Origin of the sequence: Helicobacter sp. 'house sparrow 1' (assembly GCF_900199585.1) — a bacterium.
GTDB lineage: Bacteria > Campylobacterota > Campylobacteria > Campylobacterales > Helicobacteraceae > Helicobacter_H.
This window is the reverse complement of sequence record NZ_FZQY01000008.1, coordinates 57,672-115,342: the sequence shown is the minus strand read 5'-3', so window position 1 is coordinate 115,342 and position 57,671 is coordinate 57,672. Positions and strand designations below refer to the sequence as shown.

Below are 57,671 nucleotides of genomic sequence, written 5' to 3'. Positions count from 1 at the left end.
TTGTGCTATTTTTGCCCTTGATAAAGTAGTTTTTAGATATTATGCCATCAAAACCACTTGCTCCAATCACATAACTATCATAGCTTCTTTCTATTATGGATTCAAAAACAACTTTAGTTTGAGGTGACTCTGTAATCACTCTTCTGCCCAAGGTTAAAGCCTCTTGTTTGCTATTTTTTTGATTAAATAAAGAGTTTGTATTGATACTTACTAGCTTTGGATTATAGGGCTTTAAAAACTCATATTCTTCGATGCTGTGAATTTCAAAAAGGGGAATAAGTCCATATCTTTTAATTTCTTTTAAAATTGTTATAAACCTTTGCTTATCATTCAAAAAAATTGCAATAACAATAAGAATTAAATCTGCACCAGCTAAATAACTAATTTGTATCTCTTCGGGAAATTGGATGAAATCTTTTCTTAAAATAGAAGTTTTTTTAAAGCGATCTTTTATATTAATTAGGTTCTTTAAACTCTCTTCAAAAGAATTATTTTCTACTGGAATAGAGATAGCACCTGCACCGCAATCAAGATAAAAAGATGCAAGAGAAATCAAATCCTGTATCCCATCAATTTCCTTATTAGATGGAGTTTTAAGTTCTGTAATAAATAAGGGATTGTTAAATTTTGGGGGGCATACAGGTGTTTTTCGATTTATTGGAAGATCTGCTTTAAAACCAAATCCTAGTTCTTTTATTTTTTTCTCTCGTATTGATGCAATTTCTCTAAGATTCTCTATCACTCTTGTGTCCTAATTTAAGAATAAAGTGCTTATTTTAGCAATAAAACCTATGCTTTTAGTGTATTATTTTGGATAATAATTTTTTAGACTACAAAGGATGGATTCTTGGAATCTCAATTAATGGCTTTGGCAATTGAAACATACAAAATTACTCTTATTATTTCTCTACCAGTTTTACTTGCAGGTCTTATTGTGGGACTTTTAGTAAGTATATTTCAGGCAACAACCCAAATCAATGAAATGACGCTATCCTTTGTTCCTAAGATTTTAGCAGTTGTGGGTGTGATTATTTTCACCATGCCTTGGATGTTAAATATGCTCCTAGATTATACAAGAAAGCTGATAGAGCTCATACCAACTTTTATTGGATAAATTTTAATGACTAAAATGATTGATTTTTCTAGGTATTTGAGCTTAAAAATTGGATCAATTTTGCCTGTTAGTATTATTGATGATTATGCATATGATAAAAATCTAAGAATTATAGGGTTTGGTTACAATCTTTTAGTTTCCCCACAAGCAAAAAATTTAGCAATCTTGAGTGATCGGTTTGATTATATTAAAGAGGGTCTAGGTTTTATTGAAATTGGTGCAAGCACCAGAAGTACTAAGGCTTATAAATACTTTTTAGATAATGACTTGGGTGGGTTAGAGTTTATTGGCTCATTGCCTGGAAGTATTGGTGGGCTTGTTAAAATGAATGCAGGAATGAAAGAGTTTGAAATAAAAAATACTTTAGATTCTGTTTGTATTGATGGAGATTGGATTTCTATAGAGGATCTTGATTTTTCTTATAGAAGAACAAGTATTAATGGAGTGATTTTTGCAGCAAGATTTAAAAAAATAAAGGGGTTTAATCAAAAACTTTTAGATCTTTTTTCTCAGATGAGAAAGGTGCAACCCAAAACACTAAGTTGTGGCAGTTGTTTTAAGAATCCTGTGGGAGATTATGCTGGAAGATTAATTGAGGCAGTTGGGATGAAGGGCTTTTATATCAATGGTGTGGGTTTTTCTGATAAACATGCGAATTTTTTGGTAAATGTAAGCAGAGGGATTGCTGATTATGATTCTGCAATCAAAGTGATTGAACTAGCAAATAAAAAAGTTTTTGATAATTTTGGTATAGAGATGGAAAAAGAGGTTATAATACTAGAATAATTAAAGGATGAGGAATTGTGATGAAGTGTCTTCTAAGAGGATGTAATCACAAGCACCTAATTTTACCTGTTGTAGGTTTGCTATTAGGGAGTTTAAAGGTATCTGCCTTGGAATTTGGAGGGTTGGGCAATGTCTCAGCTGGAATGGGTGGTGCTGGTGTAGCTCTAAAAAATTCTCAGTGGGCAATCTACTATAACCCTGCATTATTAGGGGTGAATAAGAAGAGTAGATTTGGATATAGTTTTGGTGTTTCAGTGAAGGAAGAAAATCTCATTGCCCTCACAAAAGTAGACTTCAAAAATCTACAGAGTCTCCCAGATCAGATTAGCGGTTTGTTTTCAGATGCAAAAAATAATAAGATTAATATTGGTCCTCGTAATTTTATTTTATCAAGTGCCCTAGATCTAAAGGGATTATCAGAGTTAAAGATGGGTGGATACTTTGGAGATGTTATTGATAACTTAGTTGGTAATGGGGATGATTTTGATAAGGTTCTTGGAGATATAATGACTTCTGCAGGAGTGTCTCATAATGGAGAAGCGATAGAGGATTTTCAGAATGCTCTAAAAGGAGAAGATGGGGATAAACTTTTTAATGCTTTTAAAGAAAAGCTTCAAGAAGCCAGTAAAGAAGCAGGTGGCAATGCAATATTTGATAGTTTGATTGATAATTTAACTTATGAAAATGTAAGTGGGATTGTGGATTTGGTAGGTAGTAGTGGCGGAGATGTAAGTATTGATAAGGTTTTAGATAAACTTGGTGGTATCAAGCTCTCTTTGTCAAAGGATGCAAAACTAAATAAAGCAATTAAAGATATTGCCTCAATCCAAAATACATTAAAACATAATAATTTTTCAGTCGTATCTCAGAATGGTTTAACTGTTCAATTGGCTCCTCATGGAAGTGTGGGTGGCTTTGGAATGGGGTTAATTTTTGATGCTTTTGTGAGTGGGTCTGCTGCATTAGATCAAAAATACAATCGGATTATTGTAAATTCAGGTGATAAATATGTGGAACTTGGAATCAACAATGATGGTATCACTGTGGATACAGCGGATAAAAATAGCTATAATAGCTCTTCTATTTTAAGTCCTAATGCAAAACATCATATTAGTGCCACAGGGCTTGCAGTTGTGGAAATTCCAGTAGGTTATGGCCATAGTTTTGATATAGGTTTTGGAGAACTTAGTATTGGTGCATCAATTAAATATCTTCAGGGAATTGGTTATAATATTTCCCAAACTATTGCAATTGATAATGTATCCAAGGTCAAGCTACCCACAGTGCCTACGATCTCTCAAAATTTTGGTATAGACCTAGGTGCTTTATATAGTGTTGGTGGTTTTAGCTTAGGTTTTGTTGCAAAAAATATCAATAATCCAGGATTGAAAGTAAATAGTGATAAGACGGTTTATTTGAATCCACAGCTTAGAGCTGGAGTTTCTTATGAGTGGAGTGTATTAAGTTTGGCATTTGATGTTGATATCTTACCTAATAATACTCTCTCTTATACTGTTCCAAAGAATCAAATGATTGGAGGGGGAATTATGTTTGATTTTAAATATTTTGATATAAGGGCAGGGGCAATGTATGATCTTAAAGGATCTCATAATGATGGTGTTGTTTTGACAGCTGGTTTAAATATCTTTGGATTTTTTGATATCGCAGTGCAAAGTGGTTTAAATCTTATAAATTTGAATGATAAAATAAAAATACCAAACAATCTGAATATAAAGATTGGTGGTGGATTTAGTTGGTGATTTAAATGCCTTATATTGATATAAAAGTTGCTGGAAAATTGAGTTTAGAACAAAAGAGAGCGATTGCAAAAGAAGTCTCTGAAACCTTAGAAAAGATAGCTAAAAAGCCAAAAGAGAGTGTTTATATTTCTTTTACAGAATTTGGTAGAGATAGTTTTGCTAAGGGAGAAAATATTCTTGAGGACCTAGATAAAAAAATGAAAAAATAATCTTTCTATTTATTGGGGTTTTGTTTTTAAGAGGTATTTTGTGTTGTCAAAGGGATTCTCTTTAACTGTCTCCTGTCTTTTAAATGGAATTGAGAATCTGTAAGTATAGGTAAGATCGATAGTATAAGGACTATAGAAGTAAAGACTATTTCCTTGTAGTGGTCCAGAGCTTGCAACTTTATAAGTAATATCCAATCTATGATCAGTAGTGAAAGCTAAACTTAAGCCAAGTTTTGCACCAATACTAAATGAAAAGCTTTGATAGGATTTGATCTGTGTCAATCCTAAGTTAATGCCAATAATAAAGCCTATGGGATTTTTCTTTCTTGCAAAAGCATCAATTAATAGATCATAATTAATAAGTAAATTTGAGGAATTGATTGTTCTTTCTCCAATATGAAAAGTGTCATCAAATTCAAAGCTTATTCTTGCACCAAAAATATTAGGAGGAAAGGGTGATAGCAATCTTGTAAAGTCTTGATAACCTACTAGAAAGTGATATCCATATGAAGTTATATTAGAAAAGGTATGACCACTTAGATATTGTGTGCTAAGGGATGGAAGCCCTAATCCTAACCCAACAACAATACCACTTTTATTTTTACCATCAAACTTGTCTTGAATAAAAGTTGGACTAATTGCAGAAGAAGGTGTTTGTGCAAAAAGAAAATAGTGGCAAAAAATTAGAGCTACAAATACTCTTTTCAACAAAACCTTCTTTCAAAAAATTTTCACTATTGTATCAAAAATAGTTTGCTTCCAAATTTCAAAGTTCAATCCTTAAACTGGTAAAACTCTAATATTTGAATCTAACTTCTCTTGTAAAACATTTTCAATAGCAAATAGTGTGCCTGTAGAAGCACTTGCACATCCATTACAAGCACCCATATAACGAATGTAAATATCAATATATCCATCACTGCTATCTTTAATATCTAAAACTTCCATATCCCCACCATCCATAATTAGCATAGGGCGAATTGTTTCATCAATTGTCTTATCCACAGCTTTGATCTTTTGAACCATTGTCATTTCTGAGAAAGAAAGAGTTCCTAGATTAATTTTTTGAGCATTCTCTTTTAGTTTTTGAGATTCCATTTCATTTCTTACATCTCTTAGAATATCAACAAGATAGTATTTTCTTTCTTCATGTCCTCCAGGTTTAATACAGCTCTTACAAAAAGCTCCTGCTTTGGTATATTGTGTAATTTCCTCTACAGTTTTTAGGTCATTTAATCGAATTACTTCTTTGATTGTAGAAAGACTTACTCTAGCACATTCACAAACAATGATTTCTTCCTCAAAATCTTCCATATCTTTGCCTAAATAGAGTGCAGCAGCCTTCTTGATAACATCATAGGCCATAACCGAGCAGTGCATCTTTTGTCCAGGTACTGCTGGAGTATCAGGATCATCTCTTAGGGCATTTTCTACATCAAGATTAGTAATTTTTACCGCTTCTTGAACCTTTTTACCCAAGCAAAGCTCAACCATCATATCACTACTTGCAATTGCAGTTCCACAGCCAAAACTTTTAAATTTAGCATCAATAATAACATCATTAGAATCCACTAACCAATAAAGTCTTACAGCATCTCCACAGGATTCTGCACCATAATCAGCTATAATTAATTTAGCATTTTTTTCATCCGCATCTTTTTGGGTTAAAACTCCTAAGTGTGTTGGATTATCCATTCTTTCGCTAACTTTTTTAGAATAAGCATCCCAAAGTGCTCCACCAATTAGATCATTCTTTGCCATTATAAACTCCCTTCATAAGAACTTGAAATTTTTCTTAATCTATCAATTGCTTTCTTAAAGATCTCTATTGTGTAATCAATTTCTTCTTTTGTATTAAATCTTGATAATGATACCCTAACTGCTGTGTGAGCTAGTTCTTTATCTGCTCCTATTGCAACCATTACAGGATTTGCTTCCAAGTCTTCACTTGCACAAGCACTTCCAGTAGAGCAAGCAATTCCTGCTTTATTTAAATCCCACAGCATTGCTTCTCCTTCAATACCTCTAATGCTAATTAATGTAGTATTTGGAACACGATTTTCTCTATTTCCAACTACAAAAACATCAGGAATTTGCAATAATGCATCTTCTAGATGATTGCGCAACTCTAAAACAGTAGAGTTCTCATAAGGTAAAGATTCTTTTGCAAGCTTCATCGCTTCACCCATACCTATAATGTAGGGAACATTAAGTGTCCCGCTTCTGCGTCCTCTCATATGTTCGCCACCATGGAATAAAGGAGTGAGATTCACGCCTTTTTTGATATAAAGACCTCCAATACCCTTTGGTCCATGAAATTTGTGAGCTGAAAAAGAAAGAAAATCTACATTTGCTTTTTGAACATCAACAGGGATTTTCCCAATCGCTTGGACAGCATCTGTATGAAATAAGACACCCTTTTTCTTGCAAATTTCTCCAATCTCTTCTATCGGAAAAATTAATCCAGTTTCATTGTTAGCCCACATAATACTAACTAAAGCTGTTTCATCTGTTATTGCCTCTTCAACCTGTTCTGCAGTGATATTTCCATTTTTATTGATTCCTAGATAAGTAACCTTTACACCCAGAGTTTCTAAGAATCTGCAAGTTGCTCCTACTGCAGGATGTTCAACTTCGGTTGTAACAATATGATTTTTTTTACCATTTGCAATCAAGTCAAAATATATACTTTTTAAAACCCAATTATTTGATTCTGTTGCACAAGAGGTAATAATGATATCATCTTCTTCTCCAGCATTAATACCATCATATAACTTATTGAAAGCATCATGTAGCGCTGGATGGATTTCGGTACCAAATTTATGGAGAGAGTTTGGGTTGCCATAATATTGATGGAAGAAGGGTTCCATCAATGTTGCTACTTTTGGATCTATCATAGTAGTAGCATTGTTGTCTAAATAAATGCGTTTTTGCATATCTTTTGTCTCCTAATTAATACATATAATAATTTAGTATATTGATTTATTGATTGCCCAGTATTCTGAGCGGGAATATTATATAGTAAAACATAAAAATAATTTGTAGAATCTTGAAAATCATTGAGTAATTACTACAGCGATAGCAAAATCTGTTTCATGTGTGATACTCAGTTTTAAATCATTAATTTGAAAGAGTTTTTTCTTTTCCTCTGTGATTGTAATAAGTGGCGCATTTTTTGTATTTTTTGTAATTTCAATATCCATAAAACCAAGATCTTTACCAATGCCTGTTCCAATGGCCTTAGAACAAGCTTCTTTGGCAGCCCAAAAACCAGCTATGGTTTGGGGATTATTATGGGTGAGTATGATTTCTTGTGGTAGGAGAAATCTTTGCAAAAACTTTTGAGGATTTTTTTGAAGGATCTTATGGATTCTTTTGATAGATACAATATCAATGCCAATTTGCATTGCTATTGCACCACAAATTCTGTAAAGAAAACATTCTTGATAAAACCATCTGCTAAGATTTGGTTAACGCGCTGTAAAATCTCATCCTTTATACGCTCTTTTCCTTTGGTTGTGACAATTTCTTCAATGGATTTTGAAGATAAAATATCAATAATAATATCTTGAACGACTGTCGTTTTTTGATCTATTTCTGCTTGGAGTTTTGGATTACTAAGCTCTAAGGTAATAGAAGTCTTAAGATAACGCCTGCCATTTTGTGTAACAAGATTGACAACAAATGGTTTAGCAATCGGATAAAGGGGTCCAAGATTGAGAAGATTCGCATCCTTTGAGGATAAAATACCAGGTTTTTGTTGTGTTGCCTCAGGTTGCGTATTTTCTTGATTTTTCTCACTACCACTTAGTAATAAGAAAGCAACTAGAGCAACAACAACTATCAAGAAAACAACCGCCCCAATAATTACAAATAGGAGAGCTTTACTCTTTTTTGGTTCTTGTTCTATTTTTTCTTCAGCCATTTTTTATAACTCCTTATTGGCATAGTAAGCTAAACCACTCTTTCCAAACCTTTTGGTCTTTATTATACTAAAATCTTTAATGTTTTTTGGCATCTCATAGGAAGTGTAAAATTCAAAGATAACTAGAAAAGTGCTATCCTTATTTTGTATTTTTTCCACAAGATTAAAACACTTCATATAAATATCGGCAAAATTTTCTCTAATAGGAAAGGGAGGATCAAAAAAAAGAATAAAGTTTTTTAATTTGGAATTTTTAATGATTTGAGGCAATAACTCAAAGCTGTCACCAAAAAAACTTTTAAACTTAAGAGTAGGGAATTTGTGATAAATCTTTTGTAAATTTTGGTTTAAAATTTCAAAAGCCTGCTTGTCTTTTTCTATAAAATTTGCTTCCAATGCCCCACGACTTAAGGCCTCTATTCCTATAGAACCCGTTCCTGCAAATACTTCAATAAATCCAAAATTTGTAATAACTGGCATTAGAGTATTAAAAAGGGATTCTTTTAAAATAGCCTTGCTAGATCTTGTAGTGTCATAACTAGCCATTTGTAGCCTTTGGTTTTTAAGTAAGCCACCTATGACTTTTATTGTATTATTGTTTTTCATCACGATGAAGCGCTTGATAGATTTGTTTTGAGAATTCTTGCAAAAGATGATCAATTTTTGTTTGTATTTGTGGGTCTGTAATATTTAATAACTCCTTTGGAATACTATTTGAAATTATATTTTTTTTCACCCGTGTATGATAAAAGTTTTGTAAATCCTTAAATAGACTTACAGGAGTAAAGGGCTTTTTGATATCTGATTCTCTGGATTGGTTAAGTAGGCAAATGGGCTTTTCAATTTGTAGAGCAATATCAGAAATAATAAACTCTGCTTCTGTGTAAGAAGTTAAAAATTCACTCAAGTAATATTCTAATGACTTTTGGAGAAGTGTTGATTCGCACATTACGCATATTTTCACTTTGTATCCTTTTTTGGATTTGAAAGATAGCCATCAGAGGCATTAAACTTCAAGTAATCAAGAACCTGTCTAGATTCCAAATCATCAAATACAGTAAACTCTTTCATCGTGTTAAAGATGCTTTTCCATTCCAACACGGAATAATCTTTTGGAGAAATTGCCATATGGCATATTGAGCATTTATTATAATATATTTTTTTTGTTTCACTCCAAATGTTATTTAGGTCTTGAGATAGTTTTTGTTTAGAAATTGCAACTTCAATAGTGCTAGAGTTATTGTCTTGATGAAAAGCAATAAGTGGCATAGACATATCTTTTGTGGCATATAGAGTAAGTGGGTCATTTTTTTTTATAAAACCTTGAAATCTCAAGATGGTTTTATCTCCCAATTCCTTAATTTTTTCTCCACCCATTCCTCTAAAGGCAATTCCAATTTCATTTTTTCCATTAGAATCAAAAACTTCTGTATTGTCATCAATCACATATAGCATCTCAGAAAAAGCAAAACTTATTAAATAGATTAAAGATATTAAAAATTTCTTCATTTAACCACCTATAATACTTGGAGGAAGAATGGAATGATAAGGCCTAATCACTTCTCCCGCATCAAGTTTCTTTATATTTACCAAAGTTGAATTGACAGCAATGGCTTGTGCCATCTGACTTGTAGTGTTTGATGAAGTAAGAACATTTACGCAACCTGAGTTGCACCTTGGATTTTCTTCTTGGGGATTTTCGGGGTCATACCAAGAGCCCGCACAAATTGCAATAACCCCTTTTCTAATTTTGCTTGTGATGACTGCGCCAACAAGTATTCTTCCCTCATTGTTATAAACTTCTACAATTTCACCATTTGCAATATCAAGTCTTGTTGCATCTTCAGGGTTAATCATCATAGGTTCTCTTCCTTGGATTTTATAAAGATTTCTAATCCAAGTGTTATCTAGTTGAGAATTAAAGCGATATTTTGAGTGTGGGGAGAGTAGATGGAATTTATTGTCTTTGCTTTTTGTTTCAAGCCATTCTTTGGGTTTAAACCATATAGGGTGGCCTTTAAAATCTGCCAAGTTGAAAGAGGAAAAGATTTTTGAAAAAATCTGTATTTTTCCACTTTCTGTAGCAAGTTTATATTTTATAGGATCTTTTCTAAAATCTGAGTATCTCACATAATGACGAGCTTCCTTTGGAATCTCAAACTCCACAAAACCATCTTTCCAAAATTGATCAAAATCCTTAAAAGAGGGCCCATCACCTTGATTATAAAATTCTTGAAGCCATTCTGAGTTGGTTTTTGATTCTGTGTAATTTTGTCTAAGATCCTCTCCACCAATCTTTTGAGATAATAATTCAAAAATCTCAAAATCACTTTTAGATTCATATAAGGGATTGATGACTTTTTTCATTGCATAAATTACACTCTTAGAATGAAAGCTCCCAAAGCTAATATCATCTCTTTCAAAAGTGGTAGTTGATGGAAGAACAATATCTGCCATTTTTGCAGTTGGAGTCCACCAAGGATCATGGACTATGATTGTATCTAGAGTCCTAAGAGCTTTAATAAGTTCATTTGTGTTGGGTTGATGATTTACCAATGAGGACCCACAAATATACATCAGGTCAATTTTTGGGTACTTGATTTTTTTCCCATTAAAATTAATTTCTTTATTAGGATTTAAAATTGCATCAGAGATTCTTGAGGCAGGTATTCTTAGTTGTGTTTTATTATATCCTTGAATGAGTGGAGATTGTATCTTATATCCAGATACAGCCTGCCCACCTCCTAAAAAATGCATACTTAGACCAAAACCACCACCAGGAAGTCCAATTTGACCAATCATACAAGCTAGGGTTATTAGTGCCCAATCAACTTGTTCTCCATGAGAGGATCTCTGCATTGACCAATTGCCCGCTAGAAATGTTCTTGTGGAAACAAAAAGATTAGCAAGTTCTTTAATCTTTTTAGAAGGGATTTGAGTGATTTGTTCTGCCCATTCTGGAGTTTTTGCAATCTTATCAGTTTTCCCCAAAAGATAAGGCAAAAATGTTTCAAATCCATCTGTGTATTTTGAAATAAAGGTTTTGTTGTATTTTTTAGTGTGGTAGAGGTGATGCATCATGCCAAGCATAAGTGCAACATCAGTATTTGGTTTAATTTTTATCCATTCTGCCTCAAACATTTCTGCAGTTTCAGTGTAGATAGGATCAATGCAGATAAATTTAATACCAGCCTTTTTGTATTGTGGATAATAAGTATCGTTGAGGTGATTTGCAACTACATAATCAACACGATTGTTCTTAAATAAGTCAGAACCCCATAATACATAAACCCTGCAATTTTCAATTATTTCTTCGTGTGTAGTCTGTGGAGCATAAACTTCCATATCCCCAATAATTGTAGGATTTACTTTTGAAGCAGCATCATTGCTATACCCCCCATTGGTTTCAATTACTCCACCTAGAGCTAGATTGAAGAATCTGCTAGCTACTATACTAGGATTATGCAGTCTTCCTGTGTGTTTCCAAGCACTATAACTTGCATTATAGATATTGTGGTTTGGGATTTCTTTTAGCTTTTTGGCAATTAGATCCAAGGCTTCTTCCCAGCTTACCCTGACAAACTCCTCTCTACCGCGTAATGATTTGTGATTTTCTTTATTTTCCAAGTAACTTTTTCTCACACACGGATATTTAACTCTTGTATCTGAATAAGTTTGATCAATCAAGGCTTTTATTGTAACTGAAGGGTTAAAATCATGTTTTTGTGCTTCAATATCCTTAAAAATTCCATCTTCTACTTTTGCATAAAATGGTCCAAAATGTGTAGCATGTGGAATCTTTTCAATCTTCCTAAAGATTCCAGCACTGTGAAGGGGTTGTAAATGCAATCCAAGGACACTTCCAGTTGTAAATTTTAGTATATTGCGTCTTGATATAGCCATTTTAACCCTTTTTTGTTGTGGACTTTTAATTATAATTATAGCAGACCACATTTAGTATTTACCTACTTTGGAGGAGTTTAATGGCTTGTAAGTTTTGTCCAAAAATCAAAAAGTATGACTTTTTTTTCATTATTTTTGTATGTTTGGCAGTATGGGGTTTTGATAAATACAGAAGTTACAATGTAGAAAAACAACAACAAAAAGAGGCAGAGTACTTCAAGGAATTACAAAAAAAATGTCTATTTGGAGATAATAATGCTTGCAGGGAGGCTTATGGCAACAAAGAGTAGGGTGATTTTTAGATTAATTAAGAGACACTATCATCCTTAGAAAAGCTCTAAGGATGATAAAGGATTAAAGAACAAGTTCTGCTACGCGTTTGCCATAATTTGGATCAGCTTTTTTGAAATGTTCAATCTGTAATTTTTTGATCTCTACAGGAACCCCTTCCATAGCCTCTTTTATATTTTGACAAAGGCGTTCTTTTTCTTCATCACTAAGGAGGCGATATAAATCTCCAGCCTGTGTATAATAATCATCATCCTCAACTCTATAATCCCAGTTATAAATATCAGTTTCCCTCTCAAATAAACTCACATCCAATTTTGGCTCTCTTGCCCCAATGTCTTCCTGATAACCCGGTATAGAACTAGGATTATAATTCATATAGCCACCATAATTTCCATTTTGCATATATCCATCTCTATGAGTTGTATGGACAGGAACTCTTGAGGCATTTACTGGTAGTTGATCGTGATTAATACCAAGTCTATATCTTGCTGTATCTCCATATGCAAATAATCTACCTTGAAGCACTCTATCAGGACTATAACCAATTCCTGGGACTATATTTGCTGGATTAAAGGCAGATTGCTCTACTTCTGCAAAATAGTTATCAGGATTTTTATTTAGCTCTACAATTCCCACTTCAATAAGCGGATAATCCTTTTGACTCCAAACCTTTGTTAAATCAAAAGGATGGAATCTATAGGTCTTAGCATCTTTTTCTGGCATGATTTGTACGCACATTTTCCACTTGGGATATTCTTTTCTTTCAATTGCTTCAAATAAATCCCTTTGGTGAGATTCCCTATCTTTTGCAATTAGGCTTTCAGCCTCCTTATTTGTAAGGTTTTCTATACCCTGCATTGATCTCATATGAAATTTCACCCAAAATCTTTCATTTTTTGCATTGATAAAACTAAAAGTGTGACTACCATATCCGTGCATATGACGATAAGTCCTTGGTATTCCTCTATCGCTCATCAAAATTGTAACTTGATGTAAAGATTCTGGAACCTTACTCCAAAAATCCCAAGCAGCTGTCATATTTCTAAGGTTTGTTCTTGGATCTCTTTTTTGAGTGTGAATAAAATCGGGGAATTTTAAAGGATCTCTTATAAAGAATATAGGAGTATTATTCCCTACCAAATCCCAATTCCCATCCTCTGTGTAATATTTCATTGCAAAGCCTCTAGGATCTCTTTCTGCATCTGCTGCTCCTTTTTCACCAGCAACTGTTGAGAATCTAAAAAAACAGGGAGTAGTTTTTCCAATTTCACTAAAAATTTTTGCTTTTGTATATTGTGTAATATCATTTGTCACAGTAAAGATTCCATAAGCTCCACTTCCTTTTGCATGAACAACTCTCTCAGGGATTCTCTCTCTATTGAAATGTGCTAATTTTTCTAAAAACCAAGTGTCTTGTAAAAGCATCGGCCCTCTAGGACCCACTGTTAGAGAATCTTGATTGCTTCCTATGGGAGCTCCGACGCTATTGGTTAAAGTAAAGTGCTTCATTTTTTCTCCTTTTTTAAAATTAACTAAAACCAGTTTCATTGTAAAAATCAAAAAATAATAAATAGTAAATAATAAAAATTATCATTTAATTCTAACTAGAAAAAATAATACCTAGAAGAGATGCTTATCATGTATCAAATCAATGTTATAGAGTAATAGAAAAAATTAAGAATAAAAGATGAAAATTTATCAAGCAGTAAGAAGATTGATTCTTTTAAAACTTAAAGATATGTTTGTGGTTTTGCTTATAAGGTTTTAATCATGCGATGTAGGTAATCATTTTGGATTGAGAGAAAAGTAAAAACCTTGCTTAAGTTTTTCTACCATAAAAGAGGAGGGGGATTGATTTAATTTTGTGAAATATCTTTTTGTGCTATAAGCTTATTTTTTAGTTATTAATCCTAAGAGTTTATAAATCACTAATTAGAAGCTATTTGATTCTTTTAAAATTTACTTGAAATGATACAAACTTTCACACATTTTTTACGAAGTATTTTGTAGAAATTATTAGAAGTAATTAGTGGCTCCGGATGTAGGATTCGAACCTACGACCAAGCGGTTAACAGCCGCCTACTCTACCGCTGAGCTAATCCGGAATGTTTAAACTGTTTTTAGTAAAAACAAGAGCTGCAATTATAAATAAAAATAGTAATAGAGTCAAGAAAAAAGTTAAAGTTTATAAATATTTTTTTGTTTTTTCTTTAAAATCCCTTTAATATCAAAAATAAAACCATTGGATTGCAAGAAATTATCAAAATTAAGATCTAAAAAATATTGATGAGGAATTGCAAGAATGCAAACATCAAAGGTGTGATTTTTTATCTCTTCAATATGATGCAATCTCACTTGATAGGTTTGAAATACCTCATCTTTATCTACTAAAGAATCAAAAATATCCACTTTGCAACCATATTCTTGCATTTCTTTTAAAACTTCAAAGACTTTCGCATTGCGTATGTCTTTACAATTTTCTTTGAAACTCGCACCAAAAATTGCAATTTTTGCCCCAATGGGGCTAATTTGATGTTTTGCTAAAAGTTTAATGACTTTTTGAACAATAAAGCTTGGCATCATATCATTAATAAATCTGCCCGAAGAGATGACCTTTGGGTGATAGCCATATTCATTGGAAATATGTGTGAGATAGTAGGGATCTACGCTAATGCAGTGTCCCCCAACCAATCCTGGGGTAAAGGGTAAAAAATTCCATTTTGTCTTTGCCGCTTTTAAAACTTCTGAAGTATCAATCCCTAAGCGATCAAAAATTATACTCAGCTCATTTACAAAGGCAATATTTAAATCCCTTTGAGCATTTTCAATAGCCTTAGCTGCTTCTGCAACTTCAATACTTGGAGCTAAATAGGTCTTTTTTACAATACTTTTATAGAGTTGGTTAATTTTTTTTGCACTGATGTGATTGCTACCTGAAGTGATTTTTGTAATATTTGTGAGTGTATGTGTTGAATCGCCAGGATTGATCCTTTCAGGAGAATACCCTACAAAAAAATCTTGATTAAGTTTTAGATGACTGATTTCTTCTAATAAAGGGATGCATTCTCTTTTAGTGCAAGTAGGGTAGGTGGTAGATTCATAGATTACAATATCTTGCTTTTTTAAATATTTTGCGACACATTTTGTTGCATTAAGTAATAAAGATATGTCAGGCTTTTTATAAGAATCTACAGGAGTAGGAACAGTGATAATATAAATGTTGGCATCTCTTAGTTCTTCTTCTTGATGAGTAAAATAAAGCATTTTAGATTCTGTAAAATCTGTAACTTGTTCATTGAAATCTTTAAAATTTTTAAGGGATTGGATTCTGTTGATATTAATATCAAAGCCTATTGTAGGGTATTTTTTTCCAAATTCTATGGCTAAGGGAAGTCCAACATAGCCAAGCCCAATGACAGCAATTTTATTCATAAAAGTTCCTAATACTATTGCAGATATATTCTATTTCTTCTGTTTGAAGATATGGGTTTAGAGGAAGACTTAAGATATTTTTAGAGCAATAGATGGCATTAGGAAAATTTTTGTCATCAAAATGAAGATAGTTAAAAGCTTCTTGATGATGCAAGGGTAGGGGGTAGTGTATGGCAGTTGGTATTGCTTTTTGCTTCAAAAATTTCTGCAATGCATCTCGATGGGTGCTTAAGATGCTAAATTGTGCAAAAGTGCTAGAGTGTTGATTTGAGATAATAGGAAGTTGAATAGGTAGATCTTTTAAAAGTTTAAAATAAAGATTTGCAACTTCTTGTCTTTTTTGAATCTTTTGGGAAAAGTATTTTAATTTTACATTAAGTATATTTGCTTGAAGGGCATCTAATCTTGCACTAATTCCAATCTGACTATGATAATACCTCTGCTTTTGACCATGAAGCCTTAAACTAGCTATTTTTTTGCTTAATGATTCGTCATTACAAAAGATGGCCCCGCCATCTCCAAAGCACCCTAGGGGTTTGGCAGGAAAAAAGCTTGTGGTTCCAATTGTACAAAGATTCCCACTTTTTTTATTTTTATAGGTTGCACCAAAACTTTGAGCCCCATCTTCTATAACAGGCAAATTATATTGTGATGCAATTTGATTGATAAAATCCATATTAGGGGTTTGTCCAAAAAGACTAACAACAAGGATGGCTTTTGTTTTTTTTGTAATAGATTGGGCAATAAGCTCTTCATTTAGATTAAAGGTTTTGGGATTAATATCTATAAAGACAGGTTTTGCCCCCAAAAAAGCAATCATTTCAGCACTTGCAAAAAAACTAAAATCAGTGGTGATAACTTCATCACCCTGTTTAATACCAAGCGCCATTAAGGCCAAAAGTAGGGCAGATGTACCACTTGAGCATGTGATTGCATATTTACACCCTACAAAATTTTTTAAATTATGTTCTAGTTGCTCTATAGCTTCCCCCATTATAAACTGGGAGGATTGTAATGTTTTGCTAATTGCTTGATTAATCTCTTCTTGGTGTTCTTGGTACTCCAAATTTAAATTTGCAAAATCAATCATTTTCACAAATTACCCTATTATTTTTTAAATAGTAAAAGCATTTTTCATCTTTGCTATAAGCTTTTTGTTTATTAAATATAAGTTTATTGCCACTTTTATCTACCCATCCAATTATTCTAGCAGGATTGCCTACCATAAGGGCATAATCTTTTACATCTTTTGTAACAACAGATCCTGCCCCAATTAATGCATATTTTCCGATAGTATTGCCACACACAATAGTTGCATTTGCGCCAATAGAACAACCTTTTTTTAATAAAGTTTTTTTAAATTCTTCTTTCCGGACAATAAAAGATCGAGGGTTAATTACATTGCTAAAAACAACAGAAGGGCCTATAAATACATCTTCTTCACATTCAACACCTTCGTAAATACTTACATTATTCTGCACCTTGCATCCTCTTCCAATCTTTACATTTGGACCAATTACACAATTTTGACCAAAAGAACAAGATTCTCCTATTATGCTATTTTTCAAAATATGACAAAAATGCCAAATTTTAGTGTTTTTACCTATTTTTACATCAGCATCTATAATACTTGTGGAGTGGATGAAATATTCCATTAACAAACTTTTTTACAAAATGGATGATAGTCGCCACTAAGTGGTGTGGTGGGAGCATTTCTTATTTGATAAATCATCTCAATACAAGGACGTACATCTTCTAATCCAAACCCTTTGCCTTCCAAAATATTTTTATAGCTTTTTATATGAAGTTCTTCAAAACCTTTGCTAAATTCAATTTCTTCATCTTCGAGGATAATCGATCTATAGGTACGATTTTTTTGATCTGGAAGGTAATTGGCATTAATGGATAGGAACCAGCAGACATCGGCATTTTCTAGTTCCAAGACCCCGCTAGCAGTGTCTTTTGTATGAAGTTTGACTTTAGATTCTTTTACTTCGCCAAAGATATATTGCAACATATCAAAAAAATGTACCCCAATATTTGTTGCAATTCCACCACTTTTGGCAACATCTCCCTTCCATGAGGTAAAATACCAATTTCCTCTAGAAGTAATGTAGGTTAGTTGCAGTTTATATCGCTTTTTTGGTGTAGCTTGTAGTTCTTCTTGAATTTTTTGTTTTAAACTAATGATGCTTGGGTGCAATCTTAGTTGTAAGATATTATAAACCCTTTTTTGATTTTTCTTTTCTAAATCTATTAGGGTATCTATGTTCCAAGGGTTTAATACAAGAGGTTTTTCACAGATTGCATTTGCATTGTTTTTCAGTGCAAAGCGTATATGGCTATCATGCAAGTAGTTTGGGGAGCATATACTTATATAATCAATAGGAATGTTTTTGGATTCTAATTTACTGATATGTCGGTCAAATCTCTCAAATTCTGTAAAAAAATGGGTTTGTGGAAAATAAGAGTCTAAAATCCCCACAGAATCTTTTGGATCTAGAGCACAAAGAAGAGTATTGTTTGTTTCTTTGATTGCTTGTAAATGTTTAGGAGCTACATAGCCACCAACTCCAATAATTGCGAAATTTTTCATTATAAAGCCTTTAGTGTTTGGATAATTTTTTGTGCACTATCCCCATCACCATAAAAATTTTTATAGGATTTTTTAAAAGATTGTGAAATATTATCAAAAGTTGCAAGAATTTTTTCTTTATTACTACCCACCAAGAAATTATATTGATATTTTATAAGCTCTATCCATTCACTAGTTTCTCTCAAAACTATACAGGGTTTTTTAAAAAAATAAGACTCCTTTTGCAATCCTCCAGAATCTGTGAATACAAGTTGAGTGTTTTGCAATAACCAAATCATTTCAAAGTAGTTGAGAGGATCACAAAAAGTAATACCAGGATATGAGGATGGGTAGAGATTTCTCTTTAGTCTAGGATGTATAGGAAAGATGATTTGAATTTTTTTAGAGATGGTGTGAATTGCATCTAAAATTTGATCTAAAATTTCTGGAGTATCTGTGTTTTGTGCTCTGTGTAATGTACATAGAGCAAATCTTTCTTGTAAAGAAAAGTTGGGCTTTTTGGCATAAGAAACAAAGAGTTTGCTTGAATCTAACATAATATCTCCCACATTTTGAATCATATATTGAGGTGCTTTAAAACCTTCATTTTTTAGATTTTTTACTGCGTTGTTTGTGGGACAAAATAATAGTTTTGATATTTTGTCAGTAATAATACGATTGATTTCTTCGGGCATTGAGTGGTCAAAACTTCTAAGCCCAGATTCTACATGAATGATTGGAATATTGAGCTTACTACTAGCTAATGCCCCAGCTAGAGTAGAATTTGTATCTCCGTATACAAGAGTAAAGTCAGGCTTTTCTTGTAATAAAATTTTTTCTACATTAACTAAAATATTTGCGGTCATTTGAGCATGGGATTTTGATCCGCTGTGAAGTTTATAACTGGGCGTTGGTAGTTTTAGGGTATTAAAAAATACATCACTCATTAAAAAATCATAATGTTGCCCTGTATGTACAATCACTTCTTGAATATCATTGTTTTTAAAAGCAAGACTTAGGGGAGCTGCTTTGATAAATTGGGGTCTAGCACCTAAAATTGTTAGAATCTTCATCTTTTAGATTTTAATATTTTTATAGATTCTATAAAATCTCCAATTCCTTTACCCCAAAGCATCCTTGCAATGAGTAAAAATTGTTTTAGCAAGACAATCCCCTGAAAGTAGTTTTTATCAGGGGATTATACTAGTTTTTATCAAAAATAGAATCTATTGAGGTATTTTATTCTACTTCTGCATCAATTACATCATCATCTTTCTTGGCACTAGAGTTTGATTGTGTATTTGTATTTGCTTGAGCACTCTGTGCAAGATTTTGAGCTACTTCTGATAACTTTTTCATTTTTTCATCAATTTGCTCTTTGCTAGCATTATCATCTTTTAAGACCTCTTTGAGTTCATCAATTGCAGCTTGAATCTTTTGTGCTTCATCACTAGAAATCTTATCTTTAGATTCATCTAACATTTTTTGAGTCTGATATACAAGATTGTCTGCCAAGTTTCTTGATTCTATTGTAGCTTTTCTTTTAGCATCTTCTTCTTTGTGTAATTCCGCATCTTTTACCATTTTTTCAATTTCGCTATCACTTAGGCCACTTGAACCACTGATTTTAATTTCTTGAGATTTTCCACTAGTTTTATCCTTTGCACTAACAGTTAGGATACCATTTGCATCAATATCAAAGGTCACTTCAATTTGAGGTACGCCTCTTGGTGCAGGTGGGATACCTTGAAGATCAAATCTACCTAGAGATTTATTGTCCTTTGCCATTTCTCTTTCACCTTGTAAAACAGAGATTGAAACAGCTGGTTGATTATCTTCTGCTGTAGAGAAAGTTTGAGTTTTCTTAGCCGGAATTGTAGTTCCTCTATCAATCACTTTTGTCATCACACCACCAAGTGTTTCAATACCAAGACTTAAAGGAGTTACATCAAGCAATAAAACATCTTTAACATCACCTTTTAAAACACCACCTTGAATTGCTGCACCAATTGCTACAACTTCATCAGGGTTAACAGACTTGTTAAGCTCTTTTCCAATAAATTCCCTTACTCTTTCTTGAGCTTTTGGGATTCTTGTAGAACCACCAACCATTACAACTTCAGAAATATCACTTTTGCTAAGACCAGCATCTTTGATAACAAAATCAATCTTGCTGATTGTTTGTTCAATTAAATCATCAATAAGATTCTCAAACTTTGCTCTTGTAAGTTTTTTTACTAGGTGTTTTGGACCGCTTGCATCTGCTGTGATAAATGGCAAATTAATCTCTGTCTCTTGAGCACTTGAGAGTTCTTTTTTTGCATTTTCTGCTGCATCTTTTAATCTTTGAAGAGCCATTACATCAGCTTTAATATCAATGCCAGTTTCGCTTTTAAATTCTTCTGCTGCCCAGTCAATAATTCTATTATCAAAGTCATCTCCACCAAGGAAAGCATCCCCACCAGTAGCTAAAACTTCTACAACATTATCTCCTGTTTCTAATACAGTAACATCAAAAGTTCCACCACCTAGATCATAAACCATAATTTTTTCAGATTCTTTTTTATCAAGACCATAGGATAAAGCTGCAGAAGTAGGTTCATTAATAATTCTAAGGACATTAAGTCCAGCAATTGTTCCAGCTTCTTTTGTAGCTTTTCTTTGTGCATCATTAAAATACGCAGGAACTGTGATGACAGCTTCTGTTACACTTTCTCCTAGATAACTCTCTGCATCTTCTTTAAGTTTCATAAGAATTTTTGCAGAAATCTCTTGAGGCGTATAGGTTTTATCAGCAATTTCAATTGCACAAGCGCCATTTCTATCAACAATTTTATAAGGTAATCTTTTTTCAGCTTCTTTAGCCTTATCCTCATTAAACATCAATCCCATAATTCTTTTAATTGAATAAATAGTTTTTTGAGGGTTTGTGATTGCCTGTCTTTTTGCAGGCTCACCTACTAATATTTCACCTTTATCAGTAAATGCCACAACCGAAGGAGTAGTGTTTTTTCCTTCCTTATTTGTGATAATTTTTGCCTCATTACCTTCATATACTGCCATTGCAGAGTTTGTTGTTCCCAAATCAATACCAATTACTTTTCCCATTTTTTCTTCCTTTCTTAAAGTTTAATTTAGTTTTTTACAATTGCTACCATAGAAGGGCGCAATGTTCTTTCTTTGTACTTATATCCTTTTTGCATCACTTGGGCAATTTTTCCATCTTCCAAGTCTGGATTTGGAACTTGCATAATACAGTCATGCAGGTTTGGATCAAAATCTCCTTGTGTGTCAATTTCTTCAATACCATACTTTGATAATGTTTTTATAAGATTATCAAGAGTAAGGACAATGCCCTCTAGGATTGCAGGATTTTCTTTTGAAGCCTCCTTTGCATTATCCAGCGCATCAATAACTGGTAACAGGTCTTTTGCAAATCTTTCATACGCATACTCAAGAGCTTGAAACTTGTCTTTTTCTAGTCTCTTTTTTGTATTTTCAAAATCCGCAAAAACCCTTAAATACTCATTTTTAAGTTCATTATACTTTTGCTCAAAATCTTCTTTTTGTTCCTCCTGTGTTTTTATTTCTTCTTCCAAAGAAGTTTCTTCTTGTTTATTTTCTTCTTGCTTTTCTTCTTCCATTAAATCTCCTTTCTAAAAATAAGATTAAGCCGCTATTTGCTTATAAAAACTTTGATAATCACACATCAAAGATCCAATACAAAGCATCTTTGCATCTTCATCTTGGTGAATAATATCTTGAATAATTCCAATGAAACCTTCAGGCATGATAGGTTCAAAATAAACGCCATTTGATAACTTATCAAAAGTTTTGCCCTCTAAGATTTCAAAGAAAAGGCGTTGATAGGTTGGGTTTTGTATTAAAAAATCCAAATGCTCAAGTCCAAAATGCAATACCTTCTGACTTTGCAATGCATCAATTTTTTCAAAAAGTTCATTAGCCATCACTTGGTAAGCAATATTTTTAATTTCATCAATATCTAATCCAATAAGCTCACTTAAAAACCTCTCAAAATTTTGTTGATAGGGGATTACTATCTCACCATCTTCAAATAAGAGGATCAAAAATAAATCTTGATGATTTATTAATTGTTTAAATTTTTGGTTTAGTTTCTTGCGAATGAGAGTAAAAACTTGAAATTTTTCACAAGCATCCTTGATTTCTTTTGCTGTTTTGACTTCTAAAACCAAGTTTTTAAAATTTAACTTGGACCTCCAATAATTTTTCATTGCAAAATGAGTAGGAATTCTGCCTCCACTAATATAAGGCTGAACCAAGACCCCCTCATTCATTAATACTTTAAAATAATTTCTTATGGTTGCAGATGAAACTTTAATTTCTAAAGTAGATTTTAAGGTTTCTGAACCAATGGGTTCTCTCTGCTTTAAATATTCTTGAATCACCTTCTCTAAAAATACATCTTTGTTATAAGCCATGATTTTTTAGCTCCTTTCAAAGAGGTTGAAGTAAATCTGTGTGTATTATTGCATAAAAAAAGTAAATAAAATTAGCATTTAATAAAAAAAAGTGCTAATTTTTAGCATACTTTAGTCTATAAGTATAAATATATATTTATACTTATTACTTATAGTTTCAATTGTTTCTTATAACAAAGACTTGAAATACAGGACTTGCTAAAGCTATATTTTTATAATTTTTTACTAAAGAACCCTGATTTTAAAGATTAGATTTAAAAGTAGAGGGAAATATGATGAAATTTTAAAATCTCATAAATTAAAATAAGCAATTAGAGTAGTTTATAAAGATTTGTTTTAGAGAGCTTTTAGAATTTATAGATGATGTAGGTGGAGGCAAAGCTTCTATCATCCCATCGCGATTTTGAAAGATAACTTTGATAGATTTTATGTCCTACTTTTGTTTTAATAAAATATGCACTTAAATTTATACCTATTGAGGTATTTTTTCTAATTTTATAGCTTGCGTTGATGGAAAAATTTTCTTCTTCTGATCTATCTGAAACTGTAAATCTTTCAATTAATCTAATCGTGCAGGCATTAAAGCTTTTTTTTAGAGACAAGATGCTATTTAAGGAGTTGGAATCAAAGATTGCATTTCCTGCTGTGCCTCTGTCATAAATACTATTATCATTTAAATCAATACCAATAGGATTTCCAGAATGCCCTATGAACTCATTTGGATTGCCAATGTTTCCATAAAACTGGATTCCAAGATCATAATCTTTGATTTTAAAGGTTTGTTTGATACCCAAAGAAAAACCACCTTTACCAACTTTTCTACCTATATATCCTTGCAAGTCTGGATTTTTTTCATCAATCAAGGCGAATATAGCATCTTCGCCTACATCATAACTCGAGTATTTTTGCCGAGCTTGTGAGGTGTGATAAACATAAAGTCCTATAATATCTGTTTTGCTAGTTAAATTTAGATGTTTTAGATTAAAATCTTTTTCATAGGTTACTCGTATGCCCGAAGCATAATAGAGCTTTGGTTGTGCCTGAAAATAGAGATTTAACAAAGAAGAACTGTCTATTTTAAAACATGTTCCCATTGCAAGAGTTGGAATCTTGCTTGAGTTTAAGATTTTATAGGTTTTAAACCATTTGCCTCCATAAGAGGACCTTCTTTCACTAATTGCAAAATAGCTATCACTAATTTGGGTAAAAAAATGAAGTTCCATTCCCTCATTTCTTCCAGTAAGCCAGTCTGTATGGGTAAATAAAAATCTCCCAATAATCAATTGGAAAAAGGAATTTTTATAGTCAAGATACAAATCTTTAATAAAATAATTTTGCGTGTTATAAGGAGTAGCTTTCTTATTACCAAAAGACCCTGAATAATATCCAAAATACTTATAGGCAAGCCCGCCTTTAGTTTGGGATTTTGTAGAATCAAAGACAATGCCCCCAAATGCAAAGCTTGCACCAAAACTTAGATGCTCTAAAAAAAGTTTTTTATACCCTAAAGAGGAATATAAGACAGAAAAGCTTTCTGTGGGATAAGCACCATTAGAAGTATTAATTGCTTGATGGTTAAAGCCAAATTTTGAATAACTAATCATTTCTCCATCAAAGCCTTGCATATTTGCAAGAATATAAAAAGGAAGAAAAAACAGAAAGTAAGAAAAAGTTTTCATTTTATTAAGTTTTGAGTATAGAGTCTCACTTCTTTGTCTAGTTCAACAATTTCTCCAATAAGATGGGTTTTTGGACGCTGAATAAAGGTATCAAAAACCCTAAAAATATTATCTGCAATATCTCCAAAACAAATCCTATCTTGCAAAAAAAGCTCTACTAATACCTCATTACTAGCATTAAATACAATGCCTAGATGAGGATTTTTTAATAACTCATCTTTTAAAATCCATAAGGGGTACCTTAGGGTATCAATTTTTTCAAAAGCAAGAGAATTGAGTTTTTCAAAACAAATTGGGGTGATGATTTCTTGTTGCTTGGCTTGAATTGGATCTAATGCATAAGCAATTGGTAATTGCATATCAGGCTTTGCAAAGTGTGCTGTACTAGAACCATCTTTAAAATTTAAGAGTGCGTGAACACTAGAGGTTCTTTCAATAAGTGCTGTAATATTGTTGTGGTTAAAGATCCATTTGGCTTCCAAGACCTCAAGAAGTTTGTTTGCCATTGTTGCAGAATCTATGGTAATTTTTTTACCCATTTTCCAATTTGGGTGTTGCAGTGCTTGTTGAGATTTTTGAGACTTAATTTTTTCAATCTCTAAATCTCTAAAAGCACCTCCACTTGCGGTAATAATAATTTGCTCAATGGGTCGGTTATTGATGAGATACCAGATACCAAAATGTTCGCTATCTATAGGTACAATTGGAAAATTTTCAAAAAGCCATCCTCCAGATACAAGACTCTCTTTATTTGCTAAGGCTAGCTTTTTTTGGCATTCCATAGCAACATAGCTAGGGTATAAGCCATTAAAACCCACAAGAGCATTTACAACAAGATGAGACTTAGATTCTCTAATGGATTCTACAATCCCTTCTTGTCCAAATAATACTCGTGCATTTGTATAATGAAGCTTGTGGTAGTCTTCTTTGTCTGCAATCACAACAATTTTTGGCTGAAACTCTTTTATTTGTTGATTTAAGAGAGTAATATTTCTACCAGCACACAATACCTCAACAGGTATATGAAATTTTCTTGCGATCTTTAGGGTATTTATGCCTATAGAACCAGTACTGCCAAGTAAAACCATACTAGAATGCTAAAGTAATTTCTTGATGGGTTGTGAAGAAGCGGAGCAAGAAATGCATTGCAACCACTCCAAACAAGATTGCATCAAGTCGATCTAATATCCCTCCATGACCTGGTAGGATATTTCCACTATCTTTAAGCTGAGCTTGTCTTTTTAAAAGACTTTCATAAAGATCTCCTAATATTCCACTAAGAGTTACAATAAGACTGATTACAAAAGCAGTAAGAAAGCCTTTATGAAAGATTCCAATACCAAGAATGCTTCCTATAACTACGGCAAAAAATATTCCAATTAAAGCCCCTTCAATTGTTTTTTTTGGAGATGTTTGACTCAAGGGGTTTCTTCCAAAAAGCTTACCACCAAAATAAGCAGCGGTATCAGAAACTGCTATAGTTGTAATTAGCCAAACAAGACTCTCTATGCCAAAGTCAAGATAGGTTGCATAGAGGGTTAAAAAGGGCAGTGTAGGATAAATAAGGGGTAATAAAAATTTTGGAGAAAATGATTGTTTGTAGGCTAGAAATCCTGCTGATAGCATTAAAAAGAACATTCCAGATTCTAAGGGGCTTGAATTAAATAATGCGCCAATCCAAATTAGTGTAAAAATGATAAATAAAAGAGGATGTTTAGGACATTGAAAAAGCTGTAGGCTTTCGGAGACTCCAAGCAAATAAAGTATGCCAATGAAAGCCCATATAAGATAGGTGTTGTTAATCCAAATTAATAAAATCAATATAAAAACAAGAACAAACCCTGTAATATAACGCTTTTTATCAGAAGAAAAAATACTCTTCAAACTCATCACACAATTCCTCAAATAATTTTTACTTTTTTAAAGTTATATAGTACTGAGTATCTTATAACTCTAGTTTGCTTGTTAGCGCTAAATTATAGTAAAAACTTTTCAAAGTTTGACTATAATTCGCAAATTGAGTATGCGATTATTTTTTAAATCTTAAGTTAAAGAGAATGATATTAGAAAATGGATAGTAAATTTGATGTTTTAGTTGTTGGGGGAGGGCACGCTGGGATTGAAGCGAGTGTTGTGTGTGCCAAAATGGGTGCAAAAGTTCATTTGCTTACAATGTTGGTAGAAAATATTGGTTTAGCAAGTTGCAATCCTGCAATAGGAGGTCTTGGTAAGGGGCATCTTGTCAAAGAAATAGATGCACTTGGAGGTGTGATGGGGATTTTAACCGATAAAAGTGGGATTCAATATAGAATCTTAAATGCCTCAAAAGGTCCTGCAGTGAGAGGAACAAGGGCGCAAATTGATATGGATGCCTATCGTATTGAAGCAAGGAATCTTGTTTTAAATACCCCTAATCTAACACTCTCTCAAGAGATTGTTGAGGAATTGTTAGTTGAAGATAAGAAAGTGGTAGGGGTTAAAACAAATATAGGAAAGACCTATCTAGCAAAAAGGGTAATTATCACTACTGGAACTTTTTTAAGAGGGTTGGTGCATATTGGAGAAAATCAAATCCAAAATGGAAGATTTGGTGAGAATGCATCAGTTGGGTTATCAAAAAGTCTTAAAGATTTAGGATTTGAGCTAGGAAGATTGAAGACAGGGACTTGCCCTAGAGTTGATGGCAGAAGTATAAAATTTGATTTATTAGAACAGCATTTTGGAGATGAAAATCCTCCTCATTTTAGCTATAAAACTAGAGACTTTTCTCCTCATCAGTTGCCTTGTTATGTAACTTATACAAATAAGATAACACATCAGTATATTAGAGAAAATTTCTCAAGAGCACCTCTTTTTACAGGACAAATTGAGGGAGTTGGTCCTAGGTATTGTCCAAGTATTGAAGATAAGATTCATCGTTTTGCAGATAAAGAAAGACATCAGTTATTTCTTGAACCACAAACAAAAGATGGAGTGGAGTATTATATTAATGGTTTGAGCACATCTTTGCCATTTGATGTTCAAGAGAAAGTAATACATTCTATTTATGGGCTTGAAAATGCAAAAATTACAAGGTATGGATATGCAATTGAATATGATTATGTTAATCCTACTGCCCTGTGGCATACTCTAGAAACTCGCCTAATTAAAGGACTTTATTTTGCAGGACAGATTAATGGAACAACAGGCTATGAAGAGGCTGGAGCTCAAGGCATTATGGCAGGTATTAATGCAGTTTTAAGTCTGGCAGATGAAGAAGATAGATTTAAACAAAAATTTGGATCTAAAAGAGAGTTTGTTTTAAGGAGAGATGAGGGATATATTGGTGTGATGATTGATGACTTGGTTACAAAGGGGACTGAGGAACCTTATAGGGTTTTTACTTCAAGAGCAGAGTATCGCTTGCTTTTAAGAGAGGATAATGCTTTATTTAGATTGGGTAAATATGCCTATGAGTTTGGGTTAATGGATGAAAAAGAATATTTAGAACTCAAAAAAGATGCAGAGGATATTAAAAGAGGAATGGAGTTTTTAAGCCAAAAGATCTTAACACCATCTAAAGAAACTTTAGCCTTTTTGGAACAAATTGGTGAGGATCCTATCAATGATAAATGTATGGCAATTTTGGTTGCTGGTAGAGATAGTTTTAATGAGGAGAAACTAGAAAAGTTAGATTCTATGTTTAAGGGATTTAGCAAAAGAGCAAAAGAGCAAATTAAGATTCTAGCAAAGTATGATAGTTATATTCAAAAACAACTAGAAAGTGTTGCAAAAATGGAGCAAATGCTAGAGGTTAAAATTCCTCAGGATTTTGTTTTTGATGGGATTGCTGGGTTGAGTTTAGAGGTTGTAGAAAAACTTAATAAATTCAGACCTGCTACTTTGTTTCATGCATCTAACATTAGCGGTATTACTCCAGCAAGCTTAGATGTTTTGCATCTATATATTCATCTTTATCATAAAAAGAAACAGGTAGACAAAGATTAATAATGACAAATGTAGTAGAAATTTTAAAGCATTTAATTAGTTACCCTACGGTTACACCTAAAGAGTGTGGGATTTATGACTATATTACAGAGATTTTAAGAGATTTTAGAGTTTTAAGATTTAATAAAGGAGAAGTAAAAAATCTCTTCTTATATAAGGTTTTTGGGGAAAATTTAGATAGTAAGGAAGCGCCACACTTATGCTTTGCGGGTCATATCGATGTTGTTCCACCAGGGGAAGGATGGGATAGTGATCCTTTTATTCCTACTATTAAGGATGGTTTTTTGTATGGTAGGGGTTCTCAGGATATGAAAGGAGGGGTGGCTAGTTTTTTAAGTGCCTTAACTTTATTGCAGGAAGTAAAATGTAGGCAAAAAAAGATCATTTCTGTGCTTTTGACAAGTGATGAAGAGGGAATAGGTGTTGATGGTACAAGATATGTCCTTGAAGAATTAAAAAAGCAAAATTTGTTACCTCATTATGCAATTGTTGCAGAGCCAACTAGTGATCAAATATTTGGAGATACTATCAAAATAGGTCGCAGAGGTTCAATTAATGGGGTTTTAAGAATTAAGGGGAAACAAGGGCATGTAGCCTATCCTCAAAAATGTATCAATCCAGTAGAAATATTAGGAGCTAAACTCGGAGAGATTGCAGGATATTGTCTAGATAATGGGGATGAGGATTTTCTTCCTTCAAAAATTGTTGTTACAGATATTAGAGGAGGAATGGAGGTAGTAAATGTTACTCCCAATGATCTTAGAATAATGTTTAATGTGCGCAACAATACACTTACTAGTAAAGAAAAAATAGAATCTTATATTCAAGGTGTTTTATCAGGAATTGATTATGACTTAGAGTTGATACAAAATTCCCATCCTTTTAAAAGTTCTAAGGAAGGATGGTTGGCTAAAAACCTCTTGCAAACTATAATAAATCAGGTAGGTGTAAAAGCTGTTCTTAGCACTAGTGGAGGAACAAGTGATGCGAGATTTTTTGCACAACACCAAGTTGAGGTGCTAGAGTTTGGTGTAAGAAATGATAGGATACATAGCTTAAATGAACGCGTGAGAATAAAGGAAGTTGAAGAGCTATCTTATATCTTTTTGGATATGATAAATAATTTTTTAAGGAGTAATGATGAGCAAAGTGTTTTTAATTAAGGATAATAAAATTGGAGAAGGTGAGCTTGGTGAGATGGTTATGGGAGGTTTTTTGCATACGGTGAGTTTGCAAGAAGCTTTACCAAAAACCATTATGCTTTTAAATAAAGGGGTGTTGCTAGCAGATCAAACAAGAGGCAATAAAATGGCTTTTGATGCCCTAAAAAAGATGCAAGAATGTGGAGTAGAAATTGTTTTATGCCAGACTTGTGTGGAATATTTTGAACTCCAACAACAAAATTTAGTTGGAAGAATCGATGATGCAGTATATATTACACAAACCATTTTAAATAATGAAGTTGTGAGTTTATGATGCAAGAAGAGTATAAATTAACACAATATGTGCAATGCGCTGGTTGAGCAGGAAAAGCGGGTCCGGGGGACCTTACAAAAATTTTTTCTGCAATACAACAACCCTATAATAAAGATGTAATTATTGATTTTGAGGGCAATGAAGATTGTGGGGTGATTCGCATTGATGATTCTAAGATGCTCTTGCAAAGTGTGGATTTTATCACTCCTGTAGTGGATGACCCCTATATCTTTGGAAAAATTGCTGCTTGTAATGCTCTAAGCGATATTTTTGCGATGGGAGGAGAAGTAATAAGTGTCTTAAATCTTGTAATGTGGGATAAGGAACATATTACGCAAAATGCTCTAAAAGAGATTTTAAGGGGTGGTTTAGAAAAAACTATAGAGTCTAATGCCTCTCTTTTAGGCGGGCATACAATTATTGATAAAGAACAAAAATATGGCTTAAGTGTGAGCGGTATAGCCTCAAGAATCTGGAGGAATAATACGGCAAATATAGGAGATTTGCTTATTTTATGTAAGCCTATTGGCAGTGGAATAGTTACAACAGCTTTAAAGCAAAATAAGATTAAGATGCATCAGGTCCAAGATTGTATAGATTCTATGCAGATGCTTAATTTGTATGCAAGTAGAATTGCAAAAAATTATCCAATTACTGCTTCTACGGATATTACAGGTTTTGGTTTAATCGGTCATTTGTATGAGATGTGTAATCAAAATATCAGTATAGTTATTGATGTCTCTAAGGTAGCGTTTTTTGATAAGGCAAAGGATTTAATGAGGCAAAATTGTATTTCTGGTGGTAGTAAAAGCAATAAAGAATATTTTAAAAAGTATGTTTATAACACAATTTTAGAAGAAGATATGCTTTTATATGATGCTCAAACTTCAGGTGGAATTGTTTTTGCTTTGGATAAGACAAATGCACTTTCTTTACTTGAAGAATTAAAAAAATCAGGATATGAGAGCGCAAGTATTATCGGAGAGTTTATTCCAAGTAGTGGCGATAATAAGATCATATTGAAATGATTTGGAGGATTGTTTGAGAATCTTAGCGGTTGTTTTTTCTTTTGCTCTGTTATTTGTAGGTTGTTCGAAGAATTTGAATATGAGTTATTATTCTGTATTGCAGAAAGATTATAGATTTAATGTTAATGCGCCCATTGTGATCATGCATGATGTAAATGATATTCTCTCTGCATACTATGTGGATTTGATTATTTATGAACTACAAAAAAGAGGCTTTACAAGCCTGTATAAACAAAGTGAATTAGCACTATCTCAAGCGAGAAATGCAATCTTTATTCGTCTTTACAAAGAGGTTAAACCCTATCCTAGTGTGAGTTACAACTATAGTATTATTAATGATGGAGTTGTTTCTTCTTGCTATTTTTATGGAGAAAAATTTTATTGTGATAACTCTCCCCAAAAGAGCTTGAATTTGACAGATTTTTCCCAGAGAATGGACTATGTTTTAAACTACCACTTTACTCTTGATTGGTATGATGTGAACACAAAACAAAGGATAATGTTTGTAGATGGTGTGGTGCGTGGAAAAACCTGTGGTTATAATTATGTCTTTAGGGATCTTGTCTATCATACCATTAATCGTATGGATTTTACTAGGGAGGAAAACTATAGTTATACCTCACCATTACCAAATTATTGGGTGTGTGATTAATGATTATTAGAAGAATGTTTAAATTTTGTGCAGCTCATATTGTAAGAAATTGTTATTCTCAGCGTTGCTCAAGAAGTTTGCATGGACATAATTATCAAGTAGAGATCTTTGTAAAATCAGATAAACTAGATAATGCTGGTATGGTGCTTGATTTTGGTATTTTTAAAAATCAGATTGCAGATTTTATCGATAGTTTTGATCACTCTTACCATTTTTGGGATAAGGAAAAAAAAGATTTTCAAGATTTTATTTTAAAACATTCAGAGCGCTATGTTATTTTGAAGTTTAATCCAAGTGCAGAGAGCTATGCACTTTTGTTTTTATTTTTTATTGATAAATTTATAGGGGCTATGGATTTGGGAAATTCTGAAGGTAGAATAGTTGTAGATTCTGTGCGTGTGCATGAGACAGATCATGGATATGCCCAAGCTTTCCAAGAAGATTTGCAAAATCCCCATTTAACACAGAACTTATCTCTTGATTCTATAACTTTTTCCCAAGCTATTTTGGAGGAATGGAGGGATAAACAAATGCTAGAAAAACTCAGACAATTTAATGAGGGTAGAATTCCAAAACCCTTTAATTATCCAATGCCTATCCAACAGATATAATGTTAAGAGTTTCAGAGATTTTTTATAGTCTCCAAGGGGAGGGTAAAAGAGTAGGGGTTCCAAGCATTTTTATTAGAGTTGGAGGGTGTAATCTCTCCTGCAAGGGGTTTGGTGAAAAAATTCTATATAAAAATCAGGAATTTACGGGTTGTGATAGTATTTATGCTGCTTCACAGAAGTTTTTAGATGAATGGTTGATTTTTAGAGAATCTCAAGAGTTGATTCAAAGAATTAAGAATTTTGGCGTTGAATATTTTGATATTGTTTTAACAGGTGGGGAACCAAGCTTATATTTTAAAAATAAAGTTTTGCTTGAAACTTTGGCATATTTTTTAGAAAGAAATCACTATATTAGCGTAGAAAGCAATGGGAGTGTTTTGTTTAGTTTTAATGAAATTTTAAAATCTCTCCATTTTACACTGGGTATAAAATTAAGCAATAGTCTTGAAGCAAAAGAAAAAAGAATCAATTTAAAAGCCATTCAAAATATTCTTGATCACTCTAGAGATGTATGTTTTAAGTTTGTATTAAATGAAAGAATGTGTGTAAATGAAGAAGGGATTCAAGAAATTAATGAGATACTCTCTTATATTAGTGGGTCCTATAGTGTTTATTTGATGCCAGAGGGAACGGATATTGATACAATAAATAAAAACCTCAAAGCTCTAGTACCCCTGTGTCTCAAGTATAATTTCTTTCTAACTGACCGATTGCATATCAGACTATGGGGTAATAAAAGAGGCTTTTAACTATTTCTTAAATTTTTTTTCTTAATTTATAGATTCTAATAAGCTCCACTAAAAAGCTAAAGCTAATAGCAGAGTAAATCATATTTTTAGGGATATGGTGATGTATGCCATCAGATATCAGACTTAGACCGATTAAAACAAGAATACATATTGCTAAGAGTTTGATAGATGGATTTTGATTAATAAAATTAGAAATATATCCAGAAATAAAGATCATAACAAACACAGCAATAATAATAGCTATGGTAGCTAGTGTTACAATACTTTTTGGATTAGAAATTGTATCTTGTAAAATTCCTACAGCAGTAATAATAGAATCTAAAGAAAAAACAATATCTAGCAGGGTAATTTGAAAAATACATAATAAAAAACTAATTGGCTTTTTATTGGAGGATTTTTTATTGTTTTCTGTCTTTAATGAAAGGTCTTTTAACTCTACAAGACTCTTATAAAGTAGAAAAATACCTCCCATGATTAAAAAAATATCTTTGCCAGATAGACTAACAAAGGAGGTTTGGATAAGGGGACTTTGCAGTGTAATAATCCAAGTGATAGAAAAAAGTAGTGCAATGCGCGTAAACATTGCAAAAAAGAGTCCTAAAATCCTTGCCTTATTTTGATTATTTTGAGGAAGTCTAGAGGTGGCAATTGCAATAAAAATAATATTATCCACTCCAAGAACAATTTCTAGAGAAGTTAATAAAAAAAGTAACCCCCAAGCCTCAGGTTGTGACAACCATTCAAACATCTATAACCAACCCTTTTTCTTAAAATAAATAACAGGAACGATTGTAGAAACAATCATAATTAAAACTGCCAATGGATATCCAAAGCTCCAATCAAGCTCTGGCATGTGCTTAAAGTTCATTCCATAAATAGTACCAATTAAAGTTGGAGGCATCATTGCCATTGTTGCAACTGTAAAAAGCTTAATAATTTTATTTTGTTCAATATTGATTTGGTTGGTAAAAAGACTTTGGACATTATCAAGAATATTCATATTAACAGTAGTAAATTCAACAAGAGAATTAAGATCTTTGAGTGCAATGTTAAGATTCTTTTTTATTCCTGCATCTACTTTATCGCTTTTTAAAAGTGCAGTAATGGCTCTTCTTTTATCAAATAAAGAATCCCGAACACTCATATTGATTTCTTGGAGATTGGAGAGTTTCTCAAGAATGCTTTCATAATCTCCATGGTCTTTATCAAAAACCTCTTTACGCAAAATTTTTGTTTCTTGTCCTACATCCTCAAGCATATCAGCATCTTTTTCCACTCTCACCTCATAAATCTTGCTTACCACATCAAAACCATCCCCAAAGTTTTTTGGACTTGCAAGAACACGCTGTTGGATTTCATCAAAAACCTTAAAATCCCCATATCTAATGGTAAATAATATGCCATTGTAGAGAATAAAAGTTACAGTTTCATTGTGTAGCTGCAGTTTAGCAGGACGCATTAAAAAATAGCTATTAATAGTAATGCTTGAGCTATCCTCCCAATATCTTGCACTTTGCTCAATTTCTTCCCTCTCTTCTTTTGTCGGAATATCAAGTTTATAAGTTCTTGAGATATAGCTAACCTCTTCAAATGTAGGGTGTAGTAAGTCAATCCAAAGAATTACTTGATTCTCAAGGTTGATTGTTTTTGTATTGCTAAAACTTTCTCTTACTACAAAAGAACTTCTCTTGATAAAGACATTCATCATCATCTAATCCTTTTTATCCAAAACTTCAAAAGCAGGTAGAATCTTCCCTTCAAGAAGCTCTAAGGAGGCTCCTCCTCCTGTTGAAATAAAGCTCATATTATCTCTTTCCCCAGCCTTATCTACCGCATCAGCAGTATCCCCACCACCTATGAGGGAAAAAGCATAAGTATCACCTATTGTATGAGCAATAGAAAAAGTTCCTCTTGAGAATTGAGAATCTTCAAAAATTCCAAGAGGACCATTCCAAATAATGGTATTGCTTGATCTAATTACTTGATTAAATAATTTTGTGCTTGCAGGACCAACATCAACAGCCATAAAACCTGAAGGAATATCTTGAGCAGGAGAAATTTCAATCTTGCGATCATTTTCCAAAGAATCTGTGCTTACAACATCAACAGGCAGATAAACCTTTACATTTTTTTCTCTAGCAAGCTCTAAAATTTTTTTTGCATCTTCTAGTAGAGCATCTTCAACAAGAGATTTTTGCATATCATAACCAAGGGATTTAAGGAATGTATTACTCATTGCTCCACCAATGATAAGTTTATCAACTACATCTAAAATATTATGAAGTAAAGCAAGTTTGGAGCTAACTTTGCTACCACCCACGATTAAAAGAACAGGCTTTAAAGGGTTTGCAAGTGCTTTTGCAAAAGAATCTATTTCTTTTTTTAATAGAATGCCTGCAACTTTTTGAGGAGCAAACTCCGCAATACCATATGTGCTTGAATGTGCCCTATGGCTTGTTCCAAATGCATCATTTACAAATATATCACAAAGCGTGGATAAATTTTGACTTAGTGTTTTTGAATTGCTCTCTTCACCAGGATAAAAGCGGATATTTTCTAAAAGAATAATTTCTTGATGATTTTTTTGTAGTTCTCTTGCTTGTTCGATAGTATCTGCAAATAAAATATTTTTTTCTAACAGACGTTCTAATCTTTTTAGAATATGTTTGAGAGAAAAGCGATGGTCTTTTGTTTTTGGTCTTCCAAGATGGCTAACTAGCACAATACTTTTGGCATCATTGTCAATACAGTAGTTGATGGTTGGTAGTGCTTCTCTTATTCTTGTGTCATCTGAAATATTAAAATCTTTATCCATAGGGACATTAAAATCAACACGAATTAAGACCCTCTTATCTTTTATTTCAATATCTTTTATGCTTTTTGTTTGTTGCATAAAACTAATTCCAGCTACTTGAAGCATAGAAAAACTCCTTTATATAAAATTAAAACATTTCTCTTAAGCGAATTTTACCAAACTCAACGCCAGGTTGATCGTAAGTATTTATATTTAAGATAGCACCTGTTGCAGAGGTCAGCAACTCAAAGTATATAATAAGCTTACCAACGCTTTCTTCACAGAGTTCATTGACTTTAATATGGTCTGTGGGAATCATTTCGCTTTGAATGGTTTGCATTGTTGCAATTTGTTGTAGGCTTAGAAGTTTTGCAAAGGAGGTATTATTGACAAAATCTGTACTTTCTAAATATTTGAGGGAAAGTTTTGGAATCTTTGGTTTTGTGTAGCTGGCTTGTTCAAGACTAATAAAGGTTATGGTTTTATCCATTACACCTTGGATGATAAGTTGCAAAAAAGAATGTTGATCGATACTTCCAATAAGACTAATTGGAGTAAGGCCAACCTTTTTACCATAAATATTAATTTTTCCTAAAGATTCTCCCCATAATTGTACAAACCAAGCATTAAAATCTTTAAAAACGCTTGAATAAGAAAATAAAATATTAATAGGGTAGCGTTCCTTGTGATTGACCAGAAAGATTGCTTTTCTAAGAATATGTTCTTCTTGACGCGCAAAAAAACTATCTTGAAAAATCTTTGCTCCGCTCAAAATTTTTTTAACATCATAGCCCAATACTTTTAAGGGCAAGATTCCCACAGTGCTTAAAACAGAAAATCTTCCCCCAATATTTGGATTAATGCAAAAATGTTGAAAATTATTTTCTTTTGCAAAGTGATGGAGAGGAGAATTTTTATCTGTAATAAAGACAAGATGTTTAGAGTGAGATGGTGATAGAAGTTTGTATTTGTGAATTACAAATTTAAGCAAAGAAGAAGTTTCAATAGTGGTTCCAGATTTTGAAATAGCAATAAACAAAGTCTGTTTAAACTGTATTTTATTTAGTGTTTTTTGAATCTCTATGGGATCGGTGTGTTCTAAGAATCTTAATTTGATTTTTTTTCTTGTTTTAAGATGTTTTAGCATACTATCAATTGCCTTGATTCCAAGAGAACTCCCTCCAATACCAATCACTACAATATTTTTGATTTTTTTCAAAAAATCACTATTGTCTTTGATAAATTTTTCAGAATCCTTAAGAGCCTGAGTGTCTTCAGCTAAGTCATAATACCCAGTTTTTTTTGTGAGTCTTTCTTGCTGGATCAAGTTAAAAGCATTATCTAGGGCTTTTTGACTTAGCGTAGAGTGTTTATATTCTAAAGAATGTGTAAAATCCAGCATAAAATACTCTTTAATCGTGTTGAAGCATATAAGCACACATATCAACAAGTCTATAGGAATAGCCCATTTCGTTATCATACCACGCAAGAACTTTAATACTATCATCTTGCACTAAAGTTTTATCAGGTACAAAAATTGCACTATAACTTGAACCAATAAAATCACTAGATACGCACATGTCCTCATCCACTTTAATAATATCTTTCATGTAGCTCTCTTGCGCCTCAAAAAAGGCCTGATTTACAATCTCCTTGGAAACTGGTTTGGACACATTAACACTAAGATCAATAAGACTTACATTTGGTGTTGGAACACGGATTGCAAAGCCATTTAGTTTTTTATTAAGTTCAGGGATTACAAGACCTATGGCTTTTGCTGCTCCTGTGCTTGTGGGTATCATATTTAATGCTGCAGCTCTAGCACGACGGATATCCTTATGTTTAACATCAAGAAGGTTTTGATCATTTGTATAGCTGTGGATTGTGGTCATGAAACCATTTTTTACACCAAATTCTTGATGTAAAACTTTCAAGATAGGAGCTAAACAATTTGTTGTGCAAGAAGCATTTGATATGATTGACTCGCCTTTATACTCTTGATGATTGACACCAAAAACAAATGTGGGAGCTTCCTCAGCTGGAGCTGAAATAATAACCTTCTTAATACAGCCTTTAAGGTGAGGGGTTGCTTTTTGAAGAGAATTAAATTTTCCGGTGCATTCAATCACTGCTTGTGCACCATAAAGTGAAAAATCAAGAGTATTGATATCGCGGTTGCTCACCACCTTAATATTTTTACTATTACCAATCTCAAGAGTGTCTTCATTAATTTTTTTTACATCAATGGAACCATGGACACTATCGTATCTGATTAAGTGTATAAGAGTATCAATATCTGTTGTGGTATTAATCGCAACAATCTCCATATCTAATCTTGTGCTTACAATCCTTGTTGTGCAAAGACCTATTCTTCCTGTTCCATTAATCGCAACTTTTTTTATTTCCATCATTTACATCCTAAATTTCAAGATATTTTATTAGTTTTTACAAGTCCAAAACCTGTACCCCTCTTACAAAAAGGTTTTAACTCCTATTTTGATTTAAGATAATCTTTGGATTTGGCTAAACAAAGATAGTTTTGACAAACTCAAATCTCAAAAAATATCAAAATTTAGCTTAAGTAACTTTAGCTTAAAACCATATTGCTTTTGTTTCATTGGAAGTTTTAGCTAAAAAAAAGAGTCATCCCAAAATCCATAACTTTAAGCAATTTAATTTTAGGTCATGAAATCAAGAACTCAAACCAAAATAACAAGTTACTGTTATAAGACAACTAAAAATACAGGTGCTACATTTGGATTTGTAGCTGTTAGTTTTAATGACCACAATTCTATCTAAAAAAGTTCAAAAACCTAAGTCTAAACTCACTAAATGCTTGATTTTTAGAAAAAAACTAAGTAGAATAACGCGTTTCTGAAATAATGAAATACGGAAAAATATACAAAAATACTATGGAGGCTCCTTGATATGAATAAAGCAGAGTTTGTGGATCTAGTAAAAGAGGTCGGTGAGTATTCAACAAAGAAAGAAGCGGAGGTTGCAGTAAATTCTTTTGTTGCTGCGGTAGAAAAAGCTTTATCAGAAAAGAAAGCAATCGAGCTTGTAGGTTTTGGTAAATTTGAGACTGTGTTACAAAAAGGTAAAGAAGGAAAAGTTCCTGGCGGTAACAAGACTTATAAGACTGCAGATAAGATGGTTCCTAAGTTTAAGCCAGGAAAGGGATTAAAGGATTTAGTGGCTAAGAAGTAATTTTCAAGGCTAGTATTATCTCTTGGTATTTCTATTATTTTGGATTTACAAGAGATGATGTATCCCCGTAGCTCAGCTGGATAGAGCGTACGATTCCTAATCGTAAGGTCGTGGGTTCGAATCCCGCCGAGGATACCATAATTGTGTTCTAAACTTAAAATCTATAGATTTTTTATTTGTCTATTGAAGTGTTAGAACTTTTTGTCCTGACACCTTTAAACTAAAACTATTGAGGTTTAGTTTTTATGTAGTGCTAGGATTTTTTTAGTTTTTATAAAGAACTAGATTCGGGAGTTGCTATTTATAAAATGGAACAAACTTTATCTATCATAAAGCCCAATGCGGTGAAGAGGGGAGTTGTTGGGAATATAATTGATCGTTTTGAACGTAATGATCTTCGGGTTGTAGCCATAAGAAATATTTGGCTAAGCAGAAGTGAAGCAGAAAGGTTTTATGCTGTTCATAAAGACAAAGCTTTTTTTCAAAGTCTTGTTGAATTTATGTCTAGTGGTCCTATTGTGGTAATGGTATTAGAAGGTGAGAATGCTATTGCAAAGAATCGAGAACTGATGGGATCTACAGATCCAAAAGATGCAGATGTGGGGACTATCCGCTATGACTTTGCTGACAATATCACTATGAATGCAGTTCATGGTAGTGATAGCGTGGAAAATGCAAAGCAAGAGATAGAATTCTTTTTTGCAAAAAGAGAGCTTCTGTAGATTTTTTTGTTATTTTTGGATGTAGGTTTAGATGAAGGTTGCTTTTCGAAAAATTACCAATAGGGAAAATCATTTTGTATTTGGGGATGATTCTTTAAAACTAGAATGTAGTATTTCTCGTAAAGATTCTAATCTTTATTTATTGAAAGGCAGGTTGTTTGGAAAAATAGAATTAGAGTGTGATCTAAGTGGTGATAGTTTTTTTAAGACTATTGATCAGGAGTTAGTTTTGTATATCTCAGATGGTTTGTGGGATATGCAAAGCCAACTCAAAACTAGTGACTTTGATGTTATAGAATTTTTTGATGGCTTGATAGACATAGAGTACATATTTTCTAGCGAAATAGAGCTAATAAAATCAGATTATCATATTAAGGAGTAAAAAATGGCAGTTCCTAAGAGACGTGTAAGTAAGACAAGAGCAGCAAAGAGAAGAACACACTATAAAGTTACTTTGGCAGTTCCTGTAAGGGATAAGGATGGAACTTGGAAGATACCACACCATAGAAATAAGTTTAATGGAACTTATAAGTAAAAAACCTTAAGGGGGTCTTTGGTGATTAAGGTAGCCATTGATGCAATGGGTGCAGATAATGGGATTTATCCAATTATAGATGGAGTAAAAAGTGCATTAGCACGTGAGAACTTTTTTGCTTATATCGTTGGAGATTCTGTGGAAATCAACAAATATTTACAGGTTGTTGGTTTTGATAATAGAATTGAGGTGATACATTGTGATGACTACATAAAAATGGAAGAGCAAGCTTCTGTAGCTATCAGAAGAAAAGAATCTTCAATTTATGTCGCTACAGAAATGCTAAAGAATAATCAAGTAGATGCTTTAGTTTCTGCTGGACATAGTGGTGCCACAATGAGCCTTTCTACTCTAATTCTTGGTAGAATAAAAGGTGTAAGTAGGCCTGCTATTTGCACAATGATGCCGACAGTAAGGGGTAATCCAAGTCTTATACTTGATGCTGGTGCAAATACAGATTGTAAGCCAGATTTTTTAGTTGATTTTGCCTTGATGGGATATGAATATGCTAAGAATGTTTTGGGCTATTCTGATCCTAAGGTGGGATTGTTATCAAATGGTGAGGAAGATACCAAAGGAAATGAACTTACAAAAGCAACATTTAAGATGTTAAAAAGTTATTCTTTCTTCAAGGGGAATGTTGAGGGGAATGATATTTTTAATGGAAGTGTTGAGATAATTGTTTGTGATGGATATAGTGGTAATGTTATTCTAAAGGCAAGCGAAGGAGTGGCTTCATCTGTAATGTCTTTAATGAAGCAAGAAATTAAAAGATCATTTCTAGGTATTTGTGGTGCTTTTTTGCTAAAGGGTGTGTTTAAGAATTTGAAAAATAGAATAGATTATGCAGAATATGGTGGAGCTCCGTTATTGGGTATCAATGGAAATGTGATTGTTAGCCATGGCAAAAGTAATGCAAGAGCAATTGAAAATGCAATTTATCAAGCATTAAGTAGTGTAAGATCTGATATTTCTGAAAAAATACAAAAAGTTTTCTTACACAAAGGGGAGCTTGTTTGATGTTTGCCTCTCTTAAGTCTATAGCTTCTTATGTCCCAAAAAATTGTGTTAGTAATTTTGACTTTGAAAAAATGGTAGATACTAGTAATGACTGGATAGTGGAGAGGACAGGAATTCATACTAGGTATTTTGCTAGTAAGGATCAAAAAACGAGTGATTTGGCGTATGAGGCTGGAAAACTGGCTATACAAAGAGCTAAATTAAAACCTAGTGATATTGATATGGTGATAGTGGGGACTTTAAGTCCTGATTATTTGGGTATGCCATCGACTGCTTGTGTTGTTGCAAATAAACTTGGTATTATTGATAAGCCCGCTTTTGATATATCTGCAGCCTGTAGTGGCTTTATTTATTTATTGTTTACTGCAAAATCTTTCATAGAAAGTGGTATGTGTAAAAATATCCTTATTATTGGTGCAGAAAAAATTAGCTCAATCCTAGATTTTCAAGATAGGAGTACTTGTGTGCTTTTTGGAGATGGCGCTGGAGCTGCTGTTGTAGGGACAACTAATTCAAAGGAAAGATCAATCATTGATGTTCATATTTCTTCTAATGGTGGCTATGCAAATTTACTTTACACACCACTTTCCACATTACAAGAAGAAGCAAAACAATGTTTGAATATGAAAGGCAATGAGGTATTTAAGGTTGCTGTTAAGACACTAATTAGTGATGTCGAAATGATTCTCCAAAAGAATAAAGTTTTAGTGGAAGAGATAGCTTTTTTTATTCCTCATCAGGCAAATTTAAGAATTATATCAGCTGTTGGAAAGCGTCTTGAATTCAAAGAAGAGCAGGTTGTATTGACAGTCCAGAAATATGGAAATACTTCAGCTGCAAGTATTCCTATGGCGATGAATGATGTGTATGAGGATAAGAGACTTAAAAATGGTGATCTTATACTTTTAGATGCTTTTGGTGGCGGTTTTACTTGGGGGTCTGCATTATTGAGATTTGATGGTGAGAATTTCTAAAATTTTTGATGTATTGTGTTCAGAAGTTTGACAACTATAATTTATTAAGCATTCAATCTAGGTGTTCTAAATTCCGTTTTGTAGTTGAAAGGACTTGGGATTTACAAAAGCCAAAGATTGCTTTTATCGGGTTAAATCCAGAGCATAGTACATTAACTTATTGGGATAATACGCTTTTAATTTGCAAAGAATTTGCAATGCATCTTGGTGAGGGTAAATATGGTGGCATATACTTGCTTAATCTCTATCCCTTGATATGTGAAACAACCAAGATGCTTTTAGAATACAAGGGAGAAAATTTTGAGAAAAATTTAGCTTATGTATTACATTGTGCTAAAAAATCAGAATTAATCTTTTGTGGATGGGGTGATAATGTCTTTAGAAGATCAAATCAGTTGATGGAACATTCCCAAAGAGCTTTGCAAATGCTAGAGATGCTACATCAGCATTCAAAAATTTATTGCTTTGATATCTTAAAAAGTGGCCATCCTTGCAGCTTTATTCCAAGAGATAGTGGTTTTTTATTATTTTCTTTCTTAGATTCTCTTAAAAAGGGAAAAAAATTAGAGGATTATTTGTATAAAATTGATTGTTTAAGAAAAAAATAATTACCTTTTTTTTATAATTACAAAGCCTGGATAGTGCGTGTTTTTTATTTGTTGATCCATTTGAGAATAAAAATATTAAACTGGTTATAGAAAGCTTTGTGTGTTCGGTATTTTTGCTTGAGGCTCCCAATGAGTTTAGAATCTGCCGCCTAATAAGCTTCTTCTGGTTTTGTCTTTAAAGTTTTTGGTTTACACTTTAATTAGCGGCTATCTGGGTGATTTTTCTAAGGATTTTTTAGATGAGTTATCGTGTTTTGATTTTAGGTAGTGGTGGAAGGGAATATGCAATTGGTTTGCATCTTTTAAAAGATAAAAGAGTTGAAAAAATATTTTTTTCACCTGGAAATGGCGGAACATCTCAAATAGGAGAGAACTTTTCTTTTGATTCTCATCAAGATCTAATCAAAAAAGTCAAAAAATTGCATATTGGACTTGTGATTATTGGATCAGAGGCTTTTATTATTGATGGTATTTCTGATTTATTGAGACAAGAGGGCATTAAGGTTTTTGGACCAAGCAAAAAAGCCGGGATGCTTGAAGGTTCTAAGTCTTATATGAAAGATTTTGCAGTGCGTCATCATATTCCCACAGCTCGTTATATTCAAACAAGTGATTTTAATGAGGCAAAAGAATTTTTAGGAACAATGAAAGCACCTTATGTTATTAAGGCAGATGGTTTATGTGCAGGAAAGGGTGTTGTCATTACTTCTAATAAAGAGGAAGCGCTAGATACTATCAAGAGTATGTTAAGCGGAGAAAGGTTTGGGCAAGAAGGTAAGTGTGTAGTTATTGAAGAATTCTTGGAAGGATTTGAGTTATCTGTCTTTGCAATTTGTGATGGAAAGGATTATGTATTATTACCAGCTTGTCAAGATCATAAGAGATTGTTAGATAATGATGAAGGACCAAATACTGGTGGTATGGGAGCCTATTCTCCTGCACCTCAGTGTGATCAAGAATTGATGGATAAAATTGCAAAAAGAATTATCCAACCCACTGTGGAAGGGCTTAAAGAAGAAGGTAATGAATTTGAGGGAGTATTATTTGCTGGGATTATGGTTAAAGAATTTGGAGAGGCTAGGGAACCTTTTTTATTGGAGTATAATGTAAGGTTTGGTGATCCTGAGTGTCAAGTTTTGATGCCATTATTAAAAACATCCCTTATTGATATTTGTGAAAGTGTTATAAGAGGGAAATTAAAAGAGACAAAAATTGAATTTTATAATGGAAGTGCAATGGCTGTTGTTCTTGCATCAAAGGATTACCCCTATGCAAATTCCAAGGCTCAAGAAATTAAAATCAGTTCATTTGATAATTCTCTTGGGCATATTGTTTTTGCAGGTGTAACTCGTGATGATAAAATGCTATTTGCATCTGGGGGTAGAGTGCTATTAAGTGTTGGGTTAGGAGAGGATCTAAAACAGGCAAGAAATCATGCATATAAGATTATTGATTCTATTAGTTTTTCTGGGATGCAATATAGGAAAGATATCGGTCACAGGGCTCTTTGATTATGTATATTAGTGATACAAAGATTGAAGAGATTGTTTATCGAGAAAACTTAAAGGTTGCGCCAATTGGTAGGAGGATCCTAGCTTATTTAATTGATGAGTTTTTGATATTATCTATTTCTTATTTAGTTTTTAGAGTTACTATTAACTTTGATTATTTTCAATATTCAAACTATTTAGATTTTTTAATCTTAGCCTGTAAAGTTTGGCTGTTTGTAAGAGGTTTTTACTATTTTATTTTTGTATTATTTTGTGGTGTAAGTATTGGGAAAATACTTACAAAGATACGTGTTGTGATGATTGATACATTAGATTCTCCAGATTTATTATTCTCTTTGGTTAGAATTCTTATCAAAGAGTTAGGGACATTTTTTCTTTTTAGTACTTATTTTTTTGCATTTGATAATAATCTTGTAAGAACCTTGCATGATAGAGTTGCTAAGACCATAGTAGTTACATAAGGGCAATCTTGAAATATCTTTTTATTATTTTTTTGTTGTTTGTTTATATGAGGGCAGAGGTTGGGGTACAAAAATTTGATAAAGATAATAATAAGATATTTGAGTTGTTAGCAGATAGTGTTTATACAGAGGGTGACAAGGTCCATGCAGTAGGAAATGCCATTGTTTTTAATGGAGACTTGTATATTATAGCTGATAAGGTTGTTTATGATAAAGAGCAAAGAGTTCTTGATGTACAGGGGAATGTTAAGATTTATAAGGGTGGAAGCATCTTTTCAAAAACCAATCAAGCAATTATTAATATGACAGAGGATTATGGCATTGTTGAGCCCTTTTATGTTCAAGATAGCCAAAGTGGTATGTGGATAGGGGCTGCTGAAGCGCAAAGTAATAATAAAATTTATAGTTTTAAAAAAGCAATGGTCTCTGGTTGTAGTATAGAAAGACCTGTGTGGTATATGAATATTAGTTCAGGAAGTTTTGATAGCGAAAAGTCTACACTTAGTGTGTGGAATCCCACTTTATATATCGGAGATGTTCCAATATTTTATTTTCCTTACTTAAGGCTATCTACCAAGAATGAGCGCTCAAGCGGCTTTTTATATCCACAATTTGCAACTTCTAGTAGGGAAGGTTTTATATTCATTCAGCCTATTTATATTGCAGTGCAAAATTTTTGGGATATGACTTTAACACCTCAAATTAGAACTGATAGGGGCTTTGGTGGTTCTTTGGAATTTAGGGCTATAGATTCCCAAAGTGATAAATTTATCTTTAATGCAAAATATTTCTTTAATAAAGATTCTTATGTAGAAAGATACAATCTAAGAAATAAACATATTTTTGGCTTTGATTTTTTGCATTCAAGCGATAATCCTTTAAAAAAGTATTTTGGTATGAAGAAAGATATTGATAATGGACTTTATCTTGATTTCTTATATATGAATGACTTGGATTATTTGCGGTTTGAAAAGTTTAATGCAAGAATTACAGATGGAACCAGAATGTCAAAGGCAAATTTTTACATACAAACACAAGATCATTATTATGGAATTAATTTTCGCTATTTTTTAAACTTAAATAAGATTAACAACGATACAACCTTTCAATCATTGCCAAATCTGCAATATCATAAATATCTAGATAGCTTATTTTTTAAGAATCTTTTATATTCTATTGATTATCAAATGAAAAATATTTATAGAAATTTGGGCTATAGTTATGTGGAAAATAGCATAAAAATACCCCTTGGGTTACAATTTTCTCTTTTTAATCAATATTTATCTCTTGGTATTTGGTCTGATGTTTATGCAAGTAACTTAGGTATTTACAATATGCAAAAGAGCTATATTGATAAAGATATTACAACAAGAAAAACAGGGAATTTTCTTCTTGCAAACTACACCATTAACCTAAATATGGATTTGGCAAAAGATTATAATAAAATCTTTCATGTGGTTAATTTTGAAGCCAGTTTTACAGCACCTTATTTTCAAATCTCTGATGGTGTTTTGGATCGAGCCTTTCTTGCTTCTGCAGACTATACGGATCTTTACAATAAAGCTACAGGTCAGTATTTAATTGGAGGTAAATTATATGATGATGTTTGGAATCCAGCAACTCTAAGTGACTATAAAATTACAACAAGAAAACTTGATTTAAAACTAAATCAGTATTTTTTTGGCAGTAAAGGAAGAGAGTTATTCTATTGGCGTATTTTTCAGAGATTTGATTTTGATGACCCATTTTCATATTTTAGAAATCCATTGCAAAATAAGGTGGGTTTTTCTCCGATTGAAGGATTGGAATTATCAAGTATTCTTTCCTACTCTTTTTTTTATAATAATTTGCAAGAGCTATCTGTTAGTGCAAGTTATGTTAAAAAATATCTAAATACTTCACTGACTTACTATATTAAAAATCAATTTAATGATATTACAACTCTAAAACAAGAAACAACAGCAAACTATCTAAGCTTTAATTTTAGTAATGACTTTGGATATTTTGGTCTTAATGCTTCCATTGGGCTTAATTTTAATAATTTGGCTCATACTCGCAAATTTTCAGATGCCTTGACAAATTGGTCTTTTGGAATCTTTAAAAATATTCGTTGCTTTGGTATTGGATTGCGATTAGCAAGTCAGCGTATGCCTATATTGACAAATGATACTACATCTGGGGGATATGCTGCAAGCGTATTAAATAACACATATGTGAAGTTTGAATTTAGTTTTTCTCCTCTTACCCAAACAGGATTAACCTATCGATTTTATAACAAATAATGGCATAATTATGCAAAAAACAAGGAGAAGCATGCATAATATCGATATCGCTTTAGAGGGTTGGAGTGAGAATTTAAAAATAGATTATGTTGCTAAGCAGGCAAGTGGTTCTGTTTTATATCAACATAAAGGAACTGTTATACTGGCAAGTGTTGCAATTGATGATGAGGATATTGAGGGGAACTTCTTACCTTTAAGTGTTCAATATATAGAAAAAAGTTATGCTGTAGGAAAGATACCAGGGGGGTTTATTAAAAGGGAGGGAAAACCAAGTGAGTTTGAGGTTTTAACTTCTAGATTGATTGATAGAAGCTTAAGACCCCTTTTTCCAAATGGATATAAGCGTCAAACACATATTAGTGTTTTTGTATTAAGTTATGATAGAGAAAGTGATTTACAGGTTTGTGCTCTAAATGCTGCTGCCAATGCACTCTTTATTTCTAGTGTTCCTTTTATGATTCCAGTTGTTGGAGTAAGGGTTGGACGCATTGATGGTGAATTTATTTTTAATCCTACTATCCAACAGTTGCAGATTTCAGATATTGATTTATTTATTTCGGGCAGCTTTGAAGATTTATTAATGATAGAGATGAAGGGGGGGAGTTTAAAGGATAGGGGGGTAGATGAAGAAGAGCTTTTAGATGCAATTAATTTTGCAAAAGAAAAAATTAACAAGATGAGCTTCTTATATGAAAATTCCTTGAAGGGATACAAGAAAGAAGAATGGATACAGTTGAGTGAAAAGAGTCTTTTTGATCAAGAACTCTATACTTTCTTAGAAGAAAAATATCATCATCAAATCCAAGATATTCTTTTTTCTATGGCAAAAAGCGAAAGAGCCACTCAACTCAATAATCTGGCAAAGTTGATTTTTGAGACAAATCAGGAGAATTGGGATCTAGATAAAATAGAGTTTAACATTCAAGAGTATAAGAAAAACTTTGTAAGAAATCAAATATTAAAGCAAGGTGTTCGTGTCGATGGAAGGAAATTAAATGAGGTAAGACCAATAGATATTCAAACAAATTTTTTACCTCAAGTTCATGGGAGTGTTTTATTTACAAGAGGACAGACTCAGGCATTAGTTGTAAGCACGCTAGGAAGTGAGAATGATGCTCAAAGTAAGGAGCTTTTAAGTGATCATAGTGTGCAAAAAGAGTTCTTTACCTTTCATTATAACTTTCCTGGATTTAGTGTCGGAGAAGCATCAATGATTGGTTCTGTTGGAAGAAGAGAGCTCGGACATGGTAATTTAGCAAGAAAGGCATTAGAAGATAGTATTGTGCACAAAGATGAAACAGTGCGCTTAGTGTCTGAAATTTTAGAGTCTAATGGTTCTAGTTCAATGGCAAGTGTATGCGGAGGTTCCTTAGCATTAGTTGCAAGTGGAGTGGAAACTACAGGGTTGATTGCTGGTGTTGCTATGGGACTTATAAAAGAGGGTGAAAAGTATGCGATTTTAACTGATATTATGGGGCTAGAAGATCACGAGGGAGATATGGATTTTAAGGTTGCTGGAAATACCCAAGTTATCACTGCTATGCAAATGGATATTAAAATTAAGGGCATTGATCTAGAAATTTTAAAGAAGGCATTATATCAAGCAAAAGAAGCCAGAATTCATATCCTATCAATTATGCAAGAGGCAAATTCTAAAATACAGCTAAACCAAAGTCTCTTACCTAAGACAGAAAAGTTTGAAGTTCCTGCTGCTAAGATTGTAGATATTATTGGGACTGGCGGAAAAACAATAAAAGAGATTATTGAAAAATTTGAAGTAAGTGTTGATTTAAATCGTGATAGTGGCGGTGTTAAAATTTTTGGTAATGATGCAGAAAAAGTTTTGCAAGCTAAGGAATTTATTTTGCAACTTGTGGGAGAAAAACAGGGCTATGTGGAGGGAGAGATTTTTGAGGGCGTTGTAAAAAAGATTGTAGATTTTGGTGTGTTTGTATCTTTGCCAAAAGGAGGCGATGGATTATTACATGTGAGCAAGATTGTACAAAATAAATCTCAAAAACCAAGCGATTTATTTCAAGAGGGACAAAAGATTTATTGCAAGATTCTAGGATTTAATAAAGGTAAGATTGATTTAGATCTTAAAAAGTAATTTTTTTAAAGTTATTTTTATGTTTTTTTTGAGATAATACGCCTTAAATCTTCGTGTAGGGGAGAGATCCGAAAGAAGATAAATAAATGAATAAGAAGGAGAGAGTTGTGAGACTATTTCTATCTGTGTTTTTTGGTTTAACAGGTTTGGCTTTTGCTTCTGGTGATGATACAATGATAAAAGCTTTTTCGGTTCTAGCTGCGGTTGTAGGATTAGGAATTGCTGCATTGGGTGGAGCAATTGGTATGGGTCATGCTGCAGCGGCTACAATTTCTGGAACTGCTAGAAATCCTGGTATCGCTGGTAAATTAACTACAACAATGTTTATTGCACTTGCAATGATTGAAGCACAGGTAATTTATACTCTAGTATTTGCAGCAATTGCACTTTATGGCAATCCTTGGCTTTAATTCATAAATAAAAAGAAGAGAGGAGGGGGTGCATTTAGTAGCGCTGATGGTGGAACTGGTAGACACGCCATCTTGAGGGGGTGGTGAGGCAACTCGTGCGAGTTCAAGTCTCGCTCAGCGCACCATGCCGAAGTGGTGAAATTGGTAGACGCGCCAGACTCAAAATCTGGTGGAGGCAACTCCGTGTCGGTTCGATTCCGACCTTCGGCACCATTATAGATAGTTCTTCAAAAATTCTAAGATTTTTAGCGATATCTACATCTAAACCTCAAGGGTAGTTTTTCAATTTTTAAAACATAAATATTAAAATCAAATTATATAGTGAGAAGAAATTATGAGATACTCAAATAAAATATTAAATTTGGCAGAATCTGCAACGATTGCAATAAGTACATTGGCATATAATTTAAAAATGCAAGGTAGGGATATTTTGAGCTTTTCGACGGGAGAGCCTGATTTTGATACACCATTGGCTATTAAAGAAGCTGCAATTTCGGCTATTAATGAAGGTTTTACTAAATATACTCCTGTTGCTGGTATTTTAGAATTACGAGAGGCTATTGCTAATAAGCTTAGAAGAGAAAACCAATTAAATTATGATGCTTCTGAGATATTGGTAAGCAATGGTGCTAAGCAATCTTTATTTAATATTTTTCAAGCTTTGATTGACACAGATGATGAAGTAATTATCCCTGCTCCCTATTGGGTCACTTACCCAGAGCTCACCAATTATAGTGGGGGAAAAAGCATTTTGGTTCAAACAAGTCAAAAAGATTCTTTTAAACTCACTCCTGATTTATTAAAAAAACATATTAACAAACAAACAAAACTTTTAGTATTGACAACACCATCTAACCCTACAGGGATGGTTTATAGTAAAGAAGAGATAAAAGAGCTTTATGAAGTTATTAAAGATACAGATATTATGATTGTTAGTGATGAGATGTATGAAAAATTGGTATTTGATGATAGCTTTTGTTCTATTGCTTCTATAAATGAAGATTTATTGCAAAGAACGATTACGGTAAATGGACTATCAAAGTCTGTTGCTATGACTGGTTGGAGAATAGGCTATCTTGCCTCAAAGAATCAAAAATTGGTTAAATTAATGGATAATCTACAAAGTCAATGCACATCAAATATAAACTCTATTACACAAAAGGCATCTTTGGTTGCCTTAAATGGGAAAGTAGATCAAGAGATTGAAAGAATGCGACTATCGTTTTTAGATCGTTGTAATTTTGCTTTTGAGCAAATTAATGCAATTTCAAAACTTAATGTTATTAAGCCACAGGGGGCTTTTTATTTATTTATTAATATCGAAGAAACAAAAATGGATTCTTTGAGTTTTTCAAAACAGCTTTTAGAACAACAAGGAATTGCTGTGGTTCCTGGTGTAGCATTTGGTATGGATGGCTATATAAGATTATCTTTTGCTTGTTCAATGGAGCAACTTCAAAAAGGAATTGAGAGGATTAAGACTTTTGTGAATACCCTCTAGGCAATCTTCTTTAATCTCTTAGATACCCTCTTTTTACTTCCTTAAAGTGATTTTGTTTATTAAAGCTTTTATCACTTTCTTTTTGAACATTTTGATAAGGACCAAATCTCTGCTTAAAGGTCTTTTTAGTAGGAGCAGATTTTGGCCTATAGCTTAGAGAAGACTTTTTGTCACTATTGGGTTGTCCAAACTTATATCTTAGGCCACAAGAAAGTAGCCAATAGGTATTAAGTCTTCCAAAAAATTCAGTTTTAAAGTCTGCAAAAATTTTTAGGCTATCATTAAAAAATAACACTTCGCTACCCAATCCCAAGGAAAGTCTATGGTCTCCTTTCTTGGAATTGCCATAAAGGGGAATATTTGCATCATCTACTAAGGTAATCTGACCCCCAAGATTTAAATCATAATTATAAGCAATAAAGGTTTTTGCTAGGACACTAAAATTCTCATATCGGTATTTATTGGATCCTAGTATTCCTATTGTGGTTAAGAGAGCTGGTGAGTTATCAAGTTTTCCTGACACATTATATGAAGAGGTCTTATCAAGAAAATTAAAGGAATGTCCAAATATTACTCCAGGAGTTAAAGAAATATAGGGTTGTATGAAAAATTTTGTATCCCGAACATAGCCTGTTGATTTTTCATTTCTACAAAAAGATTTTCCATCATCTCCTTTTTTACAAGTTTGGATGGTTTTGGTTCTAGATTTTTTAAAAAAATAAAAGTTATATCCTGCCCTAAAGTTTGCTAGCAAGGCACTCCCATAAAAATCTACAGGATTTTGTGCTTGATATAAATTGTTGTAAAATGAAGAAAAGATATATTTGATTTTTGCATCTAAAAATAAATCATCATTTTTAATAAAGCCTCCATAAAATCCAAATCCAAAGCTCCTAGCATCACCAGTGTAGCCGCTATCACCCCCATAGATTTTTAGAAAGTCAAAACTACCCCCATAAAAATACCTAGAATCATCAAAGTTTTTTCCATAATCAAAGCCACCTTGAAAACTAAAAAAGAGGTTCTGAGAGCTTTGTTTGCGATTAAAAGCATTTGTATGATAGATTCCTCCTCCATATGTTTTTGCCCATATTCCAAATTTTGCAGGAGGGTAGAGGAAATCTTCAATCCTGTGATTAATAGAATCAGCTTGGATTCTAAAAATTCTATAAGGCATCGAGAGTATATTAAAAAGTGTTCTTGCAGTTTGATTTGGGTTTAAGTCAATGGAGCTTAATATCCAATTTACTCCTCCATTTTGAGATGGGATTTTTGTTAGGACTGGATCATAATTATATATCCCAGTAATTGTGGATAATCCAATAAAATTACCATTTACTTCATTTGCATGTGCAACGATCATAGGTTTTAAAATATCAAAACTTACTCTAGATTTGTTTTGATAAATTTGTATGTAATGGGTTCCATTAAGCTGATTTGCACTAATAGTATCAACCATTCCAAGGGGGATGTCAGCCATAAGCCTAAAAACGCCATTATTGCCATTTAAAGCTCTATCAATTCTTAGAGTCCTTTGTTTAAACTCTGTATCATTAGTAAGTCTAGAATCGCTTCCATCATCTGCAATTTTTATAAAATCCACCACAGCTATATTATCAATGTTGTGATATTGGTCATCAAGATTAGATTTTGCGTTATTGGTATTTAGGGTCCTTACAGCAGAGTTTGCAGTGAGAATCCACTTGCCTCCACGATCAAGCAGTAGTTCTGCATTAGCATTTCCTTGGAGTGAGAATCTTCCTTGAAAAAAACTTTGTGGGTTTGTTAAATGGATAATGGCTTCACTTTTATCACTAGATGCTAGCTCAACTGCAATATCACCCTTTAATTGAATAATATTGTCTCGATTGTAAGTAGTTCTTGTTGTAGGATTAAAGTTTATATAAAAATAACCATCACCACTTACACTAGTGATACTTCGATAGCCAACTCCTGAACCTCTCCACCCTTTTGATGGTTGCATTTTTGAAACATCAATGTAAGTATTTCCATTAAAGGCATATCCACCTTTTCCATCATTTACATTAAAAACTCCTCTTGTAATATAGAAATTTTCTGTTGCTACAACAACCATTTCTGTATTAAAACTAAAATCAGAACTTAGATTACTATCTTTTCTTCTTGTAATAAAGACACCTTCAACGGGTAGGTCGCTATTTGGATCAGGTAGAGATAATAAATTTAATACAAATCTTCCTCCATTGATACTATATTTTTGTCCCCCATCACCTCTAAAAAATACTGATGCCCAGTTTCCATAATTTCCAGTAGCACTAAGATTTATAGTCAAGGTTGCATTATTATTGAGTTGTAAATCATTATAGGTGCTAAAAATAGCTCCTGTGTAACAGTTATCTTGCGCTGCATTACACGTTGTCCAACCATCTGGAGTATTATTAAGATCAATAAATACATTCTCTGTAGTATCTGTCCCATATTGAGACTTGATCTGATTTACTGTGTTATTTGTTGCGCTATAAAGTTGGATAATAAGACAAATGAATATAAAAATCAAATATCTCAATGAAACTTCCTCTGCAGATCTTTAAAGATACCTAAATTATATCTTGAAAGTAAAGCAAAAAATATGCCATACAAGGCTTATTATTATGATTTCCTACGAGGGTTTTTGTGATTTTTAAGGTAAAATACGAAAAAAAAGATGGGACTAGGAAAATGCCAAAGAGAGAAGATATTAAAACTATTTTACTGATTGGCTCAGGGCCAATTGTAATTGGACAGGCTTGTGAGTTTGATTATTCTGGAACACAAGCAGTCAAAACTTTAAAATCATTGGGATATAGGGTAGTTTTGATCAATTCAAATCCTGCTACCATTATGACAGATCCAGAATTTGCGGATAAAACTTATATTGAGCCTATTACAGAGGAAATTGTTCAAAGAATTATTGAAATTGAAAATGTTGATGCAATACTTCCTACAATGGGCGGTCAAACAGCTTTAAATGTTGCAATGAAAATGTATGAAAAGGGTATGCTTGGAAAAGTTAAATTTTTAGGCGCTAATCCAGAGGCGATTAAAAAAGGAGAAGATAGAAGAGCCTTTAAGGAAGCAATGCTAAAAATTGGAATGGATTTACCAAAGTCTTTTTATGCCTATGATGAAAATCAAGCTATGGAAGCAGCAAAGGCTATAGGATTTCCTTTAATTATCCGTGCAAGTTTCACTCTTGCTGGTGGTGGAAGTGGGGTTGCTTATAATATTGAAGAATTTAAGTCGCTAGCAAAAGCAGGTTTAGAAGCAAGTCCAATTAGTGAAATTTTGATTGAAGAATCGCTTCTTGGTTGGAAAGAGTATGAGATGGAGGTTATTAGAGATAAGAGTGATAATTGTATCATCGTATGCTCCATTGAGAATCTTGATCCAATGGGGGTGCATACAGGAGATTCTATTACAATAGCACCTGCATTGACACTGACAGATAAAGAATATCAGAGAATGCGAGATGCTTCTTTTGCAATTTTAAGAGAAATTGGAGTGGATACTGGTGGAAGCAATGTGCAGTTTGCAATCCATCCGCAAACAGGTAGAATGATTGTGATTGAGATGAATCCTCGTGTATCAAGAAGTTCAGCTCTTGCTTCAAAAGCAACAGGTTATCCTATTGCAAAAGTTGCTACTCTTTTGGCAGTTGGTTTTAACTTGGATGAAATACAAAATGATATAACAGGTACCCCAGCGAGCTTTGAGCCAAGTATCGATTATATTGTTACAAAAATACCTCGTTTTACATTTGAAAAATTCCCCCAAGTAGATAGCACACTTGGAACATCTATGAAGAGTATAGGTGAGGTGATGGCTATAGGGTCTAACTTTTATCAAAGTGTCCAAAAAGCCCTTTGTAGTTTAGAAACTGGTCTTTGTGGCTTTGATTCATTAAGCACTGATGTAGAGCATATTAGATATGAGATACGCAGGCCAAATGCCAATAGAATACTTTATCTGGCAGATGCTTTTAGAGTAGGATTAGATTTACAAGAAATCTATGACTTAAGTAAAATTGATCCTTGGTTTTTAGGAAAAATTAGAGAAATTGTTTTATTTGAGCAAAAAATCATATCGCGGATTTTACAAGATAAAGATTTAATGTTGAGGGCAAAGTGTCTTGGTTTTAGTGATAAGATGATTGCAAAGATCTTAAATAAACAAGAAAATATTGAAATTAGTGAGAGTGAAGTAGCTTATGCAAGATTAAGTCTTGGTGTAGAAAAAGTTTATGAAGAAGTAGATACCTGTGCTGCTGAGTTTGATAGTTTGACTCCTTATTTTTATTCTAGCTACTATGATTTTAATTTAATTAAAAATGCAGAAGAGACTCAAAATGACAACAAAAAAGTTTTGATTATTGGAGGAGGACCTAATCGTATCGGACAGGGTATTGAGTTTGATTATTGTTGTGTGCATGCTAGTTTTGCACTCAAAGATATGGGAATTTCTAGCATTATGTATAACTGTAATCCAGAAACAGTAAGCACAGATTATGATGTGAGCGATACCCTATATTTTGAACCCATTTATTTTGAATATGTGAGATCTGTCCTAGATAGAGAAAAACCTGATGGAATTATTGTTCATTTTGGAGGACAAACACCTTTAAAACTTGCTAAAGAAATTAATAAATATGGTGCAAAAATAATTGGGACTCCAGCAAAAGTGATTGACATAGCAGAAGATAGAGAAAAATTTGCTAATTTTGTGAAAGAAAATAATTTAAGGCAACCAGAAAATGGTATTGCTTTTACAAAAGAAGAGGCCTATCGCATCGCAAATAAAATAGGTTTTCCTGTTTTAGTAAGACCAAGCTACGTGCTTGGAGGAAGAGCTATGCGTATTGTAGAAAATGATGATGAACTAAAGATTTATATGGAAGAGGCTGTCCGTGTAAGCGAAAATACCCCAATTTTAATTGATAAATTTTTAGATGGTGCAATTGAAATTGATGTAGATTGTATTTGTGATGGCAATGATGTATATATTGGTGGTATTATGCAGCATATTGAAGAAGCTGGGATTCATAGTGGGGATTCTGCTTCTTCTTTGCCAACTATTAGCATAGAAGAAAAGATGTTAAAAGAAATTAATAATACCAGTGCTTTAATTGCAAGGAAACTTGGTGTAGTTGGCTTAATGAATATACAGTATGCAATTTATAATCAGACACTTTATTTGATTGAAGTAAATCCAAGGGCTTCTAGAACAGTTCCTTTTGTAAGCAAGGCTACAGGAATGCCATTGGCAAAAATTGCAACTCGCGTGATGTGGCAAGGAAATTTGAAAGAAGCGCTAGAGTTTTATAGTGGGTTTGGTAGCTTTGAGTTTAATGATGGAATCTATCAGCCAAAGAGAGGAAAACATATTTCAGTAAAAGAGTCAGTTTTTCCTTTTAATAAGTTAAATGATACAGATTTATTACTTGGCCCAGAGATGAAGAGCACGGGTGAAGTAATGGGTATTAGCAATAGCTTTGGTTTAAGTTTTGCAAAAAGTCAAATGGCAAGTAAAAATACCTTGCCAATATCAGGTAATTTATTTCTTTCCTTGTGTGATAAGGACAAGAAGTATGCAGGGGAAATTGCAAAAAGCTTTCAGGAGTTAGGTTTTAATATCTATGCTACAAGTGGGACACATAAGATCTTAGAAGAAGCTAAAATTGCTTCCACAAGAGTACTAAAAATTTATGAAGGTAGGCCAAATATCCAGGATATGATTACAAATGATGAAATTCATCTAGTTATTAATACTTCTGATAATAAGCCAAGTAAAGATGATGCAAAAATTATACGCACACAAGTAATTCGCAACTCTATTCCCTATTTTACAACGCTTGAGGGTGCAAGGGTTGCTGTTGAGGCCTTAAAGGATATGCAAAGAATAGATGTGCATATACCAAAGTCTTTACAAGATTTTTTAAGGGAAGCACAATAGTATTTTTAGCACAAACAGATACTACAGTGGGGATTTTAAGTAATTCTCCCTTAGAGCTTAATAGAATTAAGCAAAGAGCTCTTAATAAAGAAGTTCTTCTAGAGGTTTCTAGCTTGGAAGTCCTTAAAAGATTTACAAGGATTCCAAATGGCTTTAAAAAGAGAGTAAGAAGAGAGCAAAAAGCAACTTTTATACTAAAAAACAAAAAGTCTTTTAGACTCATATTTGATAAAAAACATCTATTGTTTCTTAATCAGTTTTTAGCCCTATACTCTTCATCAGCTAATATTACTTCAAAGGACTTTTGCCTAAAATGGGCTCAAGAGGTCAGTGATATTTGGATTATAGATTCAAGAGAGTTTGAGCAAAAATATCCCTCCACAATTTATAAAATTTCAGAAAAAAGGCTAAAAAAAATACGATAGAATTAAAAGATTTTGTCTATAAGAGCTATATTGATGAGAGTAATTAGATGCCTTAGTCTAATAGGTTTTGTATTTTTGTTTGATTTCTTGTCAGCACGAGAAGAACAACAGGTCCAAGAGAAGCAAGAGGTAGTGCAAGAGAGCAAAGTTCAAGATACTAGAATCTCTTCTGTGGATTCAAAAGAAGAGATAAATAAGTATAAAAGTGGAGTTTATTTGCAGGCTTCTATGGGTAGTGTAATCCATCATGCAAGTTTTAAGGGTAGTTATGGAGATGTACCGCAAACTAGCTATACCACATCAGAATTAAACACGACAATAGGATTTAGTATTGGCTATCAATTTTTTCTAAATACTTATAATGGATTAAGATTTTATAGTGCAAGTTTTTATAGAGATTTTAAGAGTTTAAAATATCAAGGAAATAAACCATTTTATATTGCATCTTTAGGAATTGGATTAGATTATCTTTTAGATTTTACCAAGAGCAGTAATACTTTTGGT

The 57,671-nt window shown here is 32.9% G+C and carries 56 protein-coding genes and 4 tRNA genes (2 of these 60 cut by a window edge); 31 read left to right on the top strand and 29 right to left on the bottom strand.

Annotated elements, in window-relative coordinates:
* Positions 1-742: the 5' portion of a hypothetical protein gene (locus tag C6H31_RS04845; RefSeq protein ID WP_104697686.1), read on the bottom strand. The gene continues 764 nt to the left of window position 1, outside the view; the window shows 742 of its 1,506 coding nt (coding positions 1-742); its start codon is at positions 740-742; its stop codon lies off the left edge, out of view.
* A gap of 105 nt (positions 743-847) precedes the next feature.
* Here C6H31_RS04845 and fliQ point away from each other — a divergent pair, with 105 nt between their 5' ends.
* Genes fliQ through C6H31_RS04825 form a run of 4 tightly spaced genes read left to right on the top strand, consistent with a single transcriptional unit; the run spans position 848 to position 3,869 of the window.
* Positions 848-1,114, top strand: coding sequence for a flagellar biosynthesis protein FliQ (fliQ, locus tag C6H31_RS04840; protein ID WP_104697685.1), 267 nt, complete (start codon positions 848-850; stop codon positions 1,112-1,114).
* A 6-nt stretch (positions 1,115-1,120) separates the two neighbouring features.
* On the top strand, positions 1,121-1,900 hold the full coding sequence (locus tag C6H31_RS04835; RefSeq protein WP_104697684.1) for a UDP-N-acetylmuramate dehydrogenase: 780 nt from the start codon (positions 1,121-1,123) through the stop codon (positions 1,898-1,900).
* 20 nt (positions 1,901-1,920) lie between these two features.
* Positions 1,921-3,660: a conjugal transfer protein TraF gene (gene traF, locus C6H31_RS04830; protein WP_104697683.1), complete on the top strand. Its 1,740-nt coding sequence runs from the start codon at positions 1,921-1,923 to the stop codon at positions 3,658-3,660.
* 5 nt (positions 3,661-3,665) lie between these two features.
* Complete coding sequence (locus tag C6H31_RS04825) at positions 3,666-3,869, top strand: tautomerase family protein (protein ID WP_104697682.1); 204 nt, start codon at positions 3,666-3,668, stop codon at positions 3,867-3,869.
* Positions 3,870-3,878: 9 nt separating this feature from the next.
* On the opposite strand, the gene C6H31_RS04820 is transcribed toward C6H31_RS04825, so the two are convergent.
* The 9 genes from C6H31_RS04820 to C6H31_RS04780 form a co-directional block, all read right to left on the bottom strand.
* The gene (locus C6H31_RS04820) at positions 3,879-4,577 is read right to left on the bottom strand and encodes an outer membrane beta-barrel protein (protein ID WP_104697681.1); all 699 of its coding nucleotides are present in this window, start codon (positions 4,575-4,577) and stop codon (positions 3,879-3,881) included.
* A 72-nt stretch (positions 4,578-4,649) separates the two neighbouring features.
* Complete coding sequence (locus C6H31_RS04815; protein ID WP_104697680.1) at positions 4,650-5,630, bottom strand: iron-sulfur cluster assembly scaffold protein; 981 nt, start codon at positions 5,628-5,630, stop codon at positions 4,650-4,652.
* Entirely contained in the window at positions 5,630-6,805 is a 1,176-nt protein-coding gene (locus tag C6H31_RS04810; RefSeq protein ID WP_104697679.1) for a NifS family cysteine desulfurase, read from the bottom strand. The genes C6H31_RS04815 and C6H31_RS04810 overlap by 1 nt, the downstream gene beginning before the upstream one ends.
* Positions 6,806-6,925: 120 nt before the next feature.
* The gene (gene acpS, locus C6H31_RS04805; protein WP_104697678.1) at positions 6,926-7,276 is read right to left on the bottom strand and encodes a holo-ACP synthase; all 351 of its coding nucleotides are present in this window, start codon (positions 7,274-7,276) and stop codon (positions 6,926-6,928) included.
* A 2-nt stretch (positions 7,277-7,278) separates the two neighbouring features.
* Positions 7,279-7,794 carry a flagellar basal body-associated protein FliL gene (gene fliL, locus C6H31_RS04800; protein WP_104697677.1) on the bottom strand — a complete coding sequence of 172 codons (516 nt, stop codon included), beginning with the start codon at positions 7,792-7,794 and terminating at the stop codon, positions 7,279-7,281.
* A 3-nt stretch (positions 7,795-7,797) separates the two neighbouring features.
* On the bottom strand, positions 7,798-8,400 hold the full coding sequence (rsmD, locus tag C6H31_RS04795; RefSeq protein WP_104697676.1) for a 16S rRNA (guanine(966)-N(2))-methyltransferase RsmD: 603 nt from the start codon (positions 8,398-8,400) through the stop codon (positions 7,798-7,800).
* Positions 8,387-8,758, bottom strand: a complete 372-nt coding sequence (locus C6H31_RS04790) for a hypothetical protein (protein ID WP_104697675.1) — start codon at positions 8,756-8,758, stop codon at positions 8,387-8,389. The genes rsmD and C6H31_RS04790 overlap by 14 nt, the downstream gene beginning before the upstream one ends.
* On the bottom strand, positions 8,755-9,303 hold the full coding sequence (locus tag C6H31_RS04785; RefSeq protein ID WP_104697674.1) for a hypothetical protein: 549 nt from the start codon (positions 9,301-9,303) through the stop codon (positions 8,755-8,757). The genes C6H31_RS04790 and C6H31_RS04785 overlap by 4 nt, the downstream gene beginning before the upstream one ends.
* The gene (locus C6H31_RS04780) at positions 9,304-11,697 is read right to left on the bottom strand and encodes a molybdopterin-dependent oxidoreductase (protein ID WP_104697673.1); all 2,394 of its coding nucleotides are present in this window, start codon (positions 11,695-11,697) and stop codon (positions 9,304-9,306) included.
* An 80-nt stretch (positions 11,698-11,777) separates the two neighbouring features.
* Between C6H31_RS04780 and C6H31_RS04775 the strand changes: the two genes are divergently transcribed.
* Complete coding sequence (locus C6H31_RS04775; RefSeq protein ID WP_104697672.1) at positions 11,778-11,987, top strand: hypothetical protein; 210 nt, start codon at positions 11,778-11,780, stop codon at positions 11,985-11,987.
* Positions 11,988-12,051: 64 nt separating this feature from the next.
* Here C6H31_RS04775 and C6H31_RS04770 read toward each other — a convergent pair whose 3' ends face one another.
* The 13 genes from C6H31_RS04770 to C6H31_RS04710 form a co-directional block, all read right to left on the bottom strand.
* On the bottom strand, positions 12,052-13,497 hold the full coding sequence (locus C6H31_RS04770) for a catalase (protein WP_104697671.1): 1,446 nt from the start codon (positions 13,495-13,497) through the stop codon (positions 12,052-12,054).
* Between the two features lie 521 nt (positions 13,498-14,018).
* A tRNA-Asn gene (locus C6H31_RS04765) sits at positions 14,019-14,093 on the bottom strand.
* 73 nt (positions 14,094-14,166) lie between these two features.
* A complete protein-coding gene (locus C6H31_RS04760; protein WP_104697670.1) occupies positions 14,167-15,420 on the bottom strand; it encodes a nucleotide sugar dehydrogenase in 1,254 nt (417 codons plus the stop codon).
* Positions 15,413-16,510, bottom strand: coding sequence for a DegT/DnrJ/EryC1/StrS family aminotransferase (locus C6H31_RS04755; protein ID WP_104697794.1), 1,098 nt, complete (start codon positions 16,508-16,510; stop codon positions 15,413-15,415). Before C6H31_RS04755 ends, C6H31_RS04760 begins: the two co-directional genes overlap by 8 nt.
* Positions 16,503-17,075, bottom strand: a complete 573-nt coding sequence (locus tag C6H31_RS04750) for an acyltransferase (protein ID WP_104697669.1) — start codon at positions 17,073-17,075, stop codon at positions 16,503-16,505. Before C6H31_RS04750 ends, C6H31_RS04755 begins: the two co-directional genes overlap by 8 nt.
* Positions 17,075-18,016, bottom strand: a complete 942-nt coding sequence (locus tag C6H31_RS04745; protein ID WP_104697668.1) for a Gfo/Idh/MocA family protein — start codon at positions 18,014-18,016, stop codon at positions 17,075-17,077. The genes C6H31_RS04750 and C6H31_RS04745 overlap by 1 nt, the downstream gene beginning before the upstream one ends.
* Entirely contained in the window at positions 18,016-19,068 is a 1,053-nt protein-coding gene (wecB, locus tag C6H31_RS04740) for a non-hydrolyzing UDP-N-acetylglucosamine 2-epimerase (RefSeq protein WP_104697667.1), read from the bottom strand. Before wecB ends, C6H31_RS04745 begins: the two co-directional genes overlap by 1 nt.
* A 166-nt stretch (positions 19,069-19,234) precedes the next feature.
* A complete protein-coding gene (dnaK, locus tag C6H31_RS04735) occupies positions 19,235-21,103 on the bottom strand; it encodes a molecular chaperone DnaK (protein WP_104697666.1) in 1,869 nt (622 codons plus the stop codon).
* Positions 21,104-21,129: 26 nt separating this feature from the next.
* A complete protein-coding gene (gene grpE / locus C6H31_RS04730) occupies positions 21,130-21,639 on the bottom strand; it encodes a nucleotide exchange factor GrpE (RefSeq protein ID WP_104697665.1) in 510 nt (169 codons plus the stop codon).
* Between the two features lie 24 nt (positions 21,640-21,663).
* On the bottom strand, positions 21,664-22,455 hold the full coding sequence (locus tag C6H31_RS04725; RefSeq protein WP_104697664.1) for an HrcA family transcriptional regulator: 792 nt from the start codon (positions 22,453-22,455) through the stop codon (positions 21,664-21,666).
* 347 nt (positions 22,456-22,802) lie between these two features.
* Complete coding sequence (locus C6H31_RS04720; protein WP_267892295.1) at positions 22,803-24,080, bottom strand: outer membrane family protein; 1,278 nt, start codon at positions 24,078-24,080, stop codon at positions 22,803-22,805.
* Positions 24,081-24,130: 50 nt separating this feature from the next.
* Entirely contained in the window at positions 24,131-25,222 is a 1,092-nt protein-coding gene (gene dxr, locus C6H31_RS04715) for a 1-deoxy-D-xylulose-5-phosphate reductoisomerase (protein ID WP_104697662.1), read from the bottom strand.
* Position 25,223: 1 nt separating this feature from the next.
* Positions 25,224-26,024 (bottom strand): phosphatidate cytidylyltransferase, encoded by an 801-nt coding sequence (locus C6H31_RS04710; RefSeq protein ID WP_104697661.1) that lies wholly within the window; start codon positions 26,022-26,024, stop codon positions 25,224-25,226.
* A gap of 180 nt (positions 26,025-26,204) precedes the next feature.
* On the opposite strand from C6H31_RS04710, the gene mnmG reads away from it, so the two are divergent.
* The 7 genes from mnmG to C6H31_RS04675 all read left to right on the top strand — a co-directional run bounded on the left by mnmG (position 26,205) and on the right by C6H31_RS04675 (position 32,637).
* Complete coding sequence (gene mnmG, locus C6H31_RS04705) at positions 26,205-28,121, top strand: tRNA uridine-5-carboxymethylaminomethyl(34) synthesis enzyme MnmG (protein ID WP_104697660.1); 1,917 nt, start codon at positions 26,205-26,207, stop codon at positions 28,119-28,121.
* Positions 28,122-28,123: 2 nt separating this feature from the next.
* Positions 28,124-29,284 (top strand): succinyl-diaminopimelate desuccinylase, encoded by a 1,161-nt coding sequence (dapE, locus tag C6H31_RS04700; protein ID WP_104697659.1) that lies wholly within the window; start codon positions 28,124-28,126, stop codon positions 29,282-29,284.
* The gene (locus C6H31_RS04695; protein ID WP_104697658.1) at positions 29,262-29,597 is read left to right on the top strand and encodes a hypothetical protein; all 336 of its coding nucleotides are present in this window, start codon (positions 29,262-29,264) and stop codon (positions 29,595-29,597) included. The genes dapE and C6H31_RS04695 overlap by 23 nt, the downstream gene beginning before the upstream one ends.
* An 80-nt stretch (positions 29,598-29,677) precedes the next feature.
* Positions 29,678-30,625 carry a selenide, water dikinase SelD gene (gene selD, locus C6H31_RS04690; RefSeq protein WP_104697657.1) on the top strand — a complete coding sequence of 316 codons (948 nt, stop codon included), beginning with the start codon at positions 29,678-29,680 and terminating at the stop codon, positions 30,623-30,625.
* A gap of 79 nt (positions 30,626-30,704) precedes the next feature.
* Entirely contained in the window at positions 30,705-31,277 is a 573-nt protein-coding gene (locus tag C6H31_RS04685; RefSeq protein ID WP_158654713.1) for a hypothetical protein, read from the top strand.
* Positions 31,277-31,888, top strand: a complete 612-nt coding sequence (locus tag C6H31_RS04680; RefSeq protein ID WP_104697655.1) for a 6-pyruvoyl trahydropterin synthase family protein — start codon at positions 31,277-31,279, stop codon at positions 31,886-31,888. The genes C6H31_RS04685 and C6H31_RS04680 overlap by 1 nt, the downstream gene beginning before the upstream one ends.
* The gene (locus C6H31_RS04675) at positions 31,885-32,637 is read left to right on the top strand and encodes a 7-carboxy-7-deazaguanine synthase QueE (protein WP_199768124.1); all 753 of its coding nucleotides are present in this window, start codon (positions 31,885-31,887) and stop codon (positions 32,635-32,637) included. The genes C6H31_RS04680 and C6H31_RS04675 overlap by 4 nt, the downstream gene beginning before the upstream one ends.
* Positions 32,638-32,644: 7 nt before the next feature.
* On the opposite strand, the gene C6H31_RS04670 is transcribed toward C6H31_RS04675, so the two are convergent.
* The 5 genes from C6H31_RS04670 to gap are packed head-to-tail and all read right to left on the bottom strand — an operon-like array spanning position 32,645 to position 37,839.
* Positions 32,645-33,385, bottom strand: a complete 741-nt coding sequence (locus C6H31_RS04670; RefSeq protein ID WP_104697653.1) for a TerC family protein — start codon at positions 33,383-33,385, stop codon at positions 32,645-32,647.
* Positions 33,386-34,345, bottom strand: coding sequence for a magnesium/cobalt transporter CorA (gene corA / locus C6H31_RS04665; protein WP_104697793.1), 960 nt, complete (start codon positions 34,343-34,345; stop codon positions 33,386-33,388). It lies immediately after the preceding gene.
* Between the two features lie 3 nt (positions 34,346-34,348).
* Positions 34,349-35,557 (bottom strand): phosphoglycerate kinase, encoded by a 1,209-nt coding sequence (locus tag C6H31_RS04660; protein WP_104697652.1) that lies wholly within the window; start codon positions 35,555-35,557, stop codon positions 34,349-34,351.
* A gap of 22 nt (positions 35,558-35,579) precedes the next feature.
* A complete protein-coding gene (locus C6H31_RS04655) occupies positions 35,580-36,833 on the bottom strand; it encodes a glucose-6-phosphate isomerase (RefSeq protein WP_104697651.1) in 1,254 nt (417 codons plus the stop codon).
* Positions 36,834-36,843: 10 nt separating this feature from the next.
* On the bottom strand, positions 36,844-37,839 hold the full coding sequence (gap, locus tag C6H31_RS04650) for a type I glyceraldehyde-3-phosphate dehydrogenase (protein ID WP_104697792.1): 996 nt from the start codon (positions 37,837-37,839) through the stop codon (positions 36,844-36,846).
* 520 nt (positions 37,840-38,359) lie between these two features.
* Between gap and C6H31_RS04645 the strand changes: the two genes are divergently transcribed.
* The 16 genes from C6H31_RS04645 to C6H31_RS04570 all read left to right on the top strand — a co-directional run bounded on the left by C6H31_RS04645 (position 38,360) and on the right by C6H31_RS04570 (position 50,775).
* Positions 38,360-38,641, top strand: coding sequence for an HU family DNA-binding protein (locus tag C6H31_RS04645; protein ID WP_104697650.1), 282 nt, complete (start codon positions 38,360-38,362; stop codon positions 38,639-38,641).
* Between the two features lie 61 nt (positions 38,642-38,702).
* A tRNA-Arg gene (locus C6H31_RS04640) sits at positions 38,703-38,779 on the top strand.
* Positions 38,780-38,949: 170 nt separating this feature from the next.
* Entirely contained in the window at positions 38,950-39,363 is a 414-nt protein-coding gene (gene ndk / locus C6H31_RS04635; protein WP_104697649.1) for a nucleoside-diphosphate kinase, read from the top strand.
* Positions 39,364-39,394: 31 nt separating this feature from the next.
* Positions 39,395-39,745, top strand: a complete 351-nt coding sequence (locus C6H31_RS04630) for a hypothetical protein (protein WP_104697648.1) — start codon at positions 39,395-39,397, stop codon at positions 39,743-39,745.
* A 3-nt stretch (positions 39,746-39,748) separates the two neighbouring features.
* Positions 39,749-39,898, top strand: coding sequence for a 50S ribosomal protein L32 (gene rpmF, locus C6H31_RS04625; protein ID WP_104697647.1), 150 nt, complete (start codon positions 39,749-39,751; stop codon positions 39,896-39,898).
* 24 nt (positions 39,899-39,922) lie between these two features.
* Positions 39,923-40,918: a phosphate acyltransferase PlsX gene (gene plsX / locus C6H31_RS04620; protein WP_199768123.1), complete on the top strand. Its 996-nt coding sequence runs from the start codon at positions 39,923-39,925 to the stop codon at positions 40,916-40,918.
* A complete protein-coding gene (locus C6H31_RS04615; protein ID WP_199768120.1) occupies positions 40,918-41,892 on the top strand; it encodes a beta-ketoacyl-ACP synthase III in 975 nt (324 codons plus the stop codon). Before plsX ends, C6H31_RS04615 begins: the two co-directional genes overlap by 1 nt.
* An 8-nt stretch (positions 41,893-41,900) precedes the next feature.
* Positions 41,901-42,500, top strand: a complete 600-nt coding sequence (locus tag C6H31_RS04610) for a DUF1643 domain-containing protein (protein WP_104697645.1) — start codon at positions 41,901-41,903, stop codon at positions 42,498-42,500.
* Between the two features lie 239 nt (positions 42,501-42,739).
* Positions 42,740-44,011, top strand: a complete 1,272-nt coding sequence (gene purD / locus C6H31_RS04605; protein ID WP_104697644.1) for a phosphoribosylamine--glycine ligase — start codon at positions 42,740-42,742, stop codon at positions 44,009-44,011.
* 2 nt (positions 44,012-44,013) lie between these two features.
* On the top strand, positions 44,014-44,472 hold the full coding sequence (locus C6H31_RS04600; RefSeq protein WP_104697643.1) for an RDD family protein: 459 nt from the start codon (positions 44,014-44,016) through the stop codon (positions 44,470-44,472).
* Between the two features lie 8 nt (positions 44,473-44,480).
* Positions 44,481-46,754, top strand: a complete 2,274-nt coding sequence (locus C6H31_RS04595) for an LPS assembly protein LptD (RefSeq protein WP_233709905.1) — start codon at positions 44,481-44,483, stop codon at positions 46,752-46,754.
* A 31-nt stretch (positions 46,755-46,785) separates the two neighbouring features.
* Positions 46,786-48,864, top strand: coding sequence for a polyribonucleotide nucleotidyltransferase (locus tag C6H31_RS04590; protein ID WP_104697642.1), 2,079 nt, complete (start codon positions 46,786-46,788; stop codon positions 48,862-48,864).
* Positions 48,865-48,950: 86 nt separating this feature from the next.
* Positions 48,951-49,274 carry a F0F1 ATP synthase subunit C gene (locus C6H31_RS04585; RefSeq protein ID WP_104697641.1) on the top strand — a complete coding sequence of 108 codons (324 nt, stop codon included), beginning with the start codon at positions 48,951-48,953 and terminating at the stop codon, positions 49,272-49,274.
* A 40-nt stretch (positions 49,275-49,314) separates the two neighbouring features.
* Positions 49,315-49,399 (top strand) — tRNA-Leu (locus tag C6H31_RS04580).
* Between the two features lies 1 nt (position 49,400).
* Positions 49,401-49,487: transfer RNA gene (locus C6H31_RS04575), tRNA-Leu, on the top strand.
* Between the two features lie 121 nt (positions 49,488-49,608).
* Positions 49,609-50,775, top strand: coding sequence for a pyridoxal phosphate-dependent aminotransferase (locus tag C6H31_RS04570; protein ID WP_104697640.1), 1,167 nt, complete (start codon positions 49,609-49,611; stop codon positions 50,773-50,775).
* A gap of 10 nt (positions 50,776-50,785) precedes the next feature.
* On the opposite strand, the gene C6H31_RS04565 is transcribed toward C6H31_RS04570, so the two are convergent.
* Positions 50,786-53,320 (bottom strand): hypothetical protein, encoded by a 2,535-nt coding sequence (locus C6H31_RS04565; RefSeq protein ID WP_104697639.1) that lies wholly within the window; start codon positions 53,318-53,320, stop codon positions 50,786-50,788.
* Between the two features lie 152 nt (positions 53,321-53,472).
* On the opposite strand from C6H31_RS04565, the gene carB reads away from it, so the two are divergent.
* From carB to C6H31_RS04550, 3 genes are all read left to right on the top strand, one after another.
* Positions 53,473-56,742, top strand: coding sequence for a carbamoyl-phosphate synthase large subunit (gene carB, locus C6H31_RS04560; protein ID WP_104697789.1), 3,270 nt, complete (start codon positions 53,473-53,475; stop codon positions 56,740-56,742).
* A gap of 113 nt (positions 56,743-56,855) precedes the next feature.
* A complete protein-coding gene (locus C6H31_RS04555; protein WP_199768119.1) occupies positions 56,856-57,167 on the top strand; it encodes a Sua5 YciO YrdC YwlC family protein in 312 nt (103 codons plus the stop codon).
* A gap of 33 nt (positions 57,168-57,200) precedes the next feature.
* Positions 57,201-57,671 carry the 5' portion of an outer membrane beta-barrel protein gene (locus C6H31_RS04550; protein WP_104697637.1) on the top strand. 318 nt of this gene lie beyond the right edge of the window, so 471 of the gene's 789 nt are visible here — the first part of the coding sequence; the start codon lies at positions 57,201-57,203; the stop codon falls past the right edge of the window.

What these genes read in the sequence shown, in the direction of transcription:
- C6H31_RS04835 (WP_104697684.1), top strand. Translation starts at nt 1,121, where the DNA reads ATGACTAAAATGATTGATTTTTCTAGGTATTTGAGCTTAAAAATTGGA.
- traF (WP_104697683.1), top strand. Translation starts at nt 1,921, where the DNA reads ATGAAGTGTCTTCTAAGAGGATGTAATCACAAGCACCTAATTTTACCT.
- C6H31_RS04825 (WP_104697682.1), top strand. Translation starts at nt 3,666, where the DNA reads ATGCCTTATATTGATATAAAAGTTGCTGGAAAATTGAGTTTAGAACAA.
- C6H31_RS04815 (WP_104697680.1), bottom strand. Translation starts at nt 5,630, where the DNA reads ATGGCAAAGAATGATCTAATTGGTGGAGCACTTTGGGATGCTTATTCT.
- C6H31_RS04810 (WP_104697679.1), bottom strand. Translation starts at nt 6,805, where the DNA reads ATGCAAAAACGCATTTATTTAGACAACAATGCTACTACTATGATAGAT.
- acpS (WP_104697678.1), bottom strand. Translation starts at nt 7,276, where the DNA reads ATGCAAATTGGCATTGATATTGTATCTATCAAAAGAATCCATAAGATC.
- fliL (WP_104697677.1), bottom strand. Translation starts at nt 7,794, where the DNA reads ATGGCTGAAGAAAAAATAGAACAAGAACCAAAAAAGAGTAAAGCTCTC.
- rsmD (WP_104697676.1), bottom strand. Translation starts at nt 8,400, where the DNA reads ATGAAAAACAATAATACAATAAAAGTCATAGGTGGCTTACTTAAAAAC.
- C6H31_RS04785 (WP_104697674.1), bottom strand. Translation starts at nt 9,303, where the DNA reads ATGAAGAAATTTTTAATATCTTTAATCTATTTAATAAGTTTTGCTTTT.
- C6H31_RS04780 (WP_104697673.1), bottom strand. Translation starts at nt 11,697, where the DNA reads ATGGCTATATCAAGACGCAATATACTAAAATTTACAACTGGAAGTGTC.
- C6H31_RS04775 (WP_104697672.1), top strand. Translation starts at nt 11,778, where the DNA reads ATGGCTTGTAAGTTTTGTCCAAAAATCAAAAAGTATGACTTTTTTTTC.
- C6H31_RS04770 (WP_104697671.1), bottom strand. Translation starts at nt 13,497, where the DNA reads ATGAAGCACTTTACTTTAACCAATAGCGTCGGAGCTCCCATAGGAAGC.
- C6H31_RS04760 (WP_104697670.1), bottom strand. Translation starts at nt 15,420, where the DNA reads ATGAATAAAATTGCTGTCATTGGGCTTGGCTATGTTGGACTTCCCTTA.
- C6H31_RS04755 (WP_104697794.1), bottom strand. Translation starts at nt 16,510, where the DNA reads ATGATTGATTTTGCAAATTTAAATTTGGAGTACCAAGAACACCAAGAA.
- C6H31_RS04750 (WP_104697669.1), bottom strand. Translation starts at nt 17,075, where the DNA reads ATGGAATATTTCATCCACTCCACAAGTATTATAGATGCTGATGTAAAA.
- C6H31_RS04745 (WP_104697668.1), bottom strand. Translation starts at nt 18,016, where the DNA reads ATGAAAAATTTCGCAATTATTGGAGTTGGTGGCTATGTAGCTCCTAAA.
- wecB (WP_104697667.1), bottom strand. Translation starts at nt 19,068, where the DNA reads ATGAAGATTCTAACAATTTTAGGTGCTAGACCCCAATTTATCAAAGCA.
- dnaK (WP_104697666.1), bottom strand. Translation starts at nt 21,103, where the DNA reads ATGGGAAAAGTAATTGGTATTGATTTGGGAACAACAAACTCTGCAATG.
- grpE (WP_104697665.1), bottom strand. Translation starts at nt 21,639, where the DNA reads ATGGAAGAAGAAAAGCAAGAAGAAAATAAACAAGAAGAAACTTCTTTG.
- C6H31_RS04725 (WP_104697664.1), bottom strand. Translation starts at nt 22,455, where the DNA reads ATGGCTTATAACAAAGATGTATTTTTAGAGAAGGTGATTCAAGAATAT.
- C6H31_RS04720 (WP_267892295.1), bottom strand. Translation starts at nt 24,080, where the DNA reads ATGCAAGGCTTTGATGGAGAAATGATTAGTTATTCAAAATTTGGCTTT.
- dxr (WP_104697662.1), bottom strand. Translation starts at nt 25,222, where the DNA reads ATGGTTTTACTTGGCAGTACTGGTTCTATAGGCATAAATACCCTAAAG.
- C6H31_RS04710 (WP_104697661.1), bottom strand. Translation starts at nt 26,024, where the DNA reads ATGAGTTTGAAGAGTATTTTTTCTTCTGATAAAAAGCGTTATATTACA.
- mnmG (WP_104697660.1), top strand. Translation starts at nt 26,205, where the DNA reads ATGGATAGTAAATTTGATGTTTTAGTTGTTGGGGGAGGGCACGCTGGG.
- dapE (WP_104697659.1), top strand. Translation starts at nt 28,124, where the DNA reads ATGACAAATGTAGTAGAAATTTTAAAGCATTTAATTAGTTACCCTACG.
- C6H31_RS04695 (WP_104697658.1), top strand. Translation starts at nt 29,262, where the DNA reads ATGAGCAAAGTGTTTTTAATTAAGGATAATAAAATTGGAGAAGGTGAG.
- C6H31_RS04685 (WP_158654713.1), top strand. Translation starts at nt 30,705, where the DNA reads ATGAGTTATTATTCTGTATTGCAGAAAGATTATAGATTTAATGTTAAT.
- C6H31_RS04680 (WP_104697655.1), top strand. Translation starts at nt 31,277, where the DNA reads ATGATTATTAGAAGAATGTTTAAATTTTGTGCAGCTCATATTGTAAGA.
- C6H31_RS04670 (WP_104697653.1), bottom strand. Translation starts at nt 33,385, where the DNA reads ATGTTTGAATGGTTGTCACAACCTGAGGCTTGGGGGTTACTTTTTTTA.
- corA (WP_104697793.1), bottom strand. Translation starts at nt 34,345, where the DNA reads ATGATGAATGTCTTTATCAAGAGAAGTTCTTTTGTAGTAAGAGAAAGT.
- C6H31_RS04660 (WP_104697652.1), bottom strand. Translation starts at nt 35,557, where the DNA reads ATGCTTCAAGTAGCTGGAATTAGTTTTATGCAACAAACAAAAAGCATA.
- C6H31_RS04655 (WP_104697651.1), bottom strand. Translation starts at nt 36,833, where the DNA reads ATGCTGGATTTTACACATTCTTTAGAATATAAACACTCTACGCTAAGT.
- gap (WP_104697792.1), bottom strand. Translation starts at nt 37,839, where the DNA reads ATGGAAATAAAAAAAGTTGCGATTAATGGAACAGGAAGAATAGGTCTT.
- C6H31_RS04645 (WP_104697650.1), top strand. Translation starts at nt 38,360, where the DNA reads ATGAATAAAGCAGAGTTTGTGGATCTAGTAAAAGAGGTCGGTGAGTAT.
- ndk (WP_104697649.1), top strand. Translation starts at nt 38,950, where the DNA reads ATGGAACAAACTTTATCTATCATAAAGCCCAATGCGGTGAAGAGGGGA.
- C6H31_RS04630 (WP_104697648.1), top strand. Translation starts at nt 39,395, where the DNA reads ATGAAGGTTGCTTTTCGAAAAATTACCAATAGGGAAAATCATTTTGTA.
- rpmF (WP_104697647.1), top strand. Translation starts at nt 39,749, where the DNA reads ATGGCAGTTCCTAAGAGACGTGTAAGTAAGACAAGAGCAGCAAAGAGA.
- C6H31_RS04615 (WP_199768120.1), top strand. Translation starts at nt 40,918, where the DNA reads ATGTTTGCCTCTCTTAAGTCTATAGCTTCTTATGTCCCAAAAAATTGT.
- C6H31_RS04610 (WP_104697645.1), top strand. Translation starts at nt 41,901, where the DNA reads ATGTATTGTGTTCAGAAGTTTGACAACTATAATTTATTAAGCATTCAA.
- purD (WP_104697644.1), top strand. Translation starts at nt 42,740, where the DNA reads ATGAGTTATCGTGTTTTGATTTTAGGTAGTGGTGGAAGGGAATATGCA.
- C6H31_RS04600 (WP_104697643.1), top strand. Translation starts at nt 44,014, where the DNA reads ATGTATATTAGTGATACAAAGATTGAAGAGATTGTTTATCGAGAAAAC.
- C6H31_RS04590 (WP_104697642.1), top strand. Translation starts at nt 46,786, where the DNA reads ATGCATAATATCGATATCGCTTTAGAGGGTTGGAGTGAGAATTTAAAA.
- C6H31_RS04585 (WP_104697641.1), top strand. Translation starts at nt 48,951, where the DNA reads ATGAATAAGAAGGAGAGAGTTGTGAGACTATTTCTATCTGTGTTTTTT.
- C6H31_RS04570 (WP_104697640.1), top strand. Translation starts at nt 49,609, where the DNA reads ATGAGATACTCAAATAAAATATTAAATTTGGCAGAATCTGCAACGATT.
- carB (WP_104697789.1), top strand. Translation starts at nt 53,473, where the DNA reads ATGCCAAAGAGAGAAGATATTAAAACTATTTTACTGATTGGCTCAGGG.